Raw genomic sequence first — 56,389 nt, 5'->3', positions numbered from 1 at the left:
CCTACGATGACCATACCGTGATGCATCAGCGGCAACATCATCGTCAACAGTGTCGTTTCTTGGCCACCATGCATGGAACCTGTCGCCGTAAATACTGAGGCTGGTTTGTTTTGTAGGTTCCCTGCCAGCCATAAGGTCACGGTATTATCCCAAAAATACTTCATAGGTGCGGCCATATTACCAAAGTGCGTTGGGCTACCAAGCGCTAGACCGCTACAGTCTTTTAGATCATCCATCGTACAGTACAAGTCGCCTTCATCAGGTATCGCAGGCTTACTTGATGTGGTTTCAGGTGCCACTGTCGGTACCGTACGGATACGCGCGGTCATGCCAGCATCTTCAATACCTTGAGCGATAGCATATGCTAATGTCTTAGTCGTACCATAATTAGAATAATAAAGCACCAAAACATAAGGGTCGGTCTGACTCATTAGCAAAGCTTCCTTATAAAAACGTCAGTCATACTGGCCAGCAAAGATGCGGCGAAATATACGACTAACTGGCATTGTAGAATATGTGCACATTATGCCCGAGTCATTCACTGTCATGCAAATAACCATGATTGATAACCTGACTTATATTGTATCTGGTGTGCTAGGTAGTGCATTTTGACACAATTAAACCGCAGATGATAACCGTTCATTTTTGTTACACTATTGTCACTCTTACTTTTGCTTAATGGTCGACATGGAAAAATTATCTCAAAAACTCCCGTTTTTACAACAGCGCTGGTTTCAGTTTTTACGGTTTTTGACTCGGCATTTTTTTGAAGATAATTGCCAGCAAAAGGCGGCTTCACTGACGTACACCACTATGCTGTCGATCGTGCCTGTATTAACGGTATTACTGATGATTTTGTCATCTGTACCAGCACTCGCATCAGTTAGAGCGCAGATTTATGACGTCATTTATAGCAATCTATTGCCGCAATCGAGCATGCAAGTTAGTGAGTACATTAATAGCTTTGCCGAAAAGTCATCTAACCTAACCATTATCGGTGCCATGATTTTGTTCTTTACGACTATCATGACCTTGACCACCATCGAGCGCGCGTTTAACCAAATCTGGCGAGTAGAAGATCGCTCTGGTGGCATCAAAAGCATGCTGCGTTATTGGACTATCGTTACTTTGGGACCATTGGTATTGGGCACCGCTTTTATCGCTTCAAGTACTGTACAGAGTCTGAGTTTTCTTAATCGTCAAATTGCTGGCTACGGTATCGACTGGAGCTTTTGGGTACAAATGGCATCGATTGGTATTACGATGGCGGGTTTTATCGGTATGTACTGGTTTATTCCAAAAGCGCGCGTACCAGCAAAAAATGCAGCCATCGCTGGCGTGTTCGTGGCCATTGTCTTTGAATTAATGAAGCATGTGTTTGGTACAGTGATGGCTAACTTTACCAGCTACGAAGCGATTTACGGCGCTTTTGCTGCCTTGCCTATCTTTCTACTATGGATTTATCTGTCGTGGAATTTGATTTTATTAGGCGTTGAAATCAGCTATACCTTGACGATTTTTGAGACAGAAGAAGTCTACCCTCGTCACCCGTTACTCAGCTTGTTAGACATGTTGAATTTGGTCTATACCCACCACTTAAAAGGTGAAGCCGTTAGCGAACAAGCACTGCGCAATGTCTTAGGTCGCAAAGAGCTGCCGAAATGGTATACCTATATCAACTACCTACAAGACAGCAATCTGATTACCATGACAGATGATGATGACTACGTGCTCAAAAGAGATTTGAGTAGGATGACGTTATGGGACTTTTATCGTACCTTGCCCTACCCACTTCCTATCAAAGACGAGCTGGATGAGATGAAATTGGAAGGTCAAAAACCTTGGCTAAGTTTGCTAGTAAAACGTTTTGAGAATACTGAAGCGTATGCCAAACAGCAACTGCATTTACCGCTAAATGCTATTTTTGCCAATAGCGAACCGCGCAAACAATCTACTAGTAAGCATGGCGATGACCATAAATTATTTAGAAAAACCTCTGCCGCCACTGAAAATGTACAACGACATGATAATCTAGATAGACATAATGAGAGTGCTTATAACGGTAATAATCCACATCTAGAAGCCTCACCGCATCTAGAACCGATGGCTTATGACAAAGACAGTGATATTGAATATGACGATCACGACAATGAAGCCATCATACCTTTAGGGACTAGTGAGAGTCATACTGAGACAGATATGACCAGACGTGTGCACAAGAACGCTATTATTACAGAAGCAGATAACCCTAAGGCTCATCACAGTGAATAAAAATGATGGAGACAGTGTCTGGACACGTACGATCAATGCAAGTCAAAACAGGCTTAAGCAGTTCACTAAGTTGTGGTCAATACAAACGCTGACCGACTTGCCTGATCGCTTAAATAATTTGTGGCAGTGGCTGATTGGCTCCTACTGGTTTATCCCAACCGCTTGTGTCATCGTCGGTATTTTACTTGCTCCTTTGCTAGTCGCGATTGATCAGCATTTTGATCGTGAAACGGTAAAAGAGATCTCCTTTGCCTTTACTGGTGATGACGAGGCTGCGCGCGCGATTATGACTGCTATCGCTGGTGCGGTATTGGGCGTGGCCGGTACGACATTTTCGATTACAATCGCCGTCCTGTCGATGGCATCCTCACAGTTTGGTCCAAGACTGCTACGTAACTTTTTGACCGACACTCCAAATCAGTTTGTCCTTGGCGCTTTTATCGGTACATTCAGCTATAGCTTACTGGTACTAAAGTCTATCCATAAGTCTGACGTGGCTTTTGGTGTGCCGCAATTGGCAGTGACCTTTGCTATTATCATGGCGATTATCTGTGCGCTGCTCTTAGTTTATTTTGTACAGCATATGGTGCATGCTATTCAGGCGTCACACGTCATTCAAAATGCTAGCAACGATGCAATCGCAAATATTTACTATTGGTATAATGATCGATGTGATATTCAACATCAACGCGATGCTGAGCACCATGATATCGAGCAGTTCCAAAACTGGCCTGCTATGCCGATTTATTCACCAAATTCAGGTTATCTACAGCAGATTTATCTTGAGTCATTGATTGCGCTGTCACAAGATTATGGTGGCGTGGTACAGATGCATGTCAACCTCGGTAATTACGTCACCGATAAAAACGTCATTGGTTACTTTTATCAGCGACCTGCATCTCATCCAAATAACCAACAGAAGACAGCGACCCCGCATCTAGCAGTAATACCGCGAGCGCCTGATGGACTATTTTGGCAACGTCTTGCAGGTTGCCTACGACTTGAGCAACGATTGGCGCACTCTAACGACATTGCCTATAGCTTAGGTCAGATGACAGAGATTGCTGTACGCGCACTCTCCCCTGGTATCAATGATCCAAAGACTGCGGTCAATTGCGTCCAATCTCTAACCAGCTGTCTGAGTATCATGATGCGTCGTCAGCCACCAAGCCCTTATCACTTTCACATACCGCAGTCAGACACTAACGATAGCTCTGAAACTACTATCAAACAGAAGCGACTGGCCATATTGGCACTAGTCACTCATATCCCCAAAATTTCCGACTTTATCAATGTATCACTTGGTGAGATATGTCGTTACGCAGCTGCTGACCTAATGGTCTTAAAAGCATTGTGTCAGGCAATGGTCAATCTGAACTATGCACGGGTAAACAGCGCACAGCAGCAAACGCTATTACATGAATTGCATCTAATTCAGCGAGCTGGTGAAGAGAATTTAAATTATCAAGAACTGGTCGATGACTTGGTCGCTATGTGCGAACAAGCCAAGCAATTTATCCTTGATAACGATGCGCAGCACAAGCATTTTAATTATGTTAGTGAGTTTGAAGCGGATATTCGTCAAGCGTTACAGACACAGTCTAGTTAATGATATAACCAATGAACTGTTTAGATAGATGGCGGTATCAGCCCTTATAAGCACTTTACTTATAAGCACTTTACTTATAATCACAAAACCGATAGCTAAAAACACTTATAACGTCCCTATAAGCCCTGCGCTTTGGATACTTTTTATATTTATATGAGACCTACTTTTTATGGCATCTGCAACCAGCCTCACCATACTTGAAATCAGCGCCATATTTTTATCGATTACGGCCTCACTGACCTATGTCAATCATCGCTTTATCGGTCTGCCCACGACCATTGGAGTCATGGTCATCTCGATTGTCCTATCTATCGGTGCGATATTTTTAGGATTTTTAGGGTTTGATCAGCTGATTGATTATGAAGTCAGTCTATTAGAGCAGCTTGATTTTACTGAGGTGCTATTAGACGGCATGCTCTCGATGTTGCTATTCGCAGGCGCATTACACGTCAATATTGGTGACTTAAGACGCTACAAGTTACCTATCGGCATCCTTGCTGGACTTGGTACGATCATATCGGCGATGCTCATTGCGACTGCGATTTATTTTATGTTGCCGTTGTTTGGTTTCGGCCTGCCGTTTCTCTGGTGCCTGTTATTTGGGGCGCTTATCTCCCCTACCGATCCCATTGCTGTGATGGGTATTTTGTCGTCAGCAGGCGCTCCAAAGAGTATCGAGACTGTCATCGCTGGCGAGTCATTGTTCAATGATGGTATCGGCGTGGTTATCTTCGTCTTACTGCTGGGGATTTTATCTAGCGGTGATATTCCTACTGCCAACTACGTCGCACATACATTAGCGGTTGAAGCTGGTGGCGGCGTTGTATTCGGACTAGTACTTGGTGCGATTTTGTACTACTTGCTTAAAAGCATTGATAGCTATCAAGAAGAAGTGCTATTAACATTAGCAGGCGTTATCGGTGGATACGCGTTGGCCAGTCATTGGCATTTATCAGGGCCACTCGCCATGGTCATGATGGGTCTGATGGTTGGTAATCGTGGTCGCGAGCTAGCCATGAGTGATAAGACACGGCACTATATTGATTTGTTTTGGGAATTGATTGATGAGATTTTAAACGCCATTTTGTTTGTACTCATTGGTCTAGAAGTGGTGATGATTGCTTATTCAGGCAATTTATTTATTGCGAGTGGTTTGACTATTTTGATTGCGCTTGTTGCCAGATTTATCGTGGTAGGCATGACGACTAAGACCTTTCATCGTCAGCTTGATTTGCCTACAGGCGCATGGAAAGTCCTGACATGGGGCGGTTTACGCGGTGGTATCTCAGTTGCGTTAGTATTACAGTTACCGATCGGGGCCGAACGAGAGATTCTATTGGCACTCACTTATGCGGTGGTGATTTTCTCCATCTTGGTACAAGGTCTGAGCGTTGGAAAGGTTGCTAAAAGCATTCGTACCGATGAAAAAACAGTAGACGCATAAGCAAAAAATATAGCAGGTACAAAAAATCCAGCATAAGATACTTGTCTTATGCTGGATTTTTTGACTTAAATTTAAACGCTATATCAAGCCCTTTCGTTTCATATTGCGATAAACCACAATAATAATGAGCAGATTAGAAACCAATATCCCAAGCTTAAACCAATCAAATGGGCTAACGATCAGATAGTAAATCTCTATAGGAATAAATACCCCATAGCCTAATACCCCAAACCAATACGCCCATGTTTTGTCATGCCATAAGCCATAGGCTTCTAGGAAACGCAAACTGGCATAAGCGAATATCAATAATAAAAACATCGGCCAGTTTTTACTTGCCTGCTGAGCAATACGTACGGCACTGTCAATTTGCGGGGCAAGCATATGGCCGAAGCTGCGCTGCCAAGTAACGGTTGCGGTCGTCAGCCAATGCTCAAGATTGGTATGCCACCACCATAATGCCCCTGCTCCTAGTAACGCACCAACACCTTTGACTACCTCATAAATGGCCACCGCTTTGATGGACTCACTCGCCGTACTGAGCGATTTTTCTTGCTGACCATTCATAGTAACCCCTTTATCCTTCAAGGATGGCGGCAGACGGTCATCCTGTCGGGGCAAATTAGCCAAAGAATGTCTCCACAACACGTCCTTGCAACTGCTGATTGAAAAACGGCGTGTTTTTACCACTTGATAGCATAGACTGCGCGGTCACTTGCCACTCAAGGTTAGGATCGACCAATACTGCACCGCCAATCGCTTCATACTGCTCACTAATACCTGCGATTTTTGCAGGATTTAGGCAGATTTTGTCTACTAATTGCGAGAGTGTTAATACCTCATCATTGACCAGCTGACATGCCAGCGCCATAAAGGTATCGAAGTTTGAGATACCTGGTGTACTTTCAGCAAACGGTGCTTTTTTGGCCGTACTATTCAGTGGCTCGTGATGACTACAGATAGCATCGATAGTGCCATCCTTTAATCCGCGGCGGATTGCTTGCTGGTCCGTGTTACTACGCAGTGGTGGTAACACATACGCCTGAGCATTAAAGCCTTCAAGATTGTCATCAGTTAGATAAAGCTGATGCATTGCAACGTCGCAAGTCACTGGCAAGCCTTTATCTTTTGCCCAGCGCATGAGCTCGATAGAGGACTTACATGACAACTGGCTAAAATGAGCAGCGATTCCAGTCTCTTCAACCATCAGCAGCTGCGTAGACAATGCAACCGTTTCTGCAATCCAAGGAATCCCTTGCAAACCATGATAAGAAGCAATATAGCCCTCATGTGCCACGCCATCTCCAGACAGACTTGGCTCATCAGGATAAAAGAATACTTTCATGCCAAAAGTTGCCGCGTACTCTAGTGTACGCAGCAATACTAAATCATTGCGAAAAGGTCTACGCGCATTAGATACTGCGATACAGCCGCCCTTTTTAAGCCCTGCGATATTAGACGGTCGTTCGCCCTCTAACCCTGTGGTCAATGCACCCAAAATATGCAAGTAAATCCCGCCATCACTCAAGGCTCGCTCACGTAAACCTTTCAAGAGTGAGCCATTTTCTAAAATAGGATTGGTATCAGGCGGCGTCACTACATGCAAAAACCCATTACCACGAGCAGCGCTGCCTTCTGATTTTAGCGTACCGTGTTGCTGTTGGCCTGGCTCGCGTAAACGCGCGCATAGATCTACTAGTGGTGGCAATAACCACATCTCACGGTCAGAATCGAGTGTAGATAGTTTTTCTGTTGCAGTTTGCGGCAATGCATCTTTAAATGCTTTTGGTAAATGGTCAAGAATGGGTGCATCCGTATTAAGCATGGTAGACATAACGTTATTACCGTATCAATAAAATGAAATAAATGAGAATAAGTCGCTCGGCAGCCTATTATTTGCCAGCCGCTTGATGAGCGCGTTGACCTTCCATCGCAAGTGATAAGACTGCCATGCGAATGGCAATGCCGTTATTTACCTGCTTTAAGATAACGGATTGCGCGCCATCAGCCACACTAGAGGCAATCTCAACACCGCGGTTCATCGGCCCCGGATGCATCACTAATGCATCTGGCTTGGCAAGCGCTACTCGCTCTGGCGTGATTCCATAATGCTTATAGTATTCACTTGAGGATGCCAATAGCGGCGAACCGATACGCTCATTTTGTATTCTTAATCCCATGATCACATCACAGTCGGTGACACACTCGTCCATGTTTTCATATACTTGCACGCCAAAACGCTCAATACCTTTTGGCAGTAAAGTGCGCGGCGCACAAACACGGATGTCTGTCACACCTAGTGTTTGCAATGCACTGATATCAGAGCGTGCCACGCGTGAATGCTTAATATCACCAACGATTGCGATAGACAGCTCTTCAAACGGGCGCGGCGCTTCACGGTGAATAGTCAACATGTCGAGCATTCCTTGAGTGGGATGCGCATGCCAGCCATCACCGCCATTGATAATAGCGATATCAGGCGTCACTTCTGTCGCCATAAAATGCGCGGCACCTGATGCTGAATGTCGAACTACAAAGATATCCGCAGTCATTGCCTGTAGATTCCACAACGTATCGCGCAGACTCTCGCCTTTTTTGGTACTAGAACGTTCGATATCGATATTGAGTACATTGGCACCCAAACGTTTTTCTGCCACCTCGAATGTCGTCCGTGTACGAGTCGATGGTTCAAAGAACAAATTCATGACCGTATAGCCGTCTAACTCAGGACGATTAATTAACTGTCCGTTTTCATCAAAGAAAGTCTCTGCTTTTGCGATAATAGCTTTGAGCTGTGCTTTGTTAAGACCTTCAACACCTAAGAAATGCCGGATACTGCCATCAGTGTTGAGCTGCGGACGACTTAGTGAAGTATTGAGCCTTTGATGAATCGTATTGGGATCAAATTTTGCATAATCAGTCGGTGAGACTGGTTGTGTAGCGCTACTATCGATAGAGTTTGACATAATGGCGAGTCTTTATTGTGGGTTTATATGAGTCTATAGTAATCACTTATTCATCTTTGTTCGATCATTTATCACTGATAGGCATAGATACAAAGGACATTTTGACGCTTATTTGCTACAATTTACCGTAATCAAATTCGACCAAAAAATAGCCTCAGCAGACAATCAGAAAGCGTGAGTAGACATGCTGTATTCTCATAGAGAATAATTCTGACAAAACTATAAATGAATAACAATAGATATAGTGTAGCCGATTTTATGGTCGGGACAAAGATGCCGTATTAGCTATTTAAGAATTTACCTATTTCAGGTGTGCTAAATGCCACCTACTTCTTTACTTTGACACCTATCCGTTCTTTTACTTTCCATACTATTTATTAGGAAGCCTTATGACGACCTTAGCAGACTATCTAAACCAACATGCTACTAGCCCTGCACTTAACGACGTGATTACCACTGTCACTGATGTCGGTAAGACGATTTCACAATTGCTCAGAAAAGGCGCTTTAGCAGATATCTTGGGCGAAGCGGGTAATCAAAACGTCCAAGGCGAAGATCAGAAAAAGCTCGACGTACTGGCCAATGACTTATTGCTAGATGCCTTGGCAAAAAATGCACATTGTGCTGGTGTCGCTTCAGAAGAGCTCGATGACGCGACTCCTGCTAATGACGATGGTAGCCTATTGGTATTATTTGACCCATTAGACGGCTCATCAAATATCGACATCAATATGGCTGTAGGTACGATTTTTTCTGTTTTACCGTATGAGCGTCAAGGTCAAACCAGTGAAAACAGCGACTATTTGCAAGCAGGCAACAAACAGCTAGCAGCCGGTTATCTGCTATATGGTACGTCTACCGTACTGGCGCTGACTATCGCAGACAAGGTCGTGATGTTTAGCCTAGATCCAGAGACGTCTGACTATGTGCTGATAGAAGACAACGTCCAAATCGATACCGATACGAGCGAGTATGCTATCAATAGCTCAAACTATCGCTACTGGCGTGCGCCGATGCAGCAATATATTGATGAACTTATCGCTGGTGAAACAGGTGTACGTGGACGTGATTTCAATACGCGCTGGGTAGCAGCCATGGTTGGTGACGTCCATCGTATCTTATGCCGCGGTGGTCTGTTCACTTATCCGTTTGATACCAAATACGCTCACAAAGCGGGTAAATTACGCTTGATGTATGAAGCCAACCCAATGAGCCTATTGATTGAACGTGCAGGTGGCGGTGCAACAGACGCCGTCAACCGCATCCTAGATATCGAACCGACTGATATCCATCAACGTGTTCCTGTGGTACTCGGTAGTAAAAACGAAGTCGATTACGTGAAAGACTTACACGTCAATTATTCTGAAAAATAATTGATTGACGCACCTGTTAAGAGTAGCCAACATAATGCTAAATCAATAATAGGCATTATGCTGGTTATCTAAACAACTCCTTTACTCTTCTCTAAGCGATCCACTATGGTAACAAATCCCACCGAGCTGATTACCTCAGATAAGAACACAACAGTGAAGCTTGTAAAAGCACTGTTGTCCCTAGCACGCCAGCGTAAAAAGAACGGTCAGACAGTCATAGAAGGCGTCCATTTGATAGATGCTGCGCTGCGTAGTGACTATCCTTTCGTCCAGATACTACTGTCTGAGTCAGCGCGTAGCCACCCTGAAGTTCAGCAGGTATTGACTCGCCTGCCCACTTATACGCCTATTCTTACTTTGTCAGACGCACTTTATGAGAGTATTCGTAGCTTAGGTACTGGCATCGATATCATGGCAGTGATCAAAGTGCCAACGCCTAGCCTATCGATGATCGATGAGGACTGCTTAATCTTGAACGACGTGCAGGATAGCGGAAATGTTGGTACGCTGCTACGTACAGCAGCAGCCGTCGGTATCCGCAATATTCTATGTACCAGTGCGACCGCTCAAGCTTGGTCGCCCAAGACGCTACGAGCAGGTATGGGTGCACAGTTTGCCCTGACTATCTATGAGGGCTTGAGTACGCAAGATATTTTAGATCACGTACAAGTGCCGCTTTTGGCGACTAGCTCACATACAGATACTATCATTTACGAGCACGATTTATCTGCGCCTGTGGCTTGGATTATGGGTCACGAAGGCCAAGGCGTTAGCGACGATTTAATGCAATGTGCCACGCCGATAGCCTTACCGCAGCCAAATGGTCAAGAGAGCTTAAATGTAGCGATTGCAGGCTCTTTATGTCTGTATGAGACCTTACGTCAAAGACAATACTCTTAGCCTCCATTTATAATTGCTATTAAAACCCTACCTATCAAGCATAAAAAACCCACTATCATTTAATAGTGGGTTTTTTATTATCTGTCTACTACTGATATAGTCAAAGAAGTCTAAAACGGATACAAGGCAGCCGACTGCAGATTGTACAAGTAGTACATCTAAGGAGGGTAACGCCGTAGCCGTTTAGTAGTTCTGTGACTATATATTAAACCTTGCTAGTAAGCTCAGGCAATGCTTCGAACAAATCAGCTTCTAAGAAGTAGTCAGCAACGCTAGCGATAGGTGCTTCTGGGTCATTGTTGATAGCAACGATGACTTTAGAATCTTTCATACCAGCCAAATGCTGAATCGCGCCTGAGATACCAGCTGCGATATATAGCTGCGGTGCAACGATTTTACCCGTTTGACCGACCTGCATATCATTTGGTACATAGCCTGCGTCAACAGCGGCACGTGATGCACCAACAGCAGCGCCTAGCTTGTCAGCCAATGGCTCAATGTACTTGGTGAAGTTTTCACCGTTTGCCAATGCACGACCACCAGAAACAACAATACCAGCTGACGTCAATTCTGGACGATCAGACTTAGCCATTTCTTCGTTCACAAAGCTAGCTTTGCCAGTTTCTTGTACATTGTCGATAGTTTCAACAGTAGCTAAACCACCTTCGCTTGCCACTGGGTCAAACGCAGTGGTACGTACTGTTAGTACGACTTTGTCTTCTGTTGTTTTTACTGTCGCAGTTGCATTACCTGCGTAGATAGGACGCTCAAACGTTTGCGCATCTACCACACCTGAGATTTCAGACAGCATGCTTACGTCGAGTAACGCTGCAACGCGTGGCATAAAGTTTTTACCAGTCGTGGTCGCAGCTGCTAGGATATGGCTGTAATCACCAGCAATATCAGCAACCAATAGCGCCACGTTGCCTGCCAATTGATGCTCATAAGCAGCATTGTCAGCCAATAGTACTTTAGTCACGCCTTCTGCTTTTGCCGCTTCATCAGCAACGGCTTGGCTACCACTACCAGCAACCAATACATGGATATCATCACCCATTTGTTTAGCAGCAGCGATGGTGTTTAAAGTTGCCTTTTTTAGACTGGCATTGTCATGTTCTGCATATACCAAAATTGCCATGGTTTTAGTCCTTTATATATTCGTATTATCTATTCATGCGGTTGTTTGTGTACAAAGCTATTTGAGCAACTATCATTTAGTATGAAATAAAGCAGTCAAATTTAAAGCCTTGTACAGGATATGCCGTAGCGAAGTATCCAATCATTAAAACATTAAATGACTTTTGCTTCGTTTCTTAGCTTATCGACCAACTCATCAACTGACCCTACTGTAATACCAGCTTTACGGTCAGCAGGTGGCACGACTTTAATAATTTCTTGCTTAGATGTCATATCAACACCGAAATCTGCTGGCGTTTTCTCATCAAGTGGTTTTTTCTTCGCTTTCATGATGTTAGGCAATTTAGCATAACGTGGCTCATTCAAACGTAGATCAGTCGTGATGACTGCTGGCAAATCAAGTGCAACAGTTTGTAGGCCACCATCGATTTCACGCGTTACGTTTACTTTATCGCCTTCAACTTTCACTTCTGATGCAAACGTACCTTGACCGATACCCATCAATGCCGCTAGCATCTGACCAGTTTGGTTGTTGTCATCATCAATCGCTTGCTTACCTAATAGGATAATATCAGTGCTTTCAGCTTCAGCGATACTTTTTAGAATCTTAGCAACTTGTAGTGGATATGGTTTTTCGTCACTTACGACTAATACACCACGGTCAGCACCTAGCGCTAGGGCTGCACGAATCTGCTCTTGTGACTCTTTTGGACCGATTGAAGCAACAATGATCTCATCAATGATGCCAGCTTCTTTTAGACGAACCGCTTCTTCTACTGCGATTTCATCAAAAGGGTTAATTGACATTTTAGTGTTTGATAAGTCAACGCCAGAGTTGTCGGCTTTTACACGAACTTTTACGTTATAATCAATGACACGCTTGACCGCTACTAATGCTTTCATACGTTCCTCGTTTATTAATGTTATGAGTTAAAAATTGTCAGTTAAGAACCAAAGGTTCGTTGTGGTTCAAATTGTCGTTCAAAATACTGCTCAAGGTTATTACTACATCAACAGAATATAGTTAACTAAGAAAGATGAGCCAATATCTAAGAGCATATTAGCATTGTATCTCTTACTAATGAAATCTGCTAAAGCTAAGCCAACCGTTATTATCAGACCTATGTATCTTGCGTCAGCAGGCAGATAAGGTCAAGACAACGCCGTGAATAATGCGTCATAAATTTGTCAACACTCTATAATAAATAGTCTATAAGCACATCATTTCACGATTTTTATTGTTCAGTAGCTTAAAATACTCGTACCTTTATAGCATTCTAAACCTTAGGTTTACTTAATATTTTGTTATTATTTATCTCTTTGAAGTTAACGGTTAAGAATAGTTAGGCAAGCTAGACCTGCGACTTACTATTCTTACTAGCGCCAAGCAATAATTCGCTATCTCGTATATCGTCAAATAAAGACCAGTCAGGTTCAACATCGTTACTTTTGATGACACTCATATCACCTGTCGTCTCCATAATCACCGCAAACACTTCTGTTTTCGCTTTGATACCATTTTTACGTAGCACTTCCTGCACATCGCTGGTACTAAGATTGGCTTCTTTTAAGTTGTCTTCTAGATACTCACCATGAGCCATTAGGATAATAGCTTGATTGTCTATCAGTGCTTTTAGCGGTTTTATTTTGCGCCTGATAACTGAAATAACGCCCTGAATTAAGAATAATACCGCAACAGCAAACAATCCTTGAAATAGAGAGGGTTTATCTGACAATACCGTCGACGCCAATATACTACCAATACCAACCGTCATCGCAAAATCATGGCTTGATAACTTAGAAAAACTGCGTAAACCCATCAATCGAGTAAACAACATCAGCCCTACATAAAAGCCTACAGCAGATAAAGAAATCCCGAGCACCTGTTGCCAGTCAATTGAAAGCCAATTTTCCCACTTCATAATACAACCTTATCTATTACATTTTTATTAAATCATTGTTCGCTATTACCTGATGATGTTGACCGTCAAAATCAATAGTACCTTACATTACCAACACTTTGTCATGCCAAAAAAGCCCCATAAAAAAAGCAACCTGATAAGAGGTTGCTTCTTTTTAAAGTCGATACAGTATTTTTATTGTTTTAACAAACAAAGTAATCAATGCATATTGATAATCTTATTGTCATTAAGTTTACTGACAAGCAGTTAACCTAATAATAAATGAGATTAGATAGCTTCGATTTGCTCAGCTTGTGGGCCTTTTTTGCCATCACCTAAGATGAAAGACACTTTTTGGCCTTCGGCTAGAGTTTTGAAACCGTTACCTTGGATAGCGCTGTAGTGAGCGAATACGTCTTGTCCGCCGTTGTCTTGAGCGATAAAACCAAAACCTTTAGCTTCATTAAACCACTTTACAGTGCCTTCAACTTTATCTGACATAAATTTTCCTGACTCTTTAACTGTTGGCGAGACTTGTGTCATCACCGATTAATTGATATATACCCTAATATTTTCTGCTAAATGCGGCGGCCAAAAATACTAAACAATCTTAAAGAAAATTTGGATTTTTTGCCTCAAATATTTTGAGTACCGTCTGATTATAACAGTTTTCTATGGTAGGAACAGTCTAAATTGCTGATTTTTGTAAATAAATACTAACCATTGTTACAAACTAATATCGATAGTAATCAGCTTCATATCTTATTGATATGAAATGGTTTTTATTTATAGATATACTACAACTTCATCAGCAACTCACTAATTAGATAAGGCAACATAGTCAATAGTAGGTTGGAATATTAGTTACTGCAATGGTGATGTCGGTAGCCATGCTGAACTCAATACGAGCAAACATAACGCAAAAAACACCAATGAAAATGACTGACTGTAGGCAATATATTTTGCTGGAATCACCAAATCTTTAGGAGAGTCAGGGATGCCTTTGCGCTTCAGCAGCTTGGTACCATATATCCAACCAAAGGTCGTGTATATGCCATATGCTGCAGGCACTGCGATAGCTAATGGGGTCAAATCAATAACGTATAAAACCACTACTGATATGAAGAACCATAGAGTATCTAACAATGAACTGACTTTGAAGAATTTAGATTGAGGCAGTTTACCATCGGTCTGTTTGAGCATCTCCCCTTCTATCCAAATTAAAACTGCTACCACAGCGCTAAGAGTAATATATACGAATTGCGGCGTTAGCCAGTCTGAATAAGATATTTGCACAGCATACAACCTATTATCTATAGAAAGTGAGAATGAAGCATCCGTCCGCTTCGAATACTTAGAAACGGGTTGGAACAATGACGGATGTTAATCGCAAAGGCACTTTGGCCAATGTTAAGGTGCCTGCTTATATTGGGTAGCAATTACTGGTTTTCAACCGATAACCCTGATTCAAATAAAAGCGAAAAGCATCTATCAAATACTTTGCATAAAAAAACCCATGCTATCAAGTGATAACATGGGCTATTTAATCTAAATCAGATTTTTATCTGAATAAGACTTTCATTTGTATAAAACTTAGTTTTTGTCTTTATCGATGATTTTGTTACCACCGATCCATGGCATCATGCCACGTAGCTTAGCACCAGTGATTTCGATTTGATGGTCAGCGTTGTTACGACGACGCGCAGTCATTGATGGATAGTTGGTTGCGCCTTCAGAGATGAACATCTTCGCGTATTCACCAGACTGGATGCGCTTTAATGCATTACGCATGGCTTCACGTGACTGCTCATTGATAACCTCAGGGCCAGTAACATATTCGCCGTATTCAGCGTTGTTACTGATTGAGTAGTTCATGTCAGCGATGCCGCCTTCATACATCAAGTCAACGATAAGCTTTAGCTCATGTAGACATTCGAAATAAGCCATTTCTGGTGCATAGCCCGCTTCTGTTAGTGTCTCAAAGCCCATTTTAACTAGCTCTACTGCACCACCACAAAGTACGGCTTGCTCACCGAATAGATCCGTCTCAGTCTCATCTTTGAACGTTGTTTCGATGATGCCTGAACGCCCACCACCTACGCCAGCAGCATACGATAATGCTAACTGTTTGGCTTGACCAGAAGCGTCTTGATAGATAGCGATAAGATCAGGAATACCGCCACCTTTAGCGAACTCTGAACGTACAGTATGACCTGGTGCTTTCGGTGCAACCATGATGACATCAAGATCACCACGTGGGACAACTTGGTTGTAATGGATTGCGAAACCGTGAGCAAAAGCTAATGTCGCGCCTTCTTTAATGTTTGGCTCGATCACATCATTATAAAGCTCTTTTTGGAACTCATCAGGCGTCAAAATCATGATAACGTCAGCAGCTTTTACCGCTTCTTCTACTTCAGCGACTTTTAGACCAGCATTTTCAGCTTTTTTCCATGAGCTTGAGTTTGCACGTAGACCAACAGTTACATCGACGTCTGAATCTTGTAGGTTAAGCGCGTGTGCATGGCCTTGTGAACCGTAACCGATAATGGCAACTTTTTTACCTTGGATAATAGATAGGTCACAATCTTTGTCATAATAAACGTTCATAAATAGAGTCCTTGTTCTCAATCATGGCTTGCCATGGATAGTAAACGCTTATGCTGTAGTCAATATAATAACTAAGATAAGCGCTTTGTTGATTAGATAAATAAATATTGGTTTAAACTGGTTTTGATAAATAATTAAATGCTTAGTGTTTTTTCACCGCGGGCAATACCGATAACACCTGAGCGAACCACTTCCATAATGCGCTCACGGCCAATCACATCGATAAAACCATCAAGTTTGGCTTTGTCACCCACGATTTGAATCGTATATAAGTTAGAATTTACATCGACGATTTGTGCGCGGAAAATGTCTGCGCTACGTTTAATCTCTTCACGAACACCGCCTGTTGCGCGGACTTTGATGAGCATCAATTCACGCTCAACGTGTACGTTCTCCGTCAGATTAAGCACTTTAACCACTTCAATCAATTTATGCAATTGTTTGGTGATTTGCTCAATTCTTTCAGGTGACGTAATAGTCGTAACTGTTAGACGTGAGATACTTGGGTCATCAGTAGGTGCGACGTTCAAAGTTTCGATATTGTAGCCACGTTGTGAGAACAAGCCGACTAACCGCGACAACGAACCCGCTTCGTTTTCCATCAATACCGAAATCAGATGTTGTTGTTGCATTAGGTACGCTCCCCTTTTGTTAACCACATATCACGCATGGCCTGTCCAGCGATTTGCATTGGATATACATGCTCATTACGATCGACGTAAACATCGATAAATACCAGTTTGTCTTTCATAGCCATTGCTTCAGCCAATTGTGCTTCCATGGTCGCAGGGTCAGTAATTTTGATACCGACATGACCATAGCTTTCAGCCAATTTGACAAAATCTGGTAAGGAGTTCATATAAGACTGGGCATGACGACCTTCATACAGCATATCTTGCCACTGCTTCACCATACCAAGCTGCGCATTGTTAATGTTCAGAATTTTAACTGGTAAGTTATATTGCAAGCAGGTCGATAGCTCTTGGATATTCATCTGAATAGAGCCTTCACCCGTGATACAAACCACATCACGCTCAGGATTGGCAAGTTTGGCAGCCATTGCATACGGCAGACCAACACCCATGGTACCAAGACCACCTGAATTCAGCCATTGACGTGGCTCATTGTAAGTATAGTAAAGTGCCGCAAACATCTGATGCTGACCAACGTCACTTGTGATAATAGCGTTACTGTTAGTCACTTTATCTAGAGCTTGTACAACACTTTGTGGCTTAATACCATTATCTGTGCTGGTGTCATAACGTAAGCCATGACGCTTACGCCACTCATTAATTTGTGACCACCAATCGAGCAATGCGTGCTGCTCTAACTGTTTGTCTTGACCAACAATCTCTAGCATGTCTGTTAAGACCGATTTCACATCGCCTACGATAGGAATGTGCGCAAGAATCGTTTTTGAAATTGACGCAGGATCGATATCGATATGAATGATGGTTGCGTTAGGGCAGAATTTTTTAACGTTGTTGGTCACACGATCATCGAAACGCGCGCCGACGGCTAAAATCACATCAGCGTGATGCATACTCATATTGGCTTCGTAAGTACCGTGCATGCCAAGCATACCTAAGAACTGACGATCAGAGCCAGGGAACGTACCAAGACCCATCAAGGTGTTGGTCACTGGTAAATTCAGACGATGTGCAAGATCTGTTAATTCTTCGTGCGCATTGCTCCAAATCACACCGCCGCCTGCATATACAACTGGACGCTGCGCTGCTAATAGCGTTTCAATGGCTTTTTTGATTTGACCACTATGACCTTTGAGTGAAGGCTGATACGAGCGTATAAATACTTCTTCTGGATATTCATAAGCGAATTTTTCGCTAGGCGCAGTCATGTCTTTTGGCACATCAATGACGACAGGGCCTGGGCGACCAGTCTGGGCAATATAAAATGCCTTTTTTACAATCATTGGAATTTCGCTAGCATGGCGTACTTGGAAGCTATGCTTAACGATAGGACGTGATACGCCTACCATATCTGTTTCTTGGAAAGCATCTTCACCGATTAGGCTGCTTGGCACCTGACCTGCGATTACAACCATTGGTACAGAGTCCATAAAGGCAGTAGCAATAGCTGTCACGGTATTAGTCGCACCAGGGCCTGATGTGGCCAACACGACGCCAGTATTACCAGTCACTCGCGAATAAGCATCAGCCATGTGGCCCGCTGCTTGCTCGTGACGTACTAAGATGTGCTCAATATTTTCTTGCTGAAACAGCGCATCATAAATATGTAAGACCGCACCACCTGGATAGCCAAAGATGTATTCGACACCTTCGTCAGTCAGTGCTTGCACCAGCATTTCAGCGCCCGATAGCATCACAGGCTGTGCACTACCTTCTGCAAGACGTTGTTGCTTTTGTTCAAAATTTTTGGCGGCATTACCCGTTTGGGTATGTCCCGTCATGTTCGGACTTTGCGTGGTTTGCGTCACTGTCATCACCTTTTTTTGCGGCGAGAATTTGCGGGATTCTATGAGTAAAAACAATTACTTACTGTCGTTATTTTCACTTATTGAATGATCGCTAATTCTTGTCCATATCAAGAATATCTGCCCAATAGGTTTAATTAAAACTGTCTCATAGGACAATACTAATCAAACATAGCAGTGTATTTTAGGTCAGCTTTGTGATGGATGTTTATCGATATACAGTGACAAGATGCGAGTGCATCTATAAAAGAAGACGCTTATTATTGAGATTTGATACTAGCAAGTACCTATTGTGACTTTATTTGTACAGATGCATCGATATATACAAGCAAAAAAACTTCATGGCCAATACTAAATTATAAGATTTTTAAAACTTACAATAGGCTTTGGGGAAATCTCTTAACGGCATATTATATCGCGTTTGATACAACTGCTAAAAACACATTTAGCACATTTCAAATAATAAGTTTATCTTAGTCATTGTAGACAGATAAGTCCGGAGACAATGTATCGCTATCAATAGTGGTCGTTGTGCCACTATGCTTGCTATATCATTATCACAAAGGAAATAAAACTGCGTAAGCTACCGATAAGTAACTCATCGTTTTCTTTCTCAAGTGCCACGGCAACATCGTAAAAGCCGCTCACTGACCAATCAACTGCTATTATATTCGATGGTTTACGAGTTATTGTCAAGAAAAACTTCTAAAGCCTATCCCAAACTAATAGTTATTAAATAATATACATTGATAAGTATTATTTGCTAGAATCGATAGTCGACACATTATTACTACCAATAAAACGTTCAAGTGTTATATTTACACCCATATACATTTGATTTTTATTAAATAAAAGGATCGCTACTATGGCATATGCGTCTAAGATAAATACCGCTGCCAAACTGTTGATGAGTACTGCGTGTATGCTAATGCTGTCCATGAATGCCAGTCAGGCCATTCAAGTTTATAAATCTATTGGGGCACATGGTGAAGTAAAATATAGCCAACATGCACCGCAAGTCGGTAAAAATATCGAACTGATTGAATTTCGTAGTGACGGTAGACAGAACAACGCAGGACAAATGGCAGGGAAAACAGATCCCAACCAGAGCAGCAATGCTCAAACTGCAGAAGAACAGCGAGTAGCAGCACTTGAAGCACGTATTAAAGAACAAGAAGCTCAGGCTAATGCTCAGCGCTGCCAATCATTGCGTAATAATCTGACCAACTTAAATGTCGGCGGCCGTATCTATGAGATGGATGCCAACGGTAAACGTCAGTATCTAGATGGTCGTGAGATTGAGCTTAAGCGCGAGCGCGTACAGCAAGCGATTACACAGTATTGCTCCAACTCTTCTACCTAGTCAAATCTCTTGAAAGCAAATATCAAACTATCATAAGCTGCATAACGTGACGAATGGCTGCTGGCATATCTTGAGCTTGTAGCCCTCGTTGGCCCACTAGCAATGTATTGGTGTCGCTATTCGCTTGATCTACTAATACATCTCCTGCAAACCCATGTATAAGAACCGCTTGATGTAAGCTACGTGCCTCTGCTGATAAATCTTGCTGTGCCAATAGTCCAGCGGTCACCCCAGATAGCACATCACCCATGCCAGCGGTTGCCATGCCAGCATTACCCACATTACAGACATATACTCTTTCTTTTCCCTCTTCTTGTTCTAACACTAACGATCCTGCCCCTTTTAATACCCAGTCACCACCATATGTTGCAGCGCACTGTTTTATAGCTTGCAGTCTATTGGACTCAATCTTACTTACTTTTTGCTCAAGTAATCTAGCTGCTTCCCCACTATGTGGCGTCAAGCAAACCCGATGATTCGTACTGTATTTTCGTAGCTCTGTTATTAGCTCATGATTACCCATGTGCAGTGATGCCAAGTGATAAAGACCATCAGCATCGATCACAATTGATTTTTCACTCTCTATAGCAGCCTGTACATAATCAATAAATAATGCGTTGGCTTTTTCGTCACGGTCAAGTCCCATCCCAATGGCAACGACACTGGCCTGCTTGATTAAATCTCTTACGCCGCTTGCGTCATGTAGATTAATAGTCATCGCATCTGGCAATGAAGTCAGTAACGACCCATGAAAAGCCTCATGACAGGCAACTGTTATTTTACCAGCACCTGTCGCCATCGTACTGGCTGCAGACAGTATGGCAGCACCACCCATACCCTGAGAGCCATCGATGCGATTTCCGCCAATGACTAGCACATGACCATAGCTGCCTTTATAGCTGTTTTGGCGACGCAGATTCATACTATGTGCAGCCGTCATCAACGTGGCAACTGGCTCAAATGCTTGACTGGCATTTTTCTCAGCTATCGTATGATGGCTAGCTGTTTGCTGGCATGCTTTTTGATAAGGTATCAACGGTATATCGATTACGTCTCCGCTATAATCTGTACCATCTTTAGTATGCAGACCAAACTTACGCGCAATCAAACATAGAGTCACGTCAGCTTGTATTGCTATGCGCTCGAACACTTCACCAGTAGAAGCCACTAAACCACTTGGAATATCAACTGCTATTGCTAGTGTGTTATTTTTCTGAGTAACGTTGTTAAAAGCTTTAATAGCTGATTTATAAACGACTTCTGGTGCACGATCTAAGCCAATACCAAATAATGCATCGATATAGATATCAGCTGGCAAGTGTCTTTTATCCGCATCATCGTGACTAACAATGTCTTCAAATCGTTGATAGTGACAGCTGCTAGCTAAAGCTATCTGTAATGCCTTTATCGAGTCAGTAATATTGCTACTATCGCTGTCTCCATTGTTAGGAGTTTTAGAAGTTACTGATTGATCATGGAGATCAAAATCATTTTCACTAAAGCCAACCGTTATTACTTCTACTTGCCAGCCAGCTTGCTGTAAATAATGAGCGATGAGCCAGCCATCACCGCCATTATTACCGTTCCCTACCCAGATACTTGCTTGACGTGGATGAGCACTACGGTGATAAATGTTAGTATTGGTAGAATGGCTGGCACTGACGTTTCTTTGCTCATAAATCTGCTCTATTTGCTGTGTCATTTGCCAAGCCGCTTGTTTCATCAAACCAAAACTGTCGTATCCTTGTGAAAACCAAGCCTGTTCCATCGCATAAACCTGCTTACTATTATATAGCGCGATAGGTTTTGTATTTTTTATAGGTAATAAATTGGTATTATTTCTCATAACTTATCCTTGGTGTTTCTACTCATTTTTTATTTTATTTAAATTTGGTTGCTCATTTCTCGTATCAGCTTAGCAAAAGCTTACCTCGACTTATGTATCAATATGAATGTGAGTTTATTTTCTTTTATACTTGCACTCATTGCTCACTGGCTTATCATAGCCGTATTTACATTATCTCTGATTGTCAGATATGAATAATCTGATTAAAACAAACGAGAAAACCATCTAATAAGCACCTACTATCTATGCCTACTGATAAAAACAAAATTACCATTACGAACCCAACTGTATTTACAACCACAGCTGATATTAAGCAGTGGATTACAGCACAAGCACAGGCACTAGGATTTGCTGATTGTGGTTTTCTATCTGTGCATCATCCTTTGTTTACTAAGCAAATTGAACAACTACAGAAGTGGCTAGATAAAGGCTATGAGGGCCAGCTGCAGTTTATGCATAATAATCATGATCTGCGCGCTCATCCTGATCAGTTAGTCGAGGGCGCAAAGACCATCATCAGCGTACGTATGGACTATCTAACTCAAGCACCCACACCGCGTGCTGTCAGTGATAACGACCATCCTAATAAAGGCATCATTGCGCGTTATGCAAGAGGGCGCGACTACCATAAGACAATGCGTAGCCGTTTAAAGCAATTGGCTTTAAAGATAGAAACAATGCTGCCTGAATGGCAACATTTGGATATCGGTTCAGAAAAAGAATTTGTGTTTAGACCTTTTAGCGATTCGGCGCCTATCTTTGAGCGGCCGATTGCAGATGCAGCAGGTCTCGGTTGGACAGGTAAACATACACTACTTATAAATAAGCAAGCTGGCTCATTTTTTGTGCTTGGTGAGCTGTTTTTGAGCCTTGAGCTACCCGATGACAAACCAGTCAAGGAGCATTGCGGTAGTTGTAGCGCTTGTATTGACATATGCCCTACTCAAGCAATTGTAGCGCCCCATGAGCTCAACGCCTCTGCTTGTATCTCTTATTTGACTATCGAGCATGATGGTGTCATCGATACTAAATATCGACGCGCGATTGGCAATCGGGTCTTTGGCTGTGATGATTGCCAGTTAATCTGTCCATGGAATCGTTATGCCAATCTAACTACCGTTGATGACTTCGCACCAAGGCATGGACTGGATAATAGTAGCTTGCTTGAACTATGGCAGTGGCAAGAAGCCGACTTTATGAAGAACACTCAAGGTAGTCCGCTAAGACGCACCGGCTATGTGAATTTTTTACGTAATATCGCTATCGGCCTTGGCAATGCTAATGCCAGCTTAGAAGTAGTCGAACAGTTAAAATCTAAATTAACCATACATAATGACATGCTAGATGAGCATATCGAATGGGCTCTAGCTGAGCAGCATAGTAAGCTAGACTCAACCAATTAACCAATCACTTTATAACTATCAAATATCCCTGAGATAAAATGGTTAGTTGAAGTGTACAACATAAAAAAAGCCTCTTAACAATAAGAGGCTTTTTTACTGAAAATACTATATCTAAAATAACGTGTCTTTATACACTACTTCGAACATTACGGCTTAGGAATGCGTAATACTTGACCTGGATAGATTTTATCTGGATCAGACAACATTGGCTTGTTCGCTTCAAATATCTTCATATAGTCACCAGATGAACCATATACTTCTTTAGCGATTTTAGACAAACTGTCACCAGACTTTACCGTATACATCGTAGATTCAGGTGCATCTTCTTCAATATCGATGTTATCAATAACTTTTGCAACGTTTTGCACGTTACCGATAGCGATAATTGCTTTTTCACGATCAGCTTGAGTTTTAGCATTACCACTGATTTCTGCAGTATCTGTAGAACCATTATATTTGATTTTTAGGTTACTGATATTGAGGTTTTGCTGCTGAATACGGCGCAACAAAATATTTGCCACTGATTGTGCACTCGGCTCACTGCTTTGTACTGGTGTATTGGCATCTGCTTTCGTTTCTGTCTTAGCATCATGCTTTTCGTCATCACGGTTAAAAATCTTATCACCGATATCTTTTGCAAAGCTAAACATACCCATATATCTACTCCTTGAAATATTATTATTTATCATTCTTTTAATAAAACACATAGTCAGACAATATACTGAAAATCTAACTGGCGTCTTTTTCTACGACTTACTGTTATGAGTATAGATAAAAGGAGTCGATGTAGATAGTAATAGTATGTTGAATAATGTTGAATAATGTTGAATTGACGTAGTCAATGTTAAATTCGATTGCTGCGTTTAAAGATAATAATCACGCGCCCACAAAAAAACCGCCTATCTAATCAGATAAGCGGCATTATAAATCTGCTAAATAAGTAGCAAATTATAGTTGGGCTTGTACGTAATCGATTGCTTTTTGAACAGTAGTCAATTCTGCAGAATCTTCATCAGGAATAGTGATACCAAAATCACTTTCAAATGACATAACCAATTCAACTAGGTCTAAAGAATCTGCACCTAGGTCTTCCATGAATGAAGCATCGTTATTGATGTCTTCAACATTCATACCTAGTTGCTCAGCTACTGCTGCTTTTACTCTTAGCTCGATATCATTACTCATGTAGATCACTCCGTTATCATCTATTATTTTTAATAAACTGCTATATCGCCTTATTTAAACGCTATAGCATGGTATATAAAATGCGTTTGCCAGACTAGCAATGCTGTCTGAGTACTCTATGACATGTTATACAGTTTGTCTGATGTCTAATAAAGCCCTGTTATCATACAGGGCTTTGACTCAAAAGTATCCGTCATTATAGCACCCTTTATTATAGTTTACACTCGTTCACACAGTTTTTTATTATAACTATGTAACGCTCGTATATTGACTACATATACATGCCACCATTGACAGGAATGACAGCACCTGTGATATAGCTGGCCTCATCGCTAGCTAAGAAATGTACCGCTGCAGCGATGTCTTCTGGCTGACCAAGACGACTAATAGGTACAGCATCTAACATAGAGTTCAATAGACGCTCATCAAGCTCATCTGTCATATCCGTTTCGATCAAGCCTGGTGCCACGCAGTTAATGGTCACTTGGCGTGAACCAATCTCACGTGCAAGCGTACGGCTAAACCCTTCTACGCCAGCTTTGGTCGCCGCATAGTTAGATTGGCCTGCATTGCCCATTTGAGCTACTACTGAGGTGATGTTGATAATACGGCCGCGGCGTGCTTTCATCATACCGCGTACGGCACGTTTGCTCATGCGATATACCGATGTCAGATTGGTATCAATAACGTTTTCCCAATCTTCATCTTTCATGCGCATCAGTAGACCATCTTGAGTGATACCGGCATTGTTAACCAATACTTGTACCGCACCATAGACGCTTTCGATCTCTTCAAATAATTTGTCAATTTGAGCAGTATCACGTACGTCTAAAACACGACCAATACCACCAGTATCATGAAGGTAGTCATCGATAAGCTCAGCGCCTTTTTCGGTGGTCGCGGTTCCAATGACAAAATGTCCTTCTTTAGCAAAACGCTTGGCCACTGCCTTACCAATACCTCGGCTAGCGCCAGTCACTAATGTAATCGTACGGCTCATGATAACACCTCCAATAATTTTTCTAGACGGGCAGGCTTGTCAGTAGGATAGCTGGCGATTGGCTGCGCCTGACGCTTCGCCAAATTGCTCAGTACATTACCACTGCCGCATTCGATTAAGATATTAATTTGCTTATCAGCTAGCTCTTGCATGGTTTTTGACCACAGTACTGGCTCGCTCAGCTGTTCAGTCAATGCTTGCTTGATACCGACCGCACTGGTTTCAACGCGTGCATAGCGATTTTGTATAACAGGAATGGTTGCCTGATCAAACTTGATACCCGCTAGTATCTCAGCCAATGCATTGCTGGCAGGTTCCATAAGGGCACAATGAGACGGCACACTCACTTTTAGAGGAACAGATTTTTTGCCAGTATTTTTGACTTTATCAATAACAGCATTGACACCAGCAGCGTTACCCGAGATAACCACTTGTCCTGGACTATTAAAGTTGGCTGCACCGACTACTGCATCTTCGACATGTTCGGTTGCTTGCTCACACAAGTTTTCGACTCGGTTGTCTTCTAGTCCTAGTACTGCTGCCATAGCAGTATCGACACCTACAACGGCCTCTTGCATCAACTGACCGCGCTTATATACTAAGGTGACTGCATCACCCAGCGATATCACATTGGCAGCACACAGGGCACTGTACTCGCCCAAAGAGTGACCAGCTAAATAACAAGGCGTATCTTCTATTTTTTGTTGTAGAACACGCCAAATAGCAATACTAGCTGTCAAAAGCGCAGGCTGAGTATATTGGGTTTGATTGAGTTTTTCTTCGTCCTGACAGATTGCCCACAAATCCTCACCAAGCGCATCACTCGCTTCGGTAAATGTATCACGTATCTCTGGATAGATTTCAGCAAGCTCGCTCGTCATTGCGACTGCTTGAGATCCTTGTCCAGGAAAAATGACCGCGATACGAGCGGGTTGCTTTTTTACCATATCGGGTACAGAAGCCATAACCAATATTCCTTATCTGATTAGAAATATCCCTAAAAACAATGGGGTGTATTATATTATTAGATGTTATACAAAGCCGCTACTTCAAGTATTTATGCAAGAAAACGGATTGTCAGTAAACTATACACTGACAGACACGATTATCATAGCGGATGCAAACCAAACAGCAAGAGTAACGCTGCTCAAACTAAAGGAGCAGATTATATCAGCACATTTTTAAATCTACTAAAAATAACAAGCGAATTAAGCAATGAGTCTAGCTATAAATAACAAAAAGCCAAGTTATCCAGCCACATAATATATGATAGCGAAATAACTTGGCTTTTTTTAGCTCAAAGCTTATTGACTAATAATAACTAGGCAAAAACAATAATAGTCACCAGTACTATTATTGTTTTCGCCTAAGCTATCATAGAGCCAATGTCTTAGGCGTCTTGGCTGACTTTGAACAGTTGACGACCACGGTAGAAACCATCTTTAGTCATGTGATGACGACGATGTTTTTCACCAGTAGTAGCATCTACGCTTAGTTCAGCAATTTCCATACGGTGATGTGAACGGCGCATGTCACGACGAGAACGGCTTTTACGACTTTTTTGAACAGCCATGATATAGCTCCTATACTTAAAAGGGATAAGCTTGAAATTCAGCTTAAGTCGATACTGACAGAGGCTATATAATCACAACAACCTAAGTCTTAAGCATCATTAGTTAAATAGATTGCCACTCACATAAAGCACTGACCAAGGCTGAATTCTATAAAAAATTTACCCAGTCAGTTTCTATCAGCAAGCAACAGGTTGCTCGAATGCAATAAACCGGACATTATACGCATGTTTATTAAATTAATAAAGCCCTGCCTCGCACTCTTCTGTACAAAGCTGATAAAAGGTTTTTTAAATGCATCGAGTAGATAATTTTGACGCTTATAGTTTGCCTTTTAGCGAGGCTAAAGCAGCAAAAGGATTTTCACCTTCCTCTTCTTCTGGTATTTCACCAAACTGCTCAACAGACATTTCACAATCGTCATGCTTTGATGCCATTGGTGTTTTGAGCAAGATTTCGTCTTCTACCAATTTCTTAAATGGTAACAGACGCTCTGGAGATTGCTCGGTAACGATTTCATCCAGTAATAAATAATCTTGTTCATCTTTAACTAAACGAACCTGACTATCGTTTTCGAGTAGCGCGATGTCATAATCATCAGACAAGTCTATAGCGATTGGTTGTAAACAGCGCTGACAAGTTAGCCAAACATCACCTGTCAAAGTAAATGCTAAATGCAAGACGTTGTTGCGACGATACAAGTTAGCTTTGAGCTGTATATCTGACTGCTCGTGTTCAGTGCTCAGAGTAGTAGCAAGACGGTCAAACGAGCTTGGTTTTACCTCTCCTGACCATTCATAACCAGTGTCTGCCCACTTATCTAAGGAGATGTGCTCAGGCATGCCAGTAGATACAGGCACTTTTTTGTTGTCAGCGTGAGATGCTGACGGTTTAGTTTCTGGAGTGCTTGACATGCGCGGCCTCATTCATAAAAACGGTGTATAATATTGCCTGCCATACTAACGGAAAGTGCCATATTCTGCTAGCGCTAGTATGTTAAGATTTTTTGATAGCAAATTTGTTTAAGCTCTTCTACTACTTACCTTTTACCTAAAGTTTTTTGTCTTTAGTATTTATTAAGTCAATGTCTTCTCTATGAATCTATCCGATAATAAAATTAATTTTTCTGATTTACTTCCTCCTGCTGGAGCAAGTTCGTTGCTACAACAACTTATTCAACTAGGGAGTCATACTAAAAATGTTCCTAATAATAGACTGTGCCTCGATAAAGATAAGGATTTAAACGAATTAAGAAGTCAGTGGCAAGAGTTGTCTACTACTCAATCTGACTATACTTACTCAGCAGAATTGATAATTGATAGCGAACGATTAGTTACCGACTGGCTCATAAAATTATTTAATACTTCATTTGCTAATCAGCAAGTTATATTGGCTCGTAGCAATGATGAACCCGAGTATTTTCCAGCTCAAGATAATGAACCCGCTCGAATTGAATTTGCTCACGGATTTTTTGCCAGTGCTCTGCATGAAATCAGTCATTGGTGCGTGGCTGGTGACGCTCGTAGACAACTATCTGACTTTGGCTACTGGTATGCTCCAGATGGACGATCAGCGGCTCAGCAGCAGGCATTTGAGCGTGTAGAAATTAAACCTCAAGCATTGGAGTGTCTATTTACCTTGGCGTGTGGACGAAATTTTCAAGTCTCACAAGATAACTTGTTTGCCGACTTCGACACTAGTAGTAGCACCTTTGCTATTGATGTCTATCAGCAAGTCCACAGCTACATAGCTAAACCTGACACTCTGCCACGTGACGCTAAGACTTTACTGACTGCGTTACTTAGTGCTTGCACTTCTTCATCTGAGATCAGCGCTTAGTTTAAATTACTAAGCGTTCCTACTTATTAACGATTTTCTACGGTTGGTAACGCCTTGCCACTAAACTTATATCTGCTTTGAGCTATACTGATAACTAAAGTGGTATTTTGAAAATATCGATCTGCTTTAGTTCTAGAATAGTTTTTCTAATATATCCAGTGATTGAACCATATCTAACTAATGAAAAATTTGTCTCAATTAAAAACCAATAATTATAAAATAAGGAACCACTATGGAAGTCTTCTATATTCATCCCGATAATCCGCAGCCACGTCTCATTGAGCAAGCCGCTGACCTATTGCGCAGAGATCAGTTAATTATTTACCCAACTGATACCAGTTATGCTTTTGGTTGCCGTTTAGGAGCAAAGGATGCTCTAACGAAGCTTAAGCAAATCCGTGAACTCGATGATAAGCATCAATTTACCTTGCTATGCCGCGACTTGAGCGAAATTGCCAACTATGCAACAGTTGATAATGTACAATTTAAACAGCTGAAAGCCCATACCCCTGCCCCAATTACTTTTATTCTTACTGCCACCAAAGACGTACCGAAAAAACTGGCGCATGCAAAGAAAAAAACCATTGGTATCCGTGTACCTAGTAACCCCATTGCTCAAGCATTATTAGAAGCGATGGATGAACCTATTTTAACCAGCTCACTGATTTTGCCTAATCGAGACGATATTTTGGATGACCCATTTGAGATTGAAGATTTGCTAGGCAATCAAATCGACGGTCTCATCAATGCAGGTATAAAGACAACTAAGCTTACTACTATCGTGGATATGACTAGCAGCGTTCCTGAAGTTATCAGACAAGGTGCGGCCAATGTCGATTCGTTATTACTCTAAGCAGCTAATTATTGCTTTAAACAACTACTAGTATATTTAGTCAGATTTAAGACAAAAAAAAGCTCCAATTGAATTGGAGCTTTTTTATGGAATATGTCTTAGGTGTAAAACTAGTCACGATCAACCAATTCTACATAAGCCATTGGCGCATTGTCACCATCACGGTAACCGCATTTTACGATACGCAAATAACCACCTGGACGCGTCTGGTAACGAGGACCTAACGTGCCAAATAATTTGCCTACCATAGCTTTGCTACGCATACGGCTGAATGCTAAACGACGGTTAGCAACGCTGTCTTCTTTAGCCATAGTGATCAATGGCTCGGCAACGCGACGTAGTTCTTTAGCTTTTGGTAAAGTTGTTTTGATCAGTTCATGCTCAAATAATGAGTTAGTCATGTTCTGAAACATTGCCTTACGATGACTGCCGGTACGACCCAGCTTGACTCCACTCTTACGATGGCGCATAGTCAAAAATCCTTAAAGTTTAACGGCTACGATAAGAAAAGCGATCATCAACACGTAAATCAGCTGGTGGCCAGTTATCTAGGCGCATACCGAGCTCTAAATCTTTAGACGCTAATACGTCCTTGATTTCTGTCAATGATTTCTTACCAAGATTTGGGGTTTTTAGAAGTTCAGTCTCTGAACGCTGTACCAAATCACCGATATAGTAAATGTTTTCAGCTTTCAAGCAGTTGGCTGAGCGAACCGTTAGTTCAAGATCGTCCACAGGGCGTAATAGCACCGGATCAACCTCTTCTTTCTCTTTCACAGGCTCAGGCGCTTCTTCAGCTTCTAGGTCAACAAAGATAGAAATCTGTTGTTGTAAAATAGTGGCTGCTTTACGAATTGCTTCTTCTGGATCTATAGTGCCATTAGTTTCAAGCTCAATGATAAGACGATCAAGATCAGTACGCTGCTCTACACGAGCGTTCTCAACCTGATAAGCAACACGAAGCACAGGACTAAAACTTGCATCAAGCTTTAAACGTCCAATTGCTTTAGTATCACCATCTTCACGGCGCTGGTTTGCTGGCTCATATCCACGACCCATCACTACACGCAAACGCATCTTAAGATGACCACGATCGCTCAATGTACCCAAGACCAATTCTGGATTGATGATGTCAACATTGTGCGGCAACGCGATGTCTGCAGCAGTAATAGTGCCTGGACCTTGTTTATCCAAGGTCAAAAATACTTCATTTTGGTCATGAAGCGTAATTGCTAAGCCTTTTAGGTTCAAAAGCAAATCAAGTACGTCTTCTTGCAGGCCTTCAAGCGTTGAGTATTCATGGTCAACACCATCAATCTCAGCTTCAATGACTGCAGCACCAGGTAATGAAGATAACAAGATGCGACGCAGAGCATTACCTAAGGTATGCCCAAAGCCGCGTTCTAACGGTTCGAGCGTGACTTTCGCAATCGTTTCGTTAACCGTATCCACATTAATGGCATTCGGCGTTAGAAACTCAGTTGCATTTAGCATCATGATGTCACCTCGATTTATTAAACTGGTTTAATTAACGTTAATTGCTCAATGCCATTTTCATAACATTGAGCATTACGTCATTACTTAGAGTATAGCTCAACGATCAAGCTTTCGTTGATTTCAGCAGGTAGATCAATACGATCAGGCGCATGTTTAAACGTGCCTTGTAGTTTGCTGTGGTCAACATCAAGCCATTCTGGAATACCACGTTGTGTCGCTAATTCGATAGCGTTTTTAATACGTAGTTGTTCGCGAGATTTCTCTTGGATAGCGATGACATCACCATCTTGAAGCTGAATTGAAGGAATGTTCACACGAACAAACTCATCACGGCCAGCTTTTTTTACCATAACAGTACGATGACTGACTAGCTGACGTGCTTCTGCGCGAGTTGAGCCAAAGCCCATGCGATACACAACGTTATCTAGACGGCTCTCAAGCATTGCTAGTAGGTTTTCACCAGTAGCGCCACGCTTACGAGCAGCTTCTTTATAGTAGTTCGCGAATTGACGCTCTAGTACACCATAAATACGCTTAACTTTTTGCTTTTCACGCAACTGTAGAGCATATTCTGAGGTCTTGTTACGGCTTACGCCGTGCTGACCTGGTGGACGACCAGCTTTCTTCGTTTTTACGTCATACGGTTTAACGCCAGACTTAAGGCCTAAATCCGTACCTTCACGACGTGATAATTTCAGTTTTGGTCCAATATAGCGGGCCATTGTTATGTCTCCTATAAGCTTTTAGTATAAAAAGCTTCGTCTTTAATATTAGACGCGGCGCTTTTTCGGCGCACGGCAACCATTGTGTGGGATTGGGGTTACATCAGAGATGCTGTTAACTTTATAACCCAATGCACCTAGTGCTCTTACCGCAGACTCACGACCCGGTCCTGGTCCTTTGACCAAAACATCGATATTCTTAACACCATATTCTTGGGCCGCTTTACCAGCGACTTCAGCTGCAACCTGAGCTGCAAATGGTGTAGATTTACGTGAACCACGGAAGCCTTGTCCACCTGAAGTGGCCCAAGCCAATGCATTACCTTGACGATCGGTAATCGTAACAATGGTGTTATTAAAAGACGCATGGATATGGGCAATGCCCTCCGATACTGAACGACGAGCCACCTTTTTGCGACTGCGAGTGTCTTTTGCCATCTTTTAGCTTCCTAAGTTAATTATCTTTTGAGAGGGCGTGTCGGACCCTTACGAGTACGAGCGTTGTTCTTGGTGTTCTGACCTCTAACTGGTAGGTTACGACGATGACGGATGCCACGGTAACAACCAAGATCAACTAAACGCTTGATGTTCATTGAAACTTCACGACGAAGGTCACCTTCAGTCATGTAGTTTGCAACTTGTGCACGGATAGCATCTAACTGTGTATCATCTAACTGACTGACTTTAGTAGTAGGGGCGATGCCAACTGCTTCTAAGATTTTCTGAGCAGTGGTACGACCTACACCAAAGATGTAAGTTAGTGAAATAACAGCATGCTTATTATCCGGAATGTTTACGCCGGCAATACGAGCCATTGATTTCTCTCCATTAAAGAAAAATAAGCGTTATCTAGCGATAAGGCTTTACTCTTCAGATTTGTTGCTGTTAATACTAGAGCTTTTATAGTCATTATCGATGTTTTGACTATAAGTCTGCTCATCGATTCTATCATAAAAGATTTTGTATAAACACGGCAAGTGGCGGATGATATCGCATCCGCCGTTATTTTTCAAGTATTAATTTAATTAGCAGCGAAAACTAGATGTTTTCTGATACTAATTATTAACCTTGACGTTGCTTGTGGCGAGGTTCTGCTGTACAGATAATATGTACACGGCCTTTACGGCGCACAACTTTACAGCTACCACAAATCTTTTTAACTGATGCTTGAACTTTCATAGCATGCTCCTTGAAATATCGTACCGCTCATTTAAGGTTGAGTGGGCGATTGAATTAACGTCTGATCATGATATTGATGGGTCATCAAATGCGCTTGAATCTGCGAGATGAAGTCCATTACCACAACCACCATAATCAGTAAAGACGTACCACCGAGTTGAAACGGCACACCAAACGATGACTGGACGACCATTGGCATTAAACAAATAACCGTCATATACATCGCGCCAATAAAGGTCAGTCGGTTTAATACATGATCGAGGTAACGCTGAGTTTGTTGTCCTGGGCGAATACCTGGAATATACGCACCACTACGTTTAAGGTTCTCTGCTACTTCACGCGGACTAAATACCAATGCCGTATAAAAATAACAGAAGAAAATAATCATTGCGCCAAACAGTACTAAGTATAGCGGCTGTCCTGGGGACAACACCAATGCCATATTTTGAAGTATTTTCTGTACAAAGGTAGGATCAGTCGATTGACCAACCCACTGCCCTAAACTTGCAGGAAACAATAACAAAGAACTGGCAAAAATAGCTGGGATAACCCCTGCCATATTTAGCTTAAGCGGCAAATGTGATTGCTGCTGAGCATAAATTTTACGACCTTGTTGCTGTTTTTGTGCGTAGTTCACAGGAACACGACGTTGAGCACGTTCAATATAAACGATACCCGCAGTAACCGCGATACCTAGCAGTACAAAAATAAATAGCACAATCAAGTTCATCTGACCTTGATTGACCTGTTCAATAGATTGCGAAATCATACCTGGCGTACCAGCCACAATACTCGCAAAAATGAGCATTGAAATACCATTACCTACGCCGCGCTCCGTAATCTGCTCACCAAGCCACATTAAGAACATTGCGCCTGCTACTAAAGAAGTAACAGCTGGAATATAGAAGGTAAGACCAGTAGATAAAGTAAGGTTTTGGCTGATTAAGCCAGCACACATTCCTAATGACTGTACTAGGGCTAAAGCAAGCGTTCCCTGACGGGTGTACTTGTTTAGCTTGCGTCGTCCCGCTTCACCTTCTTTTTTGAGGGCTTCAAGCGATGGCAATACTGCAGACATCATCTGTACGATAATCGATGCTGAGATATATGGCATAATGCCAAGTGCCATGATAGACATACGCTCTAGCGCACCACCTGAGAACATATTAAACATGCTCAGGATGGTGTTTTCGTTGCGCGAAAACAGATCAGCCAAGTTAACTGGGTTGATACCCGGAACAGGAATATGTGACCCTAAACGATAAACAATCAATGCGCCGATTAAAAATAATAAACGCGTCCATAGCTCATCATACTTACGTATAAATGCGAATGGATTAAGCGGTATACCAGCCGATGACATTGATTGTTTTGACACGTTACTACTCCTCGATGCTACCACCAGCAGCTTCGATAGCTTGCTTAGCACCTTTAGTCACTTTAATACCTTTGAAAGTATAAGCTTTAGTGACTTCGCCTGATAGCATTACACGAGCACGTTTCATATCGTGACGGATAAGGTTAGCAGCTTTAAGTGTTTCAAGGCTAACTACATCGCCTTCAATTTTATTCAGTTCAGAAAGACGTACTTCAGCAGTCTTCATAGCCAGTTTACTGGTAAAACCAAATTTTGGTAGACGGCGATATAAAGGCATCTGACCACCTTCAAATCCTGAGCGAATGCTAGAACCTGAACGAGATTTCTGACCTTTTACACCACGACCACCAGTCTTACCAAGACCTGAACCGATACCACGACCACGACGTTGGGCAGTTTTCTTTGCGCCAACACCTGGTGATAATTCATTTAATCTAAGACCCATTACGCTTCCTCCACTTTTACCATGTAGTTAACGCGATTGACCATACCACGGGTTGAAGGAGTATCTTCTACTTCAACAGTATGATTAATACGGCGTAAACCCAATCCTTTCAAGCTCGCTTTGTGGCTCTTTAGGCGATGGGCACCCGATTTAAATTGAGTGACTTTCATTTTTTTCATCGTAACTCACCTAGTCTAAGTTAACCCAAGATTTCGTCTACAGATTTACCACGTTTAGCTGCCATCTTCTCTGGAGTTGACATATCACGTAAACCGTTAAACGTTGCGCGAACAACGTTAGCAGTATTGGTAGAACCATAACATTTAGTCAAAACGTCTTTGACACCAGCAACTTCTAATACAGCACGCATTGCGCCACCAGCGATTACGCCAGTACCTTCAGATGCAGGCTGCATGTAGACTTTACTAGCACCATGACGTGCTTTGATTGGATGATGCAAAGTTGCATCATTTAGCTCAACAGTAATCATATTACGTTTGGCAGCTTCTAGTGCTTTTTGGATAGCAGCTGGCACTTCACGTGCTTTACCACGACCAAAACCTACACGACCATTGCCATCGCCCACTACAGTCAATGCAGTGAAAGAGAAAATACGACCACCTTTAACAACTTTCGCTACGCGATCAACGGTAACTAAGCGTTCTACTAGACCGTCAGTCTGTTCATTTTTATCATTTTTATCATTTCTAGCCATGATTAAAACTCCAATCCGTTTTCGCGAGCAGCTTCTGCTAAAGCTTTAACTCGACCATGATATTTGAAACCACTACGGTCAAAGGCAACTTTAGTAATGCCAGCTGCTTTTGCGCGTTCTGCGATCATTTGGCCTACAGACGTTGCTGAATCAGCATTACCAGTCGCGCCTGAACGCAAGCTGCTGTCTAAGGTAGATGCCTGAGCAATCACTTCACCACCATTTGGAGAGATAATCTGGGCATAAATATGTTTTGACGTGCGGTTAACCGTTAAGCGATGAACGCCTAAGAAACGGATATGCGCGCGTGTTTTCTTAGCTCGACGCAGACGAGCTGCTTTTTTATCAAACATTTCAACTCACCTTATTTTTTCTTAGCTTCTTTGCGAATCACATGCTCGTCACTATAACGAATACCTTTGCCTTTATAAGGCTCAGGTGGGCGGAAACCACGGATGTTGGCGGCTGCTTGACCAAGCTGCTGTTTATTGTTTGATTTCAAAACAATTTCAGTTTGCGTTGGCGTTTCAGCTGATACACCTTCAGGTAACGTATACTCTACTGGATGAGAATAACCAACGTTCAAGGTTACCTTGTTACCAGTAACTTGCGCGCGATAACCAACACCAATCAACTGAAGACGTCTTTCAAAGCCTTCGTTTACGCCAGTAACATAGTTGTTAACAAGAGCGCGCATGGTGCCAGTGTGCATCATAGCTTCTTTTGAATCGACTGTAGGTGAGAAAATGATAGCATCATCTTCCTGTTTCAGCTCGACCAATTCATGCAGGCGTAAAGACATAGAACCGTTCTTGCCTTTAACTTCGACCTGCCGATCGTTCAAAGTAACGCTTACGCCGTTTGGCAGCGTCACTGGGGCTTTAGCCACACGAGACATAGGAATATTCCTTAAAAAATTTAACTTCTTTATATTAGCGAAAAAACTAACAGGCTAAAAAGCGTGTTAGTTTAGCATAGTTGACTGTGTTAGACATCTATCAATTCGAAATAATTTAATATTACTCAAACAATAGAAGCCTAACAACCATCAAATAGACTTCATCGTCGTATAGCTTACGCTACAAATGCGACGATTTCACCACCGATACCAGCAGCGCGTGCAGCACGATCGCTCATGATACCTTGGCTAGTAGATACGATAGCAACACCCATACCTTGCTTAACAGTAGGGATAGCGTCTTTACCGCGGAACTGGCGTAAACCAGGACGGCTATAACGTTGGATAGTCTCGATGACAGCACGGCCTTCGAAATATTTCAATTCAATAGTAAGGGTTGCTTTGTTGTTTTCTTCTTCAGCAACAACAGCGCTAGCCACATAACCTTCGCTAACTAGCAAATCAGCAATTGATTTACGTAATTTAGAGCTCGGCATTGCTACCGATACTTTGTTAGCCATTTGTGCGTTACGGATACGGGTTAGCATATCCCCAACAGTATCTTGCATACTCATATAGTTACTCCTTACCAGCTTGCTTTACGAACACCAGGCACATCGCCTTGCATGACACGCTCACGCAGCATATTGCGTGACAAGCCAAACTTGCGGAAGTAACCGTGAGGACGACCGGTGATAGCACAACGATTACGCAGACGTACTGGTGATGAGTTGCGTGGAAGAGCTTGTAGCTCTAACATCGCTTCCATACGAGTTTCGTCACTTGCAGTCATATCACTGATAGTTTCTTTTAGCTTGATACGCTTTTCAGCATATTTAGCAACCATTTTTTCGCGCTTTAATTCGCGGTTAATCATGCTCTTCTTTGCCATAACGTCTTTACCTTATTTAAATGGGAAGCCGAATGCTTTAAGCAACGCACGACCTTCTTCATCAGATTGAGCTGACGTGGTGATTGTCACATCCATACCACGGATACGATCAATCTTGTCAAAATCTACTTCTGGGAATACGATTTGTTCTTTGATACCCAATGAGTAGTTACCACGTCCGTCAAAGGCTTTAGGTGAAAAACCGCGGAAATCACGAATACGAGGAATTGCAATGGCAACGAGACGATCTAAAAATTCGTACATTTGCTCACCGCGTAGCGTTACTTTACAGCCAATTGGCCATTCTTCACGAATCTTAAAGCCAGCAACTGATTTACGCGCTTTGGTGACAACAGGTTTTTGACCAGCAATCGCGGTCATATCAGCTACAGCACCTTCCAACAATTTCTTGTCTTGAGACGCGCCGCCTACACCCATGTTAAGTGTGATTTTAGTGATTTTAGGCACTTGCATCACATTTGCCAAACCAAGCTCTTCTTTGATTTGCTGCTTTAGTTCATCGTTATATAAAGATTTTAATCTTGCCATTACCATTACACCCTTAGTGTCTTACGCAGTCGCCACTACTTCACCGCTTGAACGATAGACGCGTTGTTTCTTGCCGTCTTCGCCAAACTGATAAGTAATACGGTCTGCTTTTTGGGTTTGCGCATTTAAGATTGCGACATTTGAGATATGCAGAAAAGCTTCTTGCTTAAGAATGCCACCTTCAACGCCAGTTGCCTGATTTGGCTTCTGATGTTTGGTAACAATATTAATGCCTTCAACTTTAATACGATCGTTTTTTACAGCTTGTACAGTACCTTGCTTGCCTTTGTCTTTCCCAGCAATCACGATAACTGTATCGCCTTTACGTAATTTTGACATGGATTACCTCACAATACTTCTGGTGCTAGTGATACAATTTTCATAAACTGATCACCACGTAGTTCACGAGTTACCGGTCCAAAAATACGAGTTGCAATCGGCGCTTTGTTTTGGTTCAACAATACCGCAGCATTGTCGTCAAAACGTAACACAGAACCATCTGGACGACGAACGCCTTTTTTGGTACGTACAACTACTGCATTCATCACGTCGCCTTTTTTAACACGACCACGCGGAATGGCTTCTTTAACCGTTACTTTAATAATGTCGCCAACTGATGCATAACGACGATGAGAACCACCCAGTACTTTAATGCACTGAACTCGCCTTGCACCGCTATTGTCTGCAACTTCCAGCATTGACTCAACCTGAATCATAGCGTTACTCCACACGTATGAGCAATAAAAACCAGTTGCTGCCGCTAGCACAGAATGAGTAGGACGGCATTTTAATATAAATAACCGCGACTTACTCTTAATGTGAGTGATATACGCTCGGCGCAATCAGCATCCTTAAAAAGGCGGCTATTTTAACAGCTTCTGGCTTTTAATGCAATTTACTTAGATTTTTTCTACTTTTTCAACCACATCAACTAAAGTCCAAGACTTAGTTTTTGAGATTGGACGCGTTTCTTTGATGCGGACAAGGTCGCCTTGTTGGCAAACGTTATTCTCATCATGAGCTTTGATTTTCGTAGAACGACGAAGCTGCTTGCCATACAAAGGATGACGAACCAGACGCTCAATCAAAACTGTGATGGACTTATCCATCTTGTCGCTAACAACTCGACCTGTCAATACGCTAGCATTGGTAGTTGTTTGATTGTTATCGCTCATGAGTCGCCTCGTTGTTTCTCGTTAATCAAAGTCTGAAGCTGAGCAATCGTGCGACGATTGTCACGTACTTCATGGGTATTACCCAACTGACCAGTTGCTTTAGCCATACGAATACGGAAAGCATCAAGTTGCTTTTCATCAAGTAACTGGGTCAGTTCTTCTAATGATTTATCACGTAATTCACTGATCTTCATTACATTATCGTCCGCTTAACAATGGTAGTTTTAAAGGGCAGTTTTGCTGCAGCAAGCGTGAAAGCTTCACGTGCAAGCTCTTCTGGTACCCCTTCAATTTCATATAGCACTTTACCAGGTTTGATTTCGCATACCCAATATTCTACTGGACCTTTACCTTTACCCATACGTACTTCTAATGGTTTATTAGTAATCGGTTTGTCAGGGAATACACGAATCCAAATCTTACCGCCACGCTTAATTTTACGAGTGATGGTACGACGTGCTGCTTCGATTTGACGAGCTGTCATACGACCACGCGTCAATGATTTTAGACCAATTTGTCCGAATGCAACGGTGCTTCCACGATGAGCTAGCCCAGTGTTACGACCTTTGTGCATTTTACGAAACTTGGTACGTTTTGGCTGTAACATAGTTTAACCTCTGTCTGAGTTTCGACGGTTTCCACGACCACGGCGTTTTGGCGCACGAGTCTGCTCTTCTTTGACGGGATTATATACACTGTTCATACCGTCAAGGATTTCGCCACGGAAAATCCAAACTTTAACACCGATGGTGCCGTAAGTTGTCTCTGCACGAATTGACGAGTAGTCAATATCAGCACGGAGTGTATGCAATGGCACACGACCTTCACGGTACCATTCACTACGAGCAATCTCAGCACCGCCTAGACGGCCAGACAGCTCAACCTTGATACCTTTAGCACCAGAACGCATACTGTTCTGTACCGCGCGTTTCATCGCACGACGGAACATAACACGACGCTCAAGCTGGCTACCGATGCCGTCTGCTACCAAACGTGCATCAAGGTCAGGTGACGTGATTTCTTCAATGTTGACCTGAGCAGGTACGCCCATAATTTTGGTCAATTCTTTTTGAAGTCTTTCGATATCTTCGCCTTTCTTACCGATAACAATACCAGGACGCGCAGTGGCGATGGTAATCTTAGCAGCGCCAGTAGGACGCTCGATCATGATGTTGCTGATCATAGCGTTATCTAGCTTTTTGCGTAGATATTCACGAACTTGAATGTCGTTGATTAGGTATTCTGAGTATTGTTTAGGGTTAGCATACCAGTTTGCGTTATGCTTTTTTACAACACCAAGACGAATTCCGATTGGATGTACTTTTTGACCCATAACTTATTCTCCTACCTTTATAGTGATGTGACAAGTACGCTTGCTGATACGATCAGCACGGCCTTTGGCACGTGGTAGGATACGTTTTAGCGTAATGCCTTCATCAACATAGATAGTAGCGACTTTTAAGTCGTCAATATCTAAGCCGTGATTATGTTCGGCATTGGCGATGGCTGAGTTAAGGCATTTCTTAACAAACACAGCGCCTTTTTTATTGCTATACGTTAGGATATCCAAAGCACGCTCAATAGATTTGCCACGAACTTCATCAGCAACGAGTCTAACTTTTTGTGCCGATATGGCGGCACCGCGTAATTTTGCAGTTACTTCCATGGTAAGCACCTTATCTCTTAGCTTTTTTGTCAATGCCGTGACCACGATACGTACGAGTCGGGGCAAATTCACCTAGTTTATGACCAACCATCTGCTCGCTCACGATAACCGGTACATGAGTACGGCCGTTGTGAACAGATAAAGTTAGGCCAACCATTTGTGGCAGAATCATCGAGCGGCGCGACCAAGTCTTAATTGGCTTGCGTGAGTTGGTGTCTAATGCATTCTCAACTTTAGCAAACAAGTGCGCGTCTATGAATGGACCTTTTTTCAATGAACGAGGCATGAAATTCTTCCTTTATTTCTTCTTGGCGCGACGGCGGATGATCATGTTGTCAGTACGCTTATTGTGACGCGTTTTAAGTCCTTTAGACTTCTGACCCCAAGGGCTGGTTGGATGGCGACCTTTGTTACGACCTTCACCACCACCGTGTGGGTGATCAACCGGGTTCATAGCGACACCACGAACAGAAGGACGAACACCACGCCAACGTGAAGCACCGGCTTTACCAAGTGATTTCAAGTTGTTTTCAGTGTTAGAAACTTCACCAATAACAGCGCGGCAATTTACGTGTACACGGCGAGTTTCGCCAGAACGCATACGTAGAATAGCATAAACACCGTCACGACCTAGTAACTGAACGCTAGCACCCGCAGAACGAGCCATCTGTGCACCTTTACCGATTTTAAGTTCGATATTGTGAATCACAGTACCCAATGGGATGTTTTTTAGCGGTAAGCAGTTACCTGGACGAATTGGAGAAGTCTCGCCTGACATTACTGTATCACCAACTACTTGTTTCTTAGCAGCGATAATGTAACGACGTTCGCCATCAGCATACTTAAGTAGAGCAATATGAGCAGTACGGTTAGGATCGTATTCGATACGCTCTACCGTCGCTGGGATATTGTCTTTAGTACGTTTGAAATCGATAATGCGATAATGTTGCTTATGACCACCGCCAATGTGACGAGTAGTAATGCGGCCATTATTGTTACGACCACCTGACTTGCTTTTTGATTCTAGAAGTGCTGCAAACGGACGACCTTTGTACAGGTGTGGATGCACTACTTTTTCAACAAAACGACGGCCTGGTGATGTTGGCTTTGCTCTTACGATAGGCATGAGTGTAATCCTTATTCGTTATTCGCTGTTTCACTAGTAGAATCAGTAGTATTCGCTACTTCTTCACCAGCATCAGCCATTTGTACATCTTGACCAGCTTTTAAGGTAACATAGGCTTTTTTGTAGTCGTTACGACGGCCGATGCTTTTACCAAAACGCTTTGTCTTACCTTTAACATTCAAAGTGTTTACTTTAGTAACTTCAACACCTTCAAACATCAACTCAACTGCTTTCTTGACTTCAAGCTTAGTAGCATTAGAATCAATTTTAAATACCTGCACACCAAGTGAGTCGCCAAGCATTTGAGATTTTTCTGAGAATACAGGCCCTCTTAAGACCTGATAAAGTCTTGCGTTATTCATGCTAGTGCTTCCTCAAATTGTTTCGCAGCTTCAACTGACATGATCACTTTATCAAATGCGATCAAGCTCACTGGGTCCACTTCATTTGTACCAAGTACATTGACGTGTGGAATGTTGCGAGCAGCTAAGTATAAGTTTTCATCAACTTCTTTAGTAACGATTAGTGCACGAGGTGCATTCAAATCGTTCAACTTAGCAATCAGTTCTTTGGTTTTCGGCCCAGAAACGCTCAACTCTTCTACCAAAATCAGACGCTCTTGACGAATCAATTCTGCTAGGATGCACTGCATCGCACCGCGATACATTTTACGGTTTACTTTCTGTGACCAATCTTGTGGTTTTGCAGCGAATGCACGACCACCTGAACGCCAGATTGGGCTACGAATAGAACCCGCACGAGCGCGACCAGTACCTTTTTGGCGCCATGGCTTAATACCACCGCCAGAAACTTCGGCACGTGTTTTTTGTGCGCGTGTACCTTGGCGAGCACCAGCTAAATAAGCGGTGACGACTTGATGCACTAGTGCTTCGTTGAATTCACGACCAAATGCCGTATCAGAAAGCTCAACCGCCGCACCTGTAACTGTTTTTAAATCCACGTTAATCCCCTTGCTTAGGCTTTGACTGACGGACGTACGATAACATCGCCACCGGTGGCACCTGGGATAGCACCCTTGATGACAAGTAACCCTTTTTCGGCATCAACCGAAATCACTTCTAGGCCCTGAACGGTAACACGTTTGTTACCCATCTGACCCGCCATCTTCTTGCCTTTGAATACTTTACCTGGTGACTGGTTTTGACCAGTTGAACCATGCGCACGATGAGACACTGAGTTACCATGAGTAGCATCTTGCATACTAAAGTTGTGACGCTTAACAGGGCCTTGGAAACCTTTACCTTTGCTCTGTCCTGTCACATCAACCATCTGACCTTGTTCGAACAAGTCAGCTAGAATCTCGCCACCAATCTCACGACCTTCAAGATCGCTTTCGTTGGCACGGAATTCCCAAACACCACGGCCAGCTTTAACACCAGCTTTAGCGAAGTGACCCTTCTGTGCAGCTGTTACGCGGCTGTCACGACGAGTACCTGTGGTAATTTGGATGGCTTGATAACCATCTACATCAGTATTTTTTACTTGAGTAATGCGGTTTGCATCGACCTCAACAACTGTTACAGGGATAGATGCGCCTGTTTCAGTGAAGACACGGGTCATGCCGCACTTTTTACCGACTAAACCGATCGCCATTTTAGACCTCTTTATATCTTATATTAATGGGTTGGGTGTTTAATGTGCATTAACCCAAAGCAATTTGAACGTCAACACCCGCCGCTAAATCTAATTTCATTAGCGCATCCACAGTTTTGTCAGTTGGCTGAACGATATCAACCATACGCTTATGAGTACGGATTTCGTACTGGTCACGAGCGTCTTTGTTAACGTGTGGTGAGGTTAGAACGTTGAAGCGCTCAATGCGAGTCGGCAACGGTACAGGACCACAAACTTGCGCACCGGTGCGCTTTGCAGTATCAACAATCTCTTGTGCAGATTGATCAATCAGACGATGATCAAAAGACTTAAGACGGATACGGATTCTCTGGTTAGCCATGCCAGCAAGCTCCTAATATGTGCCTTTGTCATTCTTGCGTCGCAAGACCATGATCAAAAGCAGTTTGGTTAAATATTCACTTAAAGCGGCCTTCTGTTCTTAACCAGAATGAGTTCTTTATCCGAACTTATAGCGTGCCAAAAGCAAAATAGTTTAAAGCCCCGCCAACCCTCCTATTAATTGGAAAGTAGCAAAGGCATAATGAAATAGTGCTAGAAACGATGCTCTAGCTGTCATAGCGCCAGCTTTTTTTATTCAGCTGCGCATATATAATTCAGTGGTGTATATTATACATAGTATTTTAGGTATTGCAAGAGCAATCTCTATTGTGATTAGAGATGCTCATTCTTAGACTAATCTTCAGTCACATAAATACTTTCATCTAGAACTATCATTTGTTTTGAATAATATTAATCTAAAACAATATCATACTGCTCTTGGGTATATAGATTCTCTACATCAAAAGTAATGACCCTACCCAGTAGATACTCTAAATCAGCCACTGTGTCTGACTCTGTTGTGAGTAGTAAATCAATGACTGCCGCATGAGCTACTACGGTGAACTTTTTGGGAGAATTATAAGTACGGGCGCAGCGCATAATTTCGCGGAAAATCTCAAAGCAAACGGTCTCTGCGGTTTTGACGAACCCGCGACCTTGACAAGTTGAGCACGGCTCACAAAGTTGCTGACCCAACGATTCACGCGTGCGTTTGCGTGTCATCTCTACCAGTCCAAGCTCACTGACCTGCGTAATCTTAGTTTTTGCATAATCTTGGGTAAGCTGCGCCTGTAAGCTTTCAAGCACATCATCTTTATGCTGTTGCTCAAGCATATCGATAAAATCTAGAATAATAATGCCGCCTAGATTACGTAAGCGCAACTGTCGAGCGATAGCATGTGTGGCTTCTAGATTAGTCTTATAAACCGTATCCTCTAATGAACGACCACCCACAAAAGAGCCTGTATTAACATCAATCGTGGTCATGGCTTCGGTCTGATCGATAATCAGATAACCACCAGACTTGAGATCGACACGGCGTTTTAGTGCATCACGCAAGTCATCCTCGACACGGTGTACATCGAATAGCGACTGCTCAGCGGTGTAGTGCACGATTCGATCATAAACGAATGGAACAAACTCTTTGGCAAAGTATCTGACTTGCTCATAAATTTGCGTATTATCAATAATGACTTTTTCGGTATCAGCGTGAACCAAGTCACGGATAGAACGTAATGGTAATGACAGTTCCTGATAGATCAGCTCTGAGCTCTGATGATGATTAATCTCTTGACGACGAGCACAGATAGTACGCCACAGCTGCAGTAGGTAATAAATGTCCTCTTCTAGCTTATCGACAGGCACACGCTCAGCAGCGGTGCGGGCAATCAGTCCACCCTTTAGATTGACCGTTTGCATTAGGCTACTAAGCTCAGTCTTTAATCGGCTACGCTCTTCTTCGCCATCAATACGCTGCGATATGCCAATATGATCACTCGATGGCAAATATACTAGATAACGTGATGGCAGCGAGATATTGGTTGTTAAACGAGCACCTTTACTTCCTAACTGGTCTTTGGTTACCTGTACCAAAATACGCTGACTTTCATGCAGACGATGCTGAATCAATGTTTTAGACGCTGGTACGATCTCTGTACTTTGTGCACTGACAATAGGCGGTGTCACAGCCAAGCTATCAGCAGAAGCGTTGGCAGTCGCATCGTCCTCATTTATCTCGTGCTTAGTGGCCTTAGCCGCTTTGTTTTTTTCTACAACGGGGCGTGGTTCACGCTGCATATCGTTGACATGTAGAAATGCGGTCCGTGATTGACCAATATCTACGAAGGCTGCCTGCATACCAGGAAGGACACGTACGACCGTCCCCAGATAGATATTGCCGACCAACCCCAGTTTGTGATGTCGTTCAATATAAATCTCGCCCAAAATACCATTGTCTAAAACCGCAACACGGGATTCCATTGGACTAATATTAATCAGCAGCTCTTCGGACATAGTTTTTTCTCTTATCTCTCAGCTTTCTTATTAGACGGTCATCGCCTATTAGATTGACAGTGTAACAAATGCGACTTGCTCTTGCCCATTACCCTACCGTGTCATTATGTGCATATCCCATTATAACGGGTTGACTGTGTCCATACTGCCTTCTGTCATTTCTTTGATTAGTGCCAGTGTTTGTGCCAGTGGCAGACCAACGACATTGGTATAGCTGCCATTAATACGACTGACCCATGTAGCACCAAGTCCTTGAATGCCATATCCACCTGCTTTATCAGCAGGTTCGCCACTATTCCAGTAGTCGCTCATCATCTGTGTCGTCAGTGGTATAAAAGTCACTTCCGTACGTTCAGTGATTCGCTGCTGGTTAATAATTTGCAAGCACTGTGTAGGTTTTGCTTTGCTTGGTTTTGCTTTAGGCAATAGCTGTACTTGAGTCGCTTGAACAGCAGTCCATACTTCGTGAACGTTATCAGACATACACTGCCACATACTATATGCGTGCTCACGATCGACAGGCTTGACCAATACTGTCTTGCCATCTGACAGCACGCCAATGGTATCAGAAGTCAAAATAATGAACGGTGAGGTGAGATTATTGTGATCCACTTGAAAGGTATTGCTTAATTGTTGTATCGCGGCATCAGCTTTGGTTGCGACCATGCGTTCGATATAGTCTGTCGGCGACTCATTATCCAACGGCGTCTCATCGATATCTACACTTAAGATAGTAAAGTCTAGTTGCGCTCTTTCTAGTAGCTCACGACGACGCGGAGAGCCAGACGCTAAAACGATATCCATCGATATTCTCTTCATTTATAAATTTATGATGTGTGTGGTCATACAGTATTGTGGGCCGAGCAAGCTAAGCTATTAATCAGAATAACAGCTATAGCTAGTGACTCATTAACGCGAAAACTTGCGTAAAGCAAACAGTACGAGTGGCCAGCTAATGATACTCATAAACAATGACAAAGCAGACTGAGCAACAAAGACGTTTTGAATAAACATCTGTAGTATCCATAGATTTAACTGAAAGACAATCAGCCCTAGACTAGCAATGAGCCACGCGCTAATCGTGTTCAACTGTCTGACATAGATACTGGTAATTTTGATAACCAGTGCAACCACAACAGCGGCGAAAGCTTGCTGCCCTAAATGGGTATCCATTAATAAATCAGCAATCAGCCCAACCGTAAATGCGGTAAAAATGCCGACATAGCGCGGCTGAAACAGTAACCAATAGATCAACACCATGATCATGACCATGGGACGCAGTGTGGCCATGCTTGGGCTTAATGGATAGACATTGAGTGATGATGCAGCGATGAAACTCAGAACAATCACAACTATCAATAGTACCGTGGCATTCTCAGAATCAGGATACGACATGGGTACTTACCTTAGCGAGTGTTTGATGGTTGCTGTTATATTGTTGATTGGATATTGGCAAGGTGAATACCATAAATGGAAAGCTTTAAAACATTAATAAGCCAGCTAATTAGCCGTCAATACTGTGGCTTACGTCGTTATCTATGGAGCAATAGCAGCAGCATTGTTCTCATTTAGCAGTTTGTCTTGAAGTATTAATACATAGGCATTGTCAATAAAGTTAGCTGCTGGAGTAACTTCGATCGTTCTAAAGTTATCAGTTTGCTCGTCTTTGACATGCGCGATACGCCCTACTCGATAGCCTGCCGGAATACGACCGCCCAGTCCTGAAGACACTAGTTCATCACCTACTCGCACATCTGACGTCTTAAAGACGTAATTGAGACTTAATGAAGATGGGATGCCTTGGCCTGTAACGATGGCGCGCTGACCAGTACGCTTAACAGTGACAGCAACTGACTGCTGCTCATCTGTAATCAACAACAGACGGCTAGTATTCGGATAGACATTGATAATCTGTCCTAATACACCGTCTTCATCGATGACCGTTTGCCCAACTTGTACGCCATCTTGCTCCCCTTTATTAAGCACGACAATCTGTCTGAGCAAGTTGGTATCTGTGCCGATGACTTGCGCCAAATTAAGATCGAACTGCTCAGGCTTGGTGGTAGATAAAATACCTTGCAGGCGTGCATTCTGTGCCAAGATATAATCTTGTTGTTGTAACTTGGCATGCGCGTGTATCAATTGCGACTTTAGCTGCATGTTTTCGCGACGCAGTGCTTCTTTTGATTGCAGACTACCACCTGCCCAATGCTTGGCATAGCTTGGTAGTAAAGACAGCTCATAGATAGGTTGCATAGCGGCATGACTGGTGCTACGTACTGGCTTAAACCAATCAGAGTTTTTGCTATCAAACCACATCAAGATTAAGGCTGCTATCAATACGATAACAGTCTTACGAAGTGATAACGGTTGGCGAGCAAAAATACTTGGAGTCATAAGTCGTCTGATTTAAGGATTCTAAAATGAACAATAGCACTTATTTACAGCATGAGTGTTTATCGAGGATATTGGGTTATAGCACAAATGAATGCAATTAAAGGTAGCACAATCGGCTACCTTTAATTTTATATATAGTCAATCTTCTATAGATTGGATACGGTGTCAGTCTCGCTCAGCCTACTACTTGTAGTACTTTCGCTCGGCTTCCTTATATCCAAATTATATTGAACCGACTATATTTATAGTTTCATCATTCACATAAATCGTCATTATCATATATTGCCAAGCCTATAAGACAATTAAGGATAAAGATGAATTAAACAAAAATCATGTTTAAACTTTTGTTATTGATGAAATCAAGCGCGATACCACCACCACGGCTAACACAGGTTAGTGGGTCTTCTGCTACCGTCACTGGCAAACCGGTCTCTTGCGAGATAAGTTTGTCTAAGTCACGTAATAGTGCGCCGCCACCTGTCAATACAATCCCACGCTCAGCGATGTCAGATGACAACTCTGGCGGAGTCTGCTCAAGTGCTACTTTTACAGCGCTAACAATACCGCTCAATGGATCAGTCAACGCTTTTTGCACTTCTTCTGAATTGACAGTAAAGGTCTTTGGCACACCTTCTGCCATGCTACGACCGCGAACTTCTACTTCTAGTTGGCTGTCTTCATTCAATGCAGAACCGACTTCTTTTTTGATGCGCTCAGCAGTCGTCTCACCGATGACACAACCATGCATACGGCGTACATGAGTGATGATCGCTTCATCAAACATATCGCCGCCGATACGAATCGACTCAGCATATACGCAACCAGACAGTGCAATAACAGCAATCTCAGTTGTACCACCACCGATATCCACCACCATAGAACCACTGGCTTCATGAACTGGCATACCAGCACCGATAGCCGCAGCCATCGGCTCTTCTAGCAATAGTACTTTGCTCGCACCTGCTGATGATACTGCCTCACGAATCGCCTTGCGCTCAACTAGAGTAGACTTGCATGGTACACAAACCACGACGTTAGGCTGTGCCATAAAACGCTTGGCTTTTACTTTAGCGATAAAGTGCTTAAGCATTTTTTGCGTCACTTCAAAATCAGCAATCACACCGTCTTTCAACGGGCGAATCGCTGTGATGTTCGCAGGCGTACGACCTAGCATCTGCTTGGCATCGATACCAACAGCGGCGACGGTCGGGTTTTGAGTACGATTGCTTCGTAACGCGACCACCGTAGGCTCGTCAAGCACGACGCCTTTATTAGGAATAAAAATTAGGGTGTTCGCAGTACCGAGGTCGATAGCGATATTATTTGATAAAAATCCAAACAGGTTCATGACTAATATATCCAGCGTCTTACGAATGAGGCGAATGAGATTGACTGAGGTGTTACTCGTCAGTATTGAGCAGGTCGTCGTTAAACATTACTTGTGGCAACAGTTAATCAACCCAACAAGTCAAAATCCAAACGATAATGATGAAATGAAAAAACTGAGCTAAATTATACCGATTTAGCTCAAAAAAAACATAGATATTTGCATCAGTAAGTAAGGATTTTTGTCTTAGACGCCAAAAGTTGTTACAAAGTTTGAAATAGTAGTAAATATCATTCAACTCAATGAAACATCATTTAATCTGATAACTAACAAGGCTCTACAGGCAGATGAATGTTTTGCTTGATAGCAGATGCATACTGTAACGTATTTTAGAAGCTAATTGGAGAGCAATTGAGGAACAATGATGAGTTAGGGGGTTAGTTTTGCAATTCTCTGTAAATCATTGTGTCTTAATTGGCATTATGGCTCGGCTAGCACCATATCTTATTTAATATTACGTCTTTATCAATTCAGCCTCTTGGTTGAGATTGTGCATCAATCAAGCGTCATGCTCTGTAAACTTGAGTCAGATGCTTTATAATAAGCCCACTTACTATTTGTTTCTATTTTAATTGTTTCTATTTTAACGCTTACGTATTTTCCTTTTCGTAATCAACTACTCTAACAAAAACTGTCCTTAACTGGAGAAACTATGTCTCAGCAGCCAGCAACGTCTGACAGCAACGTCAGCCGTGAAGAAATCCTAGAAGTTGCCAACCTTGCCCGCTTAGGTGTCGATGAAAGTACAGCCGATAGCTATGCTGATGATATCAGTAAAGTATTAAAACTGATGAATACGCTATCTAACGTTGATACCACAGACATCAAGCCATTAGCCAATATCCATGAAGCTTGCCAAGAGTTGCGTGCTGATGTGGCAAAACATGATATCAATCGTGAGCGTAATCAATCAGTCGCACCTGCCGTAGAAGAAGGCTTATATCTAGTGCCTCAGGTGATTGAATAATAGTGGCTGAATAACACAATTACGCATTTGCCATTATCTCATTTTATTTTATGCTATTAACATTTTGACGGACGACACCTTATGTCTGAACTTCATTTATTAAGTACCGAGCAGCTCATTACTGGCTTGCAAAACAAACAATTTAGCAGCGCCGAATTAACCGAACACTACATCAAGCGTATCGATGCGCTAGACGGCAAGATTAACAGCTTTATCACTCATACCTCTGAGACAGCACGCGCACAAGCGAAAGCGGCAGACGAGATGCGTGCACAAGGCGATCAGCGTCCGCTACTTGGCGTACCAATGGCGCACAAAGACATCTTTTGTACTCAGGGCGTACTGACCACTTGTGGCTCAAAGATGCTGCACAACTTTGTCTCACCATATGATGCGACTATCGTTTCTAATATCGACAAAGCAGGCATGATTAGCTTAGGTAAGCTCAATATGGATGAGTTTGCGATGGGCTCAGACAACAGTAACTCTTACTACGGTACGGTACAGAACCCTTGGAACCTAGAGCGCGTCCCTGGTGGCTCGTCAGGTGGTAGTGCTGCTGCTGTTGCCGCTGGTTTTGTCCCTGTTGCTACCGGTAGTGATACAGGTGGCTCTATTCGCCAGCCTGCTTCATTCTGTGGCCTAACAGGTATCAAACCTACTTATGGCCGTGTGTCACGCTTTGGTATGATTGCCTACGCTTCAAGTTTGGATCAAGCGGGTAGCATGGGACGCAGCGCTAAAGATTGCGCCTATCTGCTCCAACCAATGATTGGTCATGATCCACGCGATGCAACTTCTATCAAATACGAGATGCCTGACTACGTACAAGATATCAACGACGCAGAAGCCGCTGCTGGTGACAAACCATTTGCTGGCTTACGTATTGGTGTGGCCAAAGAATACTTCGGTACAGGGCTTGATAGCGAAGTCGAGCAAGCAGCACGTGCGGCTCTTAAGAAGTACGAAGAGCTGGGCGCAACGATTGTAGAAGTGAACATCACTGATCCTGAAATCACGCTTGCCACTTACTATATGCTAGCGCCTGCCGAAGCATCATCTAACCTATCGCGCTTCGATGGCGTACGTTTTGGCTATCGCTGTGAAAGCCCAACGGACCTTATCGATCTATACACGCGCTCACGCTCCGAAGGCTTTGGCCCTGAAGTACAGCGCCGTATCTTGACAGGGACGTATGCGCTATCGGCTGGCTACTTCGATGCTTACTATACTAAAGCACAGAAGATTCGCCGTTTGATCGTTAAAGACTTTGATGAAGCATTTGCTAGCTGTGATGTGATTGCTAGCCCAACCGCACCGACGGCAGCTTACAAGCTTACTGACAACCTAGATCCTGCAACGATGTATTTAGGTGACGTTTATACCATCGCGGTCAACCTAGCAGGTCTACCTGCCCTCAGTCAGCCAGTTGGTTTGACGACTGAAGGCCTACCTATTGGCTTGCAATTAATCGGTAAGCACTGGCAAGAAAGTCAACTGCTCACGACTGCGCATCTGTTCCAGCAGCATACTGATCATCACCTACAACACTCTACCATCGCAAAGGAGACGGTATAATGAGTACAGTTACTACTGATAACAATGCCGTCCGTGAACACGCCGTGCGTAAAGAGCTATTTGTCGATGGTTATGAAGTGGTCATCGGTATCGAGATTCACTGCCAGTTGAATACAGAAAGCAAAATATTCTCAAGTGCGCCAACTGACTTCGGTCATGAGCCAAACAGCCAAGCAAGTATCGTTGACTTAGGCTTACCTGGTGTATTGCCAGTATTAAATGCTGGCGTGGTCGATCGCGCGCTAAAATTCGGCATCGGCGTCAATGCTGAGTTAGGTCTATTTAATACGTTTGACCGCAAAAACTACTTCTACCCTGATTTGCCTAAGGGCTATCAAATCACCCAGATGGCCAATCCTATCGTAGGTGAAGGCTACATCGATGTCGTGGTAAATGAGGGCGAAAAGAACGAATACCCTAAACGTATGGGTATCACCCGCGCGCATCTAGAAGAAGATGCTGGTAAATCTGTACATGACGCTGTCGATGGTATGACGGGTGTGGATTTGAACCGTGCAGGTACACCACTGATCGAAATCGTCTCTGAGCCAGACATGCGCTCAGCCCACGAAGCACTTGCCTATATTAAAGCCATTCATCAGCTAGTCACTTGGCTAGGCATCTCAGACGCAGTAATGGCTGAAGGCTCATTCCGCTGTGACTGTAACGTCTCTGTGCGCAAGCCAGGCGCTGATCTCGGTACACGTACTGAGCTAAAGAACCTAAACTCGTTCCGCTTTATCGAGCGTGCTATCAATCGTGAAATCGAACGTCAAATCGATATCCTAGAAGATGGCGGCAAAGTCGTACAAGCAACGATGCTATATGATCCAGAGCGTGATGAAACGCGTACCATGCGTACCAAAGAAGACGCCAATGACTATCGCTACTTCCCTGATCCTGACCTGCTACCTGTCCGTATCGAGCAGCATACGGTTGATGCGATCAAAGCAGCGATGCCAGAGCTACCAGTTGCTCGTCGCGCACGCTTTGAAGAAGCGCTTGGTCTGTCAGAATATGACGCTCGTATCTTGACTGGTAGTCGTCAAATTGCCGATTACTTCGAAGATGTGGTAGCTGAAATCGGTCAGCAAGATGCCAAAATGGCTGGCAACTGGGTCATGGGCGACTTGCTCGGCGCGCTGAACAAAGATGACACCGACATCATCGACTCCCCTATCAGTGCCAAACAATTGGCTGGCATACTCAAGCGTATCAAAGATGACACACTATCTGGCAAATTGGCTAAGAAAGTCTTTAGTGCTCTATACGAGCGCGAAGGTGGCGATGGCGATGATGCAGCAGATAAAATCATTAAAGACAAAGGCCTTAAGCAAGAAACCGATACTGGTGCTATCAAAGCAATGGTCGAAGAAGTCATCGCAAAAAATGAAGCGATGGTCGAAGAATATCGTGGCGGTAAAGAAAAAGCCTTTAACGGTCTGGTCGGTCAGGTCATGAAAGCCAGTCGCGGCAGTGCTAACCCACAGCAAGTGAACCAAATTCTAAAAGAGCTTTTGGGTTAATTTTGTAATAAGAGCCCGTTGCTTGTACTTTTATATGAAAAGTTACTATTCATTAATAAAAGTACAAGTAACTCATAAGAGGAACTCTCTTACTATGCTTGCGATGAATTTATATTAGCATTTTGATTTATACATTCTAGATACTTCATAAGCTTTTCGAATATTTCCACTTTATACATAGCTTTAGGAAAATTTTAAATGATCAATCATTATAGCCTGAGCAAGAATGTCACGTCTATACAGTGTTTAGATTCCTTGAATTTGCAAGAAAATATGATCATTCGATATTTTAATTCTGCTTTGTTTGATAAAGGTGCGGCAGAATTAAATATTATTATTGCAAATGAATTTGATGTGCGTTTGACTTTAAATGAGGGCGAACATACCTCTGATTTGTTACAGCGTGCTAGAGAAGTTATGTCTCAAATAGTAGAGATGGATTTAGAGGCACACGAAAATCAGCAAAATACGATTGAAAAGTATCAGCCGTACATATATGAAGTCGAAATTAATTTGCAAGACGATGAAGTTAATCTAGAGTATGTTTCAAGCATTATTAATGCAGCTTGGGGCATGTTTTTTAGACGTACAAAAGAAGGCAAGTGGTTTTTTGACAATATAGGTTAATGGGTTATTTGTACAATAATTAATCCTTGCAATATGCATAATTTTGCGTAAAATAGTCAGTCATTCGGGGCGTAGCGCAGTCTGGTAGCGCACTACACTGGGGGTGTAGTGGTCGCAGGTTCAAATCCTGCCGTTCCGACCAAACATAGCAGTAAAGAGAAAAGCCAATCATTGTTTTCAATGGTTGGCTTTTTTTTGTGCTAAATTTGGCTGATGATTGTATGATGTTTTGATTGAGCAAATAATAATAAAAATCTTGCAAGGCATGACAAGTAATCGAAATCCAGCCGTTCATACACCTTTAGGCTGGCACTGCCTTGTACCTACTTTGTTTTAAGGGTGTAGAGGTGTGAATTGTGGGATTACTAGATGAAGCAAGAGAGAAAGCGAACTGCTATATATCACCAAAAGATTTCTTATGTTTCATGTCGTATAAGCTAGGAGAGCCAATTCAAGAGATCGTATCTTTTTTGCTGTATAACAATTTTGATGAGCTAGTAAACGAATATTACATAGACCGACATTACCGCATTTATTCGTGCAACGATATTGATCGTAAGTATAAAACCAGTACGCTATTTCATGAGATCGCAAAAGATGGCTTTCTCGTCTATATGATGTTTTGTAATTCTTTTTATGATGATTGCCTAGAAGATGATGATGCAGATTTAGATTTTTATGAGCCTATTGAAATAGACTTTTATTATAGTTTGGAAGAATTGCAGAAAATTGGCTTTTTAAAGAAGCTCAACTTGCCTTTAGAGAAAGGTAGGACGCTAGATTATAGCGTGACTGGCGATGATATGGTAACAGCAAAAGAGCCTAAAGACGGGATAAGAACATTTAAACTAATAGACACTAATATCGTAAGTGAGGCTGAAAGAGCCAAGCAAGAACAGTCTATAATAGATGAGTATGGCGAGAACTCACAAGCTCATAACTTTCATAAGCTTATTACAATGGCATCAAGAGGAGAGCTTCCACAGCAAAAAACAGGATTTAAGAGTGACAAACAAATTATTAATGAACTTCAAGAGCAAGTAGCGCAGCTTACTACTTATCATAACAAAGCACAGGACAAAGTAGCCGAACTTGAAAACCGACTAGCACAAGCCAAAACTGAAATAGTAGACAAGTCAGCTAATGACGAGCCAACACACCATAAAAGTGTAGGTTCTATGCAAGCGTTAGTCACCACACTTATTAAAATGGCTGAATATGATAAAGAACACTTAGCCGATCCTTATGGAGAACTTAATAAGCTTATTCAAGCTAAGGCTGAGGCGTTAGGACTCTCTGTTAAAAAAGACTTCATTGCAAAATGGCTAAAGAAAGCTGATGAGGTTCTATAGAACTCTGCCTTTTTCTATATAGAACTATCGAACTACCCTATTTCATAAAATAAATCCATACCAGCCGCAGCAATCAAGTTACTGTAAATTATGGAGCTAGACACATGAAACAGAGAAATCATATCCCAACTAAGCCAAAACAAAAACCATCTCAAATATCAGGGAGTTTCCTAAAAACTGTGTAACTGCTTATAATCCATTAACAGGAGAATAAGCAATGACTACTCAATCTGACATTAAAAAACTGGCCGAGCAAATGGCTGGTAGCATGAAAAGCTTTGATAACATCAAAGACTTCCAAAAGCAGCTCATGCAATCCTTTATCGATACTGCCTTAGAAGCTGAGATGGAAGACCATCTCGGCTATCCCAAGCATGAAAAGGCGGATAAACCTAATAAGCGTAACGGTCACACTAAAAAGACCGTCCGCAGTGATACAGGCGATCTTGAAATCTCTACCCCAAGAGACCGTGATAGCAGCTTTGAGCCTGTGCTGGTCAGTAAGCATCAAACCCGTATCTCAGGTCTTGATGACAAGATCATATCGTCACTACAGGCATAGCCTTCCGTCTTGCGCTTCGGGCAAGTGTGCCCCACACACTT

Annotated in this window: 68 protein-coding genes and 1 tRNA gene (1 of these 69 cut by a window edge); 17 read left to right on the top strand and 52 right to left on the bottom strand. The window is 42.6% G+C overall.

Features of this window, described 5'->3' with window-relative positions; all coding sequences use genetic code 11:
- On the bottom strand, positions 1-431 hold the 5' portion of the coding sequence (wrbA, locus tag HCZ91_RS11970) for an NAD(P)H:quinone oxidoreductase (protein WP_114701670.1). Its footprint begins 187 nt before the window's first position; only the first 431 of its 618 coding nucleotides appear in the window; it begins with the start codon at positions 429-431; the stop codon falls past the left edge of the window.
- 256 nt (positions 432-687) lie between these two features.
- Between wrbA and HCZ91_RS11965 the strand changes: the two genes are divergently transcribed.
- The 3 genes from HCZ91_RS11965 (at position 688) to HCZ91_RS11955 (ending at position 5,324) form a co-directional block, all read left to right on the top strand.
- The gene (locus HCZ91_RS11965; protein WP_179799549.1) at positions 688-2,271 is read left to right on the top strand and encodes a YhjD/YihY/BrkB family envelope integrity protein; all 1,584 of its coding nucleotides are present in this window, start codon (positions 688-690) and stop codon (positions 2,269-2,271) included.
- Positions 2,264-3,880 carry a DUF2254 domain-containing protein gene (locus HCZ91_RS11960; RefSeq protein ID WP_179799548.1) on the top strand — a complete coding sequence of 539 codons (1,617 nt, stop codon included), beginning with the start codon at positions 2,264-2,266 and terminating at the stop codon, positions 3,878-3,880. The genes HCZ91_RS11965 and HCZ91_RS11960 overlap by 8 nt, the downstream gene beginning before the upstream one ends.
- A 169-nt stretch (positions 3,881-4,049) precedes the next feature.
- The gene (locus HCZ91_RS11955) at positions 4,050-5,324 is read left to right on the top strand and encodes a sodium:proton antiporter (RefSeq protein ID WP_179799547.1); all 1,275 of its coding nucleotides are present in this window, start codon (positions 4,050-4,052) and stop codon (positions 5,322-5,324) included.
- A gap of 78 nt (positions 5,325-5,402) precedes the next feature.
- Here the strand turns inward: HCZ91_RS11955 and HCZ91_RS11950 are convergent, their stop codons facing one another.
- From HCZ91_RS11950 to HCZ91_RS11940, 3 genes are read right to left on the bottom strand one after another with little or no spacing between them, the layout of a single operon-like run.
- A complete protein-coding gene (locus HCZ91_RS11950) occupies positions 5,403-5,951 on the bottom strand; it encodes a DUF2127 domain-containing protein (RefSeq protein WP_257020057.1) in 549 nt (182 codons plus the stop codon).
- Positions 5,944-7,155, bottom strand: a complete 1,212-nt coding sequence (locus tag HCZ91_RS11945) for a dihydroorotase (RefSeq protein WP_179799546.1) — start codon at positions 7,153-7,155, stop codon at positions 5,944-5,946. The genes HCZ91_RS11950 and HCZ91_RS11945 overlap by 8 nt, the downstream gene beginning before the upstream one ends.
- A 58-nt stretch (positions 7,156-7,213) precedes the next feature.
- Positions 7,214-8,287, bottom strand: a complete 1,074-nt coding sequence (locus HCZ91_RS11940; RefSeq protein ID WP_114701674.1) for an aspartate carbamoyltransferase catalytic subunit — start codon at positions 8,285-8,287, stop codon at positions 7,214-7,216.
- 389 nt (positions 8,288-8,676) lie between these two features.
- On the opposite strand from HCZ91_RS11940, the gene HCZ91_RS11935 reads away from it, so the two are divergent.
- Both HCZ91_RS11935 and HCZ91_RS11930 read left to right on the top strand, forming a co-directional pair.
- Positions 8,677-9,660 (top strand): class 1 fructose-bisphosphatase, encoded by a 984-nt coding sequence (locus HCZ91_RS11935; protein WP_179799545.1) that lies wholly within the window; start codon positions 8,677-8,679, stop codon positions 9,658-9,660.
- A gap of 105 nt (positions 9,661-9,765) precedes the next feature.
- On the top strand, positions 9,766-10,560 hold the full coding sequence (locus HCZ91_RS11930; RefSeq protein ID WP_179799544.1) for an RNA methyltransferase: 795 nt from the start codon (positions 9,766-9,768) through the stop codon (positions 10,558-10,560).
- A gap of 205 nt (positions 10,561-10,765) precedes the next feature.
- On the opposite strand, the gene HCZ91_RS11925 is transcribed toward HCZ91_RS11930, so the two are convergent.
- From HCZ91_RS11925 to HCZ91_RS11890, 8 genes are all read right to left on the bottom strand, one after another.
- Complete coding sequence (locus tag HCZ91_RS11925) at positions 10,766-11,698, bottom strand: FAD-binding protein (RefSeq protein WP_179799543.1); 933 nt, start codon at positions 11,696-11,698, stop codon at positions 10,766-10,768.
- A 152-nt stretch (positions 11,699-11,850) separates the two neighbouring features.
- Positions 11,851-12,600, bottom strand: coding sequence for an electron transfer flavoprotein subunit beta/FixA family protein (locus HCZ91_RS11920; protein WP_160022590.1), 750 nt, complete (start codon positions 12,598-12,600; stop codon positions 11,851-11,853).
- 449 nt (positions 12,601-13,049) lie between these two features.
- Positions 13,050-13,619: a YetF domain-containing protein gene (locus HCZ91_RS11915; protein ID WP_179799542.1), complete on the bottom strand. Its 570-nt coding sequence runs from the start codon at positions 13,617-13,619 to the stop codon at positions 13,050-13,052.
- Positions 13,620-13,886: 267 nt separating this feature from the next.
- Entirely contained in the window at positions 13,887-14,099 is a 213-nt protein-coding gene (locus HCZ91_RS11910) for a cold-shock protein (protein ID WP_057758834.1), read from the bottom strand.
- A 363-nt stretch (positions 14,100-14,462) separates the two neighbouring features.
- The gene (locus HCZ91_RS11905) at positions 14,463-14,894 is read right to left on the bottom strand and encodes a hypothetical protein (RefSeq protein ID WP_179799541.1); all 432 of its coding nucleotides are present in this window, start codon (positions 14,892-14,894) and stop codon (positions 14,463-14,465) included.
- Positions 14,895-15,191: 297 nt separating this feature from the next.
- Entirely contained in the window at positions 15,192-16,208 is a 1,017-nt protein-coding gene (gene ilvC / locus HCZ91_RS11900) for a ketol-acid reductoisomerase (RefSeq protein ID WP_101204856.1), read from the bottom strand.
- Positions 16,209-16,342: 134 nt separating this feature from the next.
- Positions 16,343-16,840, bottom strand: coding sequence for an acetolactate synthase small subunit (ilvN, locus tag HCZ91_RS11895; RefSeq protein WP_057758828.1), 498 nt, complete (start codon positions 16,838-16,840; stop codon positions 16,343-16,345).
- Positions 16,840-18,552, bottom strand: a complete 1,713-nt coding sequence (locus HCZ91_RS11890) for an acetolactate synthase 3 large subunit (protein WP_197411831.1) — start codon at positions 18,550-18,552, stop codon at positions 16,840-16,842. The genes ilvN and HCZ91_RS11890 overlap by 1 nt, the downstream gene beginning before the upstream one ends.
- Positions 18,553-19,528: 976 nt before the next feature.
- Here HCZ91_RS11890 and HCZ91_RS11885 point away from each other — a divergent pair.
- A complete protein-coding gene (locus HCZ91_RS11885; protein ID WP_179799539.1) occupies positions 19,529-20,026 on the top strand; it encodes a DUF4124 domain-containing protein in 498 nt (165 codons plus the stop codon).
- Positions 20,027-20,048: 22 nt separating this feature from the next.
- Here HCZ91_RS11885 and HCZ91_RS11880 read toward each other — a convergent pair whose 3' ends face one another.
- Positions 20,049-21,872 carry an NAD(P)H-hydrate dehydratase gene (locus tag HCZ91_RS11880; protein ID WP_179799538.1) on the bottom strand — a complete coding sequence of 608 codons (1,824 nt, stop codon included), beginning with the start codon at positions 21,870-21,872 and terminating at the stop codon, positions 20,049-20,051.
- Positions 21,873-22,117: 245 nt separating this feature from the next.
- Here HCZ91_RS11880 and queG point away from each other — a divergent pair, with 245 nt between their 5' ends.
- Positions 22,118-23,275, top strand: coding sequence for a tRNA epoxyqueuosine(34) reductase QueG (queG, locus tag HCZ91_RS11875; RefSeq protein ID WP_179799537.1), 1,158 nt, complete (start codon positions 22,118-22,120; stop codon positions 23,273-23,275).
- Between the two features lie 146 nt (positions 23,276-23,421).
- Here queG and lysM read toward each other — a convergent pair whose 3' ends face one another.
- The 6 genes from lysM to HCZ91_RS11845 all read right to left on the bottom strand — a co-directional run bounded on the left by lysM (position 23,422) and on the right by HCZ91_RS11845 (position 27,945).
- Positions 23,422-23,931: a peptidoglycan-binding protein LysM gene (gene lysM / locus HCZ91_RS11870; RefSeq protein ID WP_057758817.1), complete on the bottom strand. Its 510-nt coding sequence runs from the start codon at positions 23,929-23,931 to the stop codon at positions 23,422-23,424.
- Between the two features lie 292 nt (positions 23,932-24,223).
- Entirely contained in the window at positions 24,224-24,460 is a 237-nt protein-coding gene (gene acpP / locus HCZ91_RS11865; RefSeq protein ID WP_057758815.1) for an acyl carrier protein, read from the bottom strand.
- 271 nt (positions 24,461-24,731) lie between these two features.
- Complete coding sequence (fabG, locus tag HCZ91_RS11860; RefSeq protein WP_057758813.1) at positions 24,732-25,460, bottom strand: 3-oxoacyl-ACP reductase FabG; 729 nt, start codon at positions 25,458-25,460, stop codon at positions 24,732-24,734.
- A complete protein-coding gene (fabD, locus tag HCZ91_RS11855) occupies positions 25,457-26,425 on the bottom strand; it encodes an ACP S-malonyltransferase (protein WP_179799536.1) in 969 nt (322 codons plus the stop codon). Before fabD ends, fabG begins: the two co-directional genes overlap by 4 nt.
- A gap of 425 nt (positions 26,426-26,850) precedes the next feature.
- A complete protein-coding gene (gene rpmF / locus HCZ91_RS11850; protein ID WP_057758809.1) occupies positions 26,851-27,033 on the bottom strand; it encodes a 50S ribosomal protein L32 in 183 nt (60 codons plus the stop codon).
- Positions 27,034-27,351: 318 nt separating this feature from the next.
- Complete coding sequence (locus tag HCZ91_RS11845) at positions 27,352-27,945, bottom strand: YceD family protein (protein WP_179799535.1); 594 nt, start codon at positions 27,943-27,945, stop codon at positions 27,352-27,354.
- A gap of 181 nt (positions 27,946-28,126) precedes the next feature.
- Here HCZ91_RS11845 and HCZ91_RS11840 point away from each other — a divergent pair, with 181 nt between their 5' ends.
- Complete coding sequence (locus tag HCZ91_RS11840; RefSeq protein WP_179799534.1) at positions 28,127-28,870, top strand: elongation factor P hydroxylase; 744 nt, start codon at positions 28,127-28,129, stop codon at positions 28,868-28,870.
- Positions 28,871-29,102: 232 nt separating this feature from the next.
- Positions 29,103-29,723, top strand: a complete 621-nt coding sequence (locus HCZ91_RS11835; RefSeq protein ID WP_179799533.1) for an L-threonylcarbamoyladenylate synthase — start codon at positions 29,103-29,105, stop codon at positions 29,721-29,723.
- Positions 29,724-29,833: 110 nt separating this feature from the next.
- Here the strand turns inward: HCZ91_RS11835 and rplQ are convergent, their stop codons facing one another.
- From rplQ to HCZ91_RS11670, 33 genes are all read right to left on the bottom strand, one after another.
- Entirely contained in the window at positions 29,834-30,193 is a 360-nt protein-coding gene (rplQ, locus tag HCZ91_RS11830; protein WP_021813387.1) for a 50S ribosomal protein L17, read from the bottom strand.
- Positions 30,194-30,212: 19 nt separating this feature from the next.
- Complete coding sequence (gene rpoA / locus HCZ91_RS11825; RefSeq protein WP_021813386.1) at positions 30,213-31,220, bottom strand: DNA-directed RNA polymerase subunit alpha; 1,008 nt, start codon at positions 31,218-31,220, stop codon at positions 30,213-30,215.
- A gap of 80 nt (positions 31,221-31,300) precedes the next feature.
- The gene (gene rpsD, locus HCZ91_RS11820; RefSeq protein ID WP_057758723.1) at positions 31,301-31,942 is read right to left on the bottom strand and encodes a 30S ribosomal protein S4; all 642 of its coding nucleotides are present in this window, start codon (positions 31,940-31,942) and stop codon (positions 31,301-31,303) included.
- A 48-nt stretch (positions 31,943-31,990) separates the two neighbouring features.
- Complete coding sequence (gene rpsK, locus HCZ91_RS11815; protein ID WP_010196728.1) at positions 31,991-32,380, bottom strand: 30S ribosomal protein S11; 390 nt, start codon at positions 32,378-32,380, stop codon at positions 31,991-31,993.
- Between the two features lie 20 nt (positions 32,381-32,400).
- Positions 32,401-32,757, bottom strand: a complete 357-nt coding sequence (gene rpsM, locus HCZ91_RS11810; protein WP_021813384.1) for a 30S ribosomal protein S13 — start codon at positions 32,755-32,757, stop codon at positions 32,401-32,403.
- A gap of 247 nt (positions 32,758-33,004) precedes the next feature.
- The gene (rpmJ, locus tag HCZ91_RS11805; RefSeq protein ID WP_010196721.1) at positions 33,005-33,121 is read right to left on the bottom strand and encodes a 50S ribosomal protein L36; all 117 of its coding nucleotides are present in this window, start codon (positions 33,119-33,121) and stop codon (positions 33,005-33,007) included.
- A 31-nt stretch (positions 33,122-33,152) separates the two neighbouring features.
- Entirely contained in the window at positions 33,153-34,484 is a 1,332-nt protein-coding gene (gene secY, locus HCZ91_RS11800; protein ID WP_166739245.1) for a preprotein translocase subunit SecY, read from the bottom strand.
- 19 nt (positions 34,485-34,503) lie between these two features.
- The gene (gene rplO / locus HCZ91_RS11795) at positions 34,504-34,944 is read right to left on the bottom strand and encodes a 50S ribosomal protein L15 (protein ID WP_057758719.1); all 441 of its coding nucleotides are present in this window, start codon (positions 34,942-34,944) and stop codon (positions 34,504-34,506) included.
- Entirely contained in the window at positions 34,944-35,123 is a 180-nt protein-coding gene (gene rpmD, locus HCZ91_RS11790; protein WP_010196714.1) for a 50S ribosomal protein L30, read from the bottom strand. The genes rplO and rpmD overlap by 1 nt, the downstream gene beginning before the upstream one ends.
- Before the next feature lie 20 nt (positions 35,124-35,143).
- Positions 35,144-35,659 carry a 30S ribosomal protein S5 gene (gene rpsE / locus HCZ91_RS11785; RefSeq protein ID WP_057758716.1) on the bottom strand — a complete coding sequence of 172 codons (516 nt, stop codon included), beginning with the start codon at positions 35,657-35,659 and terminating at the stop codon, positions 35,144-35,146.
- Positions 35,660-35,661: 2 nt separating this feature from the next.
- The gene (gene rplR / locus HCZ91_RS11780; RefSeq protein WP_057758713.1) at positions 35,662-36,012 is read right to left on the bottom strand and encodes a 50S ribosomal protein L18; all 351 of its coding nucleotides are present in this window, start codon (positions 36,010-36,012) and stop codon (positions 35,662-35,664) included.
- A gap of 11 nt (positions 36,013-36,023) precedes the next feature.
- Positions 36,024-36,557, bottom strand: a complete 534-nt coding sequence (rplF, locus tag HCZ91_RS11775) for a 50S ribosomal protein L6 (RefSeq protein WP_057758710.1) — start codon at positions 36,555-36,557, stop codon at positions 36,024-36,026.
- Between the two features lie 176 nt (positions 36,558-36,733).
- Positions 36,734-37,132, bottom strand: coding sequence for a 30S ribosomal protein S8 (rpsH, locus tag HCZ91_RS11770; RefSeq protein ID WP_101204864.1), 399 nt, complete (start codon positions 37,130-37,132; stop codon positions 36,734-36,736).
- An 11-nt stretch (positions 37,133-37,143) separates the two neighbouring features.
- Complete coding sequence (rpsN, locus tag HCZ91_RS11765) at positions 37,144-37,449, bottom strand: 30S ribosomal protein S14 (protein ID WP_010196705.1); 306 nt, start codon at positions 37,447-37,449, stop codon at positions 37,144-37,146.
- Between the two features lie 12 nt (positions 37,450-37,461).
- Complete coding sequence (gene rplE, locus HCZ91_RS11760) at positions 37,462-37,998, bottom strand: 50S ribosomal protein L5 (protein ID WP_101204865.1); 537 nt, start codon at positions 37,996-37,998, stop codon at positions 37,462-37,464.
- A gap of 21 nt (positions 37,999-38,019) precedes the next feature.
- Positions 38,020-38,337 (bottom strand): 50S ribosomal protein L24, encoded by a 318-nt coding sequence (gene rplX, locus HCZ91_RS11755; RefSeq protein WP_101204866.1) that lies wholly within the window; start codon positions 38,335-38,337, stop codon positions 38,020-38,022.
- A gap of 8 nt (positions 38,338-38,345) precedes the next feature.
- Positions 38,346-38,714, bottom strand: a complete 369-nt coding sequence (rplN, locus tag HCZ91_RS11750) for a 50S ribosomal protein L14 (RefSeq protein ID WP_010196702.1) — start codon at positions 38,712-38,714, stop codon at positions 38,346-38,348.
- 183 nt (positions 38,715-38,897) lie between these two features.
- Positions 38,898-39,173, bottom strand: a complete 276-nt coding sequence (gene rpsQ, locus HCZ91_RS11745) for a 30S ribosomal protein S17 (RefSeq protein ID WP_102094163.1) — start codon at positions 39,171-39,173, stop codon at positions 38,898-38,900.
- Positions 39,170-39,367, bottom strand: a complete 198-nt coding sequence (gene rpmC, locus HCZ91_RS11740) for a 50S ribosomal protein L29 (protein ID WP_102094164.1) — start codon at positions 39,365-39,367, stop codon at positions 39,170-39,172. Before rpmC ends, rpsQ begins: the two co-directional genes overlap by 4 nt.
- Positions 39,367-39,780: a 50S ribosomal protein L16 gene (rplP, locus tag HCZ91_RS11735; RefSeq protein ID WP_010196693.1), complete on the bottom strand. Its 414-nt coding sequence runs from the start codon at positions 39,778-39,780 to the stop codon at positions 39,367-39,369. Before rplP ends, rpmC begins: the two co-directional genes overlap by 1 nt.
- Before the next feature lie 3 nt (positions 39,781-39,783).
- On the bottom strand, positions 39,784-40,506 hold the full coding sequence (gene rpsC / locus HCZ91_RS11730) for a 30S ribosomal protein S3 (RefSeq protein WP_057758704.1): 723 nt from the start codon (positions 40,504-40,506) through the stop codon (positions 39,784-39,786).
- Positions 40,507-40,509: 3 nt separating this feature from the next.
- Positions 40,510-40,839 carry a 50S ribosomal protein L22 gene (gene rplV, locus HCZ91_RS11725; RefSeq protein ID WP_021813373.1) on the bottom strand — a complete coding sequence of 110 codons (330 nt, stop codon included), beginning with the start codon at positions 40,837-40,839 and terminating at the stop codon, positions 40,510-40,512.
- Positions 40,840-40,849: 10 nt separating this feature from the next.
- Entirely contained in the window at positions 40,850-41,125 is a 276-nt protein-coding gene (rpsS, locus tag HCZ91_RS11720) for a 30S ribosomal protein S19 (RefSeq protein ID WP_010196682.1), read from the bottom strand.
- A 12-nt stretch (positions 41,126-41,137) separates the two neighbouring features.
- Positions 41,138-41,965, bottom strand: coding sequence for a 50S ribosomal protein L2 (gene rplB, locus HCZ91_RS11715; protein ID WP_057758702.1), 828 nt, complete (start codon positions 41,963-41,965; stop codon positions 41,138-41,140).
- Positions 41,966-41,976: 11 nt separating this feature from the next.
- Complete coding sequence (gene rplW / locus HCZ91_RS11710; RefSeq protein WP_057758700.1) at positions 41,977-42,327, bottom strand: 50S ribosomal protein L23; 351 nt, start codon at positions 42,325-42,327, stop codon at positions 41,977-41,979.
- Positions 42,324-42,926 carry a 50S ribosomal protein L4 gene (rplD, locus tag HCZ91_RS11705; RefSeq protein WP_057758698.1) on the bottom strand — a complete coding sequence of 201 codons (603 nt, stop codon included), beginning with the start codon at positions 42,924-42,926 and terminating at the stop codon, positions 42,324-42,326. Before rplD ends, rplW begins: the two co-directional genes overlap by 4 nt.
- Before the next feature lie 14 nt (positions 42,927-42,940).
- A complete protein-coding gene (rplC, locus tag HCZ91_RS11700; protein ID WP_057758696.1) occupies positions 42,941-43,579 on the bottom strand; it encodes a 50S ribosomal protein L3 in 639 nt (212 codons plus the stop codon).
- 49 nt (positions 43,580-43,628) lie between these two features.
- Positions 43,629-43,940 (bottom strand): 30S ribosomal protein S10, encoded by a 312-nt coding sequence (rpsJ, locus tag HCZ91_RS11695; RefSeq protein ID WP_010196670.1) that lies wholly within the window; start codon positions 43,938-43,940, stop codon positions 43,629-43,631.
- A 410-nt stretch (positions 43,941-44,350) separates the two neighbouring features.
- The gene (locus HCZ91_RS11690; RefSeq protein WP_179799532.1) at positions 44,351-45,952 is read right to left on the bottom strand and encodes an Rne/Rng family ribonuclease; all 1,602 of its coding nucleotides are present in this window, start codon (positions 45,950-45,952) and stop codon (positions 44,351-44,353) included.
- 120 nt (positions 45,953-46,072) lie between these two features.
- Positions 46,073-46,756 (bottom strand): Maf family protein, encoded by a 684-nt coding sequence (locus HCZ91_RS11685; RefSeq protein ID WP_179799531.1) that lies wholly within the window; start codon positions 46,754-46,756, stop codon positions 46,073-46,075.
- Positions 46,757-46,861: 105 nt separating this feature from the next.
- On the bottom strand, positions 46,862-47,347 hold the full coding sequence (gene mreD, locus HCZ91_RS11680) for a rod shape-determining protein MreD (RefSeq protein ID WP_179799530.1): 486 nt from the start codon (positions 47,345-47,347) through the stop codon (positions 46,862-46,864).
- A 141-nt stretch (positions 47,348-47,488) separates the two neighbouring features.
- Positions 47,489-48,349: a rod shape-determining protein MreC gene (gene mreC, locus HCZ91_RS11675; protein ID WP_102077941.1), complete on the bottom strand. Its 861-nt coding sequence runs from the start codon at positions 48,347-48,349 to the stop codon at positions 47,489-47,491.
- Positions 48,350-48,668: 319 nt separating this feature from the next.
- Positions 48,669-49,697: a rod shape-determining protein gene (locus HCZ91_RS11670; RefSeq protein WP_179799529.1), complete on the bottom strand. Its 1,029-nt coding sequence runs from the start codon at positions 49,695-49,697 to the stop codon at positions 48,669-48,671.
- A gap of 34 nt (positions 49,698-49,731) precedes the next feature.
- On the opposite strand from HCZ91_RS11670, the gene HCZ91_RS14005 reads away from it, so the two are divergent.
- From HCZ91_RS14005 to HCZ91_RS11635, 8 genes are all read left to right on the top strand, one after another.
- The gene (locus tag HCZ91_RS14005; protein WP_257020056.1) at positions 49,732-49,860 is read left to right on the top strand and encodes a hypothetical protein; all 129 of its coding nucleotides are present in this window, start codon (positions 49,732-49,734) and stop codon (positions 49,858-49,860) included.
- A gap of 528 nt (positions 49,861-50,388) precedes the next feature.
- Positions 50,389-50,703, top strand: coding sequence for an Asp-tRNA(Asn)/Glu-tRNA(Gln) amidotransferase subunit GatC (gene gatC / locus HCZ91_RS11665; protein ID WP_057758683.1), 315 nt, complete (start codon positions 50,389-50,391; stop codon positions 50,701-50,703).
- Between the two features lie 81 nt (positions 50,704-50,784).
- Positions 50,785-52,281, top strand: coding sequence for an Asp-tRNA(Asn)/Glu-tRNA(Gln) amidotransferase subunit GatA (gene gatA, locus HCZ91_RS11660; protein WP_179799528.1), 1,497 nt, complete (start codon positions 50,785-50,787; stop codon positions 52,279-52,281).
- A complete protein-coding gene (gatB, locus tag HCZ91_RS11655; RefSeq protein WP_179799560.1) occupies positions 52,278-53,807 on the top strand; it encodes an Asp-tRNA(Asn)/Glu-tRNA(Gln) amidotransferase subunit GatB in 1,530 nt (509 codons plus the stop codon). Before gatA ends, gatB begins: the two co-directional genes overlap by 4 nt.
- A 198-nt stretch (positions 53,808-54,005) precedes the next feature.
- A complete protein-coding gene (locus HCZ91_RS11650; protein WP_179799527.1) occupies positions 54,006-54,434 on the top strand; it encodes a hypothetical protein in 429 nt (142 codons plus the stop codon).
- Positions 54,435-54,499: 65 nt separating this feature from the next.
- Positions 54,500-54,576, top strand: a tRNA-Pro gene (locus tag HCZ91_RS11645).
- A 214-nt stretch (positions 54,577-54,790) separates the two neighbouring features.
- Positions 54,791-55,786 carry a hypothetical protein gene (locus HCZ91_RS11640; protein WP_179799526.1) on the top strand — a complete coding sequence of 332 codons (996 nt, stop codon included), beginning with the start codon at positions 54,791-54,793 and terminating at the stop codon, positions 55,784-55,786.
- A gap of 217 nt (positions 55,787-56,003) precedes the next feature.
- The gene (locus tag HCZ91_RS11635; RefSeq protein ID WP_179799525.1) at positions 56,004-56,348 is read left to right on the top strand and encodes a transposase; all 345 of its coding nucleotides are present in this window, start codon (positions 56,004-56,006) and stop codon (positions 56,346-56,348) included.
- Positions 56,349-56,389: the final 41 nt, after the last annotated feature.

Origin of the sequence: Psychrobacter sp. BI730 (assembly GCF_013414195.1) — a bacterium.
Taxonomy (GTDB): Bacteria; Pseudomonadota; Gammaproteobacteria; order Pseudomonadales; family Moraxellaceae; genus Psychrobacter.
Note: the sequence above shows the minus strand (reverse complement) of the source record. Positions and strands in the feature narration are given on the sequence as shown.

Bases quoted from the DNA above. Each gene is read 5' to 3' on its own strand.
- rplC (WP_057758696.1), bottom strand. From the start codon at position 43,579: ATGGCGATCGGTTTAGTCGGTAAAAAGTGCGGCATGACCCGTGTCTTC.
- rplR (WP_057758713.1), bottom strand. From the start codon at position 36,012: ATGTTTGATAAAAAAGCAGCTCGTCTGCGTCGAGCTAAGAAAACACGC.
- fabG (WP_057758813.1), bottom strand. From the start codon at position 25,460: ATGAGCCGTACGATTACATTAGTGACTGGCGCTAGCCGAGGTATTGGT.
- HCZ91_RS11925 (WP_179799543.1), bottom strand. From the start codon at position 11,698: ATGGCAATTTTGGTATATGCAGAACATGACAATGCCAGTCTAAAAAAG.
- HCZ91_RS14005 (WP_257020056.1), top strand. From the start codon at position 49,732: ATGAGATTGACTGAGGTGTTACTCGTCAGTATTGAGCAGGTCGTCGTT.
- rpsK (WP_010196728.1), bottom strand. From the start codon at position 32,380: ATGGCAAAAGACACTCGCAGTCGCAAAAAGGTGGCTCGTCGTTCAGTA.
- mreD (WP_179799530.1), bottom strand. From the start codon at position 47,347: ATGTCGTATCCTGATTCTGAGAATGCCACGGTACTATTGATAGTTGTG.
- HCZ91_RS11915 (WP_179799542.1), bottom strand. From the start codon at position 13,619: ATGAAGTGGGAAAATTGGCTTTCAATTGACTGGCAACAGGTGCTCGGG.
- rpsH (WP_101204864.1), bottom strand. From the start codon at position 37,132: ATGAGTATGCAAGATACTGTTGGGGATATGCTAACCCGTATCCGTAAC.
- lysM (WP_057758817.1), bottom strand. From the start codon at position 23,931: ATGGGTATGTTTAGCTTTGCAAAAGATATCGGTGATAAGATTTTTAAC.
- rplW (WP_057758700.1), bottom strand. From the start codon at position 42,327: ATGAATAACGCAAGACTTTATCAGGTCTTAAGAGGGCCTGTATTCTCA.
- queG (WP_179799537.1), top strand. From the start codon at position 22,118: ATGCCTACTGATAAAAACAAAATTACCATTACGAACCCAACTGTATTT.
- HCZ91_RS11935 (WP_179799545.1), top strand. From the start codon at position 8,677: ATGACGACCTTAGCAGACTATCTAAACCAACATGCTACTAGCCCTGCA.
- rpsM (WP_021813384.1), bottom strand. From the start codon at position 32,757: ATGGCTCGTATTGCCGGCGTAAACATTCCGGATAATAAGCATGCTGTT.
- HCZ91_RS11835 (WP_179799533.1), top strand. From the start codon at position 29,103: ATGGAAGTCTTCTATATTCATCCCGATAATCCGCAGCCACGTCTCATT.
- rpsE (WP_057758716.1), bottom strand. From the start codon at position 35,659: ATGGCTAGAAATGATAAAAATGATAAAAATGAACAGACTGACGGTCTA.
- rplX (WP_101204866.1), bottom strand. From the start codon at position 38,337: ATGTCAAAATTACGTAAAGGCGATACAGTTATCGTGATTGCTGGGAAA.
- rpmF (WP_057758809.1), bottom strand. From the start codon at position 27,033: ATGGCTGTTCAAAAAAGTCGTAAAAGCCGTTCTCGTCGTGACATGCGC.
- secY (WP_166739245.1), bottom strand. From the start codon at position 34,484: ATGTCATCGGCTGGTATACCGCTTAATCCATTCGCATTTATACGTAAG.
- rplN (WP_010196702.1), bottom strand. From the start codon at position 38,714: ATGATTCAGGTTGAGTCAATGCTGGAAGTTGCAGACAATAGCGGTGCA.
- HCZ91_RS11650 (WP_179799527.1), top strand. From the start codon at position 54,006: ATGATCAATCATTATAGCCTGAGCAAGAATGTCACGTCTATACAGTGT.
- rpsS (WP_010196682.1), bottom strand. From the start codon at position 41,125: ATGCCTCGTTCATTGAAAAAAGGTCCATTCATAGACGCGCACTTGTTT.
- rplE (WP_101204865.1), bottom strand. From the start codon at position 37,998: ATGGCAAGATTAAAATCTTTATATAACGATGAACTAAAGCAGCAAATC.
- mreC (WP_102077941.1), bottom strand. From the start codon at position 48,349: ATGACTCCAAGTATTTTTGCTCGCCAACCGTTATCACTTCGTAAGACT.
- HCZ91_RS11885 (WP_179799539.1), top strand. From the start codon at position 19,529: ATGGCATATGCGTCTAAGATAAATACCGCTGCCAAACTGTTGATGAGT.
- rpmD (WP_010196714.1), bottom strand. From the start codon at position 35,123: ATGAAAAAAATGAAAGTCACTCAATTTAAATCGGGTGCCCATCGCCTA.
- HCZ91_RS11880 (WP_179799538.1), bottom strand. From the start codon at position 21,872: ATGAGAAATAATACCAATTTATTACCTATAAAAAATACAAAACCTATC.
- HCZ91_RS11910 (WP_057758834.1), bottom strand. From the start codon at position 14,099: ATGTCAGATAAAGTTGAAGGCACTGTAAAGTGGTTTAATGAAGCTAAA.
- HCZ91_RS11920 (WP_160022590.1), bottom strand. From the start codon at position 12,600: ATGAAAGCATTAGTAGCGGTCAAGCGTGTCATTGATTATAACGTAAAA.
- rpsQ (WP_102094163.1), bottom strand. From the start codon at position 39,173: ATGAGCGATAACAATCAAACAACTACCAATGCTAGCGTATTGACAGGT.
- rpmJ (WP_010196721.1), bottom strand. From the start codon at position 33,121: ATGAAAGTTCAAGCATCAGTTAAAAAGATTTGTGGTAGCTGTAAAGTT.
- rplO (WP_057758719.1), bottom strand. From the start codon at position 34,944: ATGGGTCTTAGATTAAATGAATTATCACCAGGTGTTGGCGCAAAGAAA.
- ilvN (WP_057758828.1), bottom strand. From the start codon at position 16,840: ATGCAACAACAACATCTGATTTCGGTATTGATGGAAAACGAAGCGGGT.
- rpsC (WP_057758704.1), bottom strand. From the start codon at position 40,506: ATGGGTCAAAAAGTACATCCAATCGGAATTCGTCTTGGTGTTGTAAAA.
- rpsJ (WP_010196670.1), bottom strand. From the start codon at position 43,940: ATGGCTAACCAGAGAATCCGTATCCGTCTTAAGTCTTTTGATCATCGT.
- HCZ91_RS11940 (WP_114701674.1), bottom strand. From the start codon at position 8,287: ATGTCAAACTCTATCGATAGTAGCGCTACACAACCAGTCTCACCGACT.
- gatC (WP_057758683.1), top strand. From the start codon at position 50,389: ATGTCTCAGCAGCCAGCAACGTCTGACAGCAACGTCAGCCGTGAAGAA.
- rplP (WP_010196693.1), bottom strand. From the start codon at position 39,780: ATGTTACAGCCAAAACGTACCAAGTTTCGTAAAATGCACAAAGGTCGT.
- rpsD (WP_057758723.1), bottom strand. From the start codon at position 31,942: ATGGCCCGCTATATTGGACCAAAACTGAAATTATCACGTCGTGAAGGT.
- HCZ91_RS11840 (WP_179799534.1), top strand. From the start codon at position 28,127: ATGAATCTATCCGATAATAAAATTAATTTTTCTGATTTACTTCCTCCT.
- ilvC (WP_101204856.1), bottom strand. From the start codon at position 16,208: ATGAACGTTTATTATGACAAAGATTGTGACCTATCTATTATCCAAGGT.
- HCZ91_RS11845 (WP_179799535.1), bottom strand. From the start codon at position 27,945: ATGTCAAGCACTCCAGAAACTAAACCGTCAGCATCTCACGCTGACAAC.
- HCZ91_RS11635 (WP_179799525.1), top strand. From the start codon at position 56,004: ATGACTACTCAATCTGACATTAAAAAACTGGCCGAGCAAATGGCTGGT.
- rpoA (WP_021813386.1), bottom strand. From the start codon at position 31,220: ATGATGCTAAATGCAACTGAGTTTCTAACGCCGAATGCCATTAATGTG.
- HCZ91_RS11670 (WP_179799529.1), bottom strand. From the start codon at position 49,697: ATGAACCTGTTTGGATTTTTATCAAATAATATCGCTATCGACCTCGGT.
- fabD (WP_179799536.1), bottom strand. From the start codon at position 26,425: ATGGCTTCTGTACCCGATATGGTAAAAAAGCAACCCGCTCGTATCGCG.
- rplQ (WP_021813387.1), bottom strand. From the start codon at position 30,193: ATGCGCCATCGTAAGAGTGGAGTCAAGCTGGGTCGTACCGGCAGTCAT.
- rpmC (WP_102094164.1), bottom strand. From the start codon at position 39,367: ATGAAGATCAGTGAATTACGTGATAAATCATTAGAAGAACTGACCCAG.
- HCZ91_RS11890 (WP_197411831.1), bottom strand. From the start codon at position 18,552: ATGCTATCGGGCGCTGAAATGCTGGTGCAAGCACTGACTGACGAAGGT.
- HCZ91_RS11965 (WP_179799549.1), top strand. From the start codon at position 688: ATGGAAAAATTATCTCAAAAACTCCCGTTTTTACAACAGCGCTGGTTT.
- rpsN (WP_010196705.1), bottom strand. From the start codon at position 37,449: ATGGCAAAGAAGAGCATGATTAACCGCGAATTAAAGCGCGAAAAAATG.
- rplV (WP_021813373.1), bottom strand. From the start codon at position 40,839: ATGGAAGTAACTGCAAAATTACGCGGTGCCGCCATATCGGCACAAAAA.
- HCZ91_RS11930 (WP_179799544.1), top strand. From the start codon at position 9,766: ATGGTAACAAATCCCACCGAGCTGATTACCTCAGATAAGAACACAACA.
- HCZ91_RS11955 (WP_179799547.1), top strand. From the start codon at position 4,050: ATGGCATCTGCAACCAGCCTCACCATACTTGAAATCAGCGCCATATTT.
- gatA (WP_179799528.1), top strand. From the start codon at position 50,785: ATGTCTGAACTTCATTTATTAAGTACCGAGCAGCTCATTACTGGCTTG.
- HCZ91_RS11690 (WP_179799532.1), bottom strand. From the start codon at position 45,952: ATGTCCGAAGAGCTGCTGATTAATATTAGTCCAATGGAATCCCGTGTT.
- HCZ91_RS11945 (WP_179799546.1), bottom strand. From the start codon at position 7,155: ATGTCTACCATGCTTAATACGGATGCACCCATTCTTGACCATTTACCA.
- HCZ91_RS11685 (WP_179799531.1), bottom strand. From the start codon at position 46,756: ATGGATATCGTTTTAGCGTCTGGCTCTCCGCGTCGTCGTGAGCTACTA.
- rplF (WP_057758710.1), bottom strand. From the start codon at position 36,557: ATGTCTCGTGTGGCTAAAGCCCCAGTGACGCTGCCAAACGGCGTAAGC.
- acpP (WP_057758815.1), bottom strand. From the start codon at position 24,460: ATGAGTAATGATATCGAGCTAAGAGTAAAAGCAGCAGTAGCTGAGCAA.
- rplB (WP_057758702.1), bottom strand. From the start codon at position 41,965: ATGCCTATCGTAAGAGCAAAGCCAACATCACCAGGCCGTCGTTTTGTT.